Annotated in this window: 51 protein-coding genes and 1 tRNA gene (2 of these 52 only partly in view); 28 read left to right on the top strand and 24 right to left on the bottom strand. The window is 58.4% G+C overall.

Going from position 1 to position 57,405, the window contains the following annotated elements:
• On the top strand, positions 1–554 hold the 3' end of the coding sequence (gene soxC / locus ACLEIV_RS09145; protein ID WP_410456345.1) for a sulfite dehydrogenase. The gene continues 787 nt to the left of window position 1, outside the view; 554 of the gene's 1,341 nt are visible here — the last part of the coding sequence; the start codon falls outside the window, past its left edge; its stop codon occupies positions 552–554.
• 4 nt (positions 555–558) lie between these two features.
• Complete coding sequence (locus ACLEIV_RS09140; protein ID WP_410456344.1) at positions 559–1,269, top strand: c-type cytochrome; 711 nt, start codon at positions 559–561, stop codon at positions 1,267–1,269.
• Positions 1,270–1,359: 90 nt separating this feature from the next.
• Here the strand turns inward: ACLEIV_RS09140 and ACLEIV_RS09135 are convergent, their stop codons facing one another.
• Positions 1,360–2,523 (bottom strand): Na/Pi symporter, encoded by a 1,164-nt coding sequence (locus ACLEIV_RS09135; RefSeq protein ID WP_410456343.1) that lies wholly within the window; start codon positions 2,521–2,523, stop codon positions 1,360–1,362.
• 370 nt (positions 2,524–2,893) lie between these two features.
• Here ACLEIV_RS09135 and ACLEIV_RS09130 point away from each other — a divergent pair, with 370 nt between their 5' ends.
• The 3 genes from ACLEIV_RS09130 (at position 2,894) to ACLEIV_RS09120 (ending at position 5,467) form a co-directional block, all read left to right on the top strand.
• Positions 2,894–3,055: a DUF1328 domain-containing protein gene (locus tag ACLEIV_RS09130; RefSeq protein ID WP_410456342.1), complete on the top strand. Its 162-nt coding sequence runs from the start codon at positions 2,894–2,896 to the stop codon at positions 3,053–3,055.
• Positions 3,056–3,185: 130 nt separating this feature from the next.
• A complete protein-coding gene (locus ACLEIV_RS09125; protein ID WP_410456341.1) occupies positions 3,186–4,004 on the top strand; it encodes a CLCA_X family protein in 819 nt (272 codons plus the stop codon).
• Between the two features lie 80 nt (positions 4,005–4,084).
• Entirely contained in the window at positions 4,085–5,467 is a 1,383-nt protein-coding gene (locus ACLEIV_RS09120) for a hypothetical protein (protein ID WP_410456340.1), read from the top strand.
• Here the strand turns inward: ACLEIV_RS09120 and ACLEIV_RS09115 are convergent.
• Positions 5,464–6,108 (bottom strand): hypothetical protein, encoded by a 645-nt coding sequence (locus ACLEIV_RS09115; protein ID WP_410456339.1) that lies wholly within the window; start codon positions 6,106–6,108, stop codon positions 5,464–5,466. The genes ACLEIV_RS09120 and ACLEIV_RS09115 overlap by 4 nt on opposite strands.
• Before the next feature lie 188 nt (positions 6,109–6,296).
• Here ACLEIV_RS09115 and ACLEIV_RS09110 point away from each other — a divergent pair, with 188 nt between their 5' ends.
• Both ACLEIV_RS09110 and cobO read left to right on the top strand, forming a co-directional pair.
• Entirely contained in the window at positions 6,297–7,853 is a 1,557-nt protein-coding gene (locus ACLEIV_RS09110; protein WP_410456338.1) for a cobyric acid synthase, read from the top strand.
• A gap of 8 nt (positions 7,854–7,861) precedes the next feature.
• Positions 7,862–8,485: a cob(I)yrinic acid a,c-diamide adenosyltransferase gene (gene cobO / locus ACLEIV_RS09105; protein WP_410456337.1), complete on the top strand. Its 624-nt coding sequence runs from the start codon at positions 7,862–7,864 to the stop codon at positions 8,483–8,485.
• Positions 8,486–8,515: 30 nt separating this feature from the next.
• On the opposite strand, the gene trhA is transcribed toward cobO, so the two are convergent.
• Together trhA and ACLEIV_RS09095 are read right to left on the bottom strand one after the other, a co-directional pair.
• Entirely contained in the window at positions 8,516–9,172 is a 657-nt protein-coding gene (gene trhA, locus ACLEIV_RS09100; RefSeq protein WP_410456336.1) for a PAQR family membrane homeostasis protein TrhA, read from the bottom strand.
• 40 nt (positions 9,173–9,212) lie between these two features.
• A complete protein-coding gene (locus tag ACLEIV_RS09095) occupies positions 9,213–9,833 on the bottom strand; it encodes a TetR/AcrR family transcriptional regulator (RefSeq protein ID WP_410456335.1) in 621 nt (206 codons plus the stop codon).
• A gap of 122 nt (positions 9,834–9,955) precedes the next feature.
• Here ACLEIV_RS09095 and ACLEIV_RS09090 point away from each other — a divergent pair, with 122 nt between their 5' ends.
• Positions 9,956–10,660, top strand: a complete 705-nt coding sequence (locus ACLEIV_RS09090; RefSeq protein ID WP_410456334.1) for a glutathione S-transferase family protein — start codon at positions 9,956–9,958, stop codon at positions 10,658–10,660.
• 271 nt (positions 10,661–10,931) lie between these two features.
• Here the strand turns inward: ACLEIV_RS09090 and ACLEIV_RS09085 are convergent, their stop codons facing one another.
• From ACLEIV_RS09085 to ACLEIV_RS09075, 3 genes are all read right to left on the bottom strand, one after another.
• Complete coding sequence (locus tag ACLEIV_RS09085) at positions 10,932–11,366, bottom strand: IS1096 element passenger TnpR family protein (RefSeq protein WP_410456333.1); 435 nt, start codon at positions 11,364–11,366, stop codon at positions 10,932–10,934.
• 100 nt (positions 11,367–11,466) lie between these two features.
• Entirely contained in the window at positions 11,467–12,033 is a 567-nt protein-coding gene (locus ACLEIV_RS09080) for a hypothetical protein (RefSeq protein WP_410456332.1), read from the bottom strand.
• A gap of 373 nt (positions 12,034–12,406) precedes the next feature.
• Entirely contained in the window at positions 12,407–13,912 is a 1,506-nt protein-coding gene (locus ACLEIV_RS09075) for a Na+/H+ antiporter NhaC family protein (protein WP_410456331.1), read from the bottom strand.
• A 417-nt stretch (positions 13,913–14,329) separates the two neighbouring features.
• Between ACLEIV_RS09075 and ACLEIV_RS09070 the strand changes: the two genes are divergently transcribed.
• Positions 14,330–16,057, top strand: a complete 1,728-nt coding sequence (locus tag ACLEIV_RS09070) for a potassium/proton antiporter (protein ID WP_410456330.1) — start codon at positions 14,330–14,332, stop codon at positions 16,055–16,057.
• A 100-nt stretch (positions 16,058–16,157) separates the two neighbouring features.
• On the opposite strand, the gene ACLEIV_RS09065 is transcribed toward ACLEIV_RS09070, so the two are convergent.
• From ACLEIV_RS09065 to ppnP, 4 genes are all read right to left on the bottom strand, one after another.
• Positions 16,158–16,559 carry a rhodanese-like domain-containing protein gene (locus tag ACLEIV_RS09065; RefSeq protein WP_410456329.1) on the bottom strand — a complete coding sequence of 134 codons (402 nt, stop codon included), beginning with the start codon at positions 16,557–16,559 and terminating at the stop codon, positions 16,158–16,160.
• 133 nt (positions 16,560–16,692) lie between these two features.
• The gene (locus ACLEIV_RS09060) at positions 16,693–17,142 is read right to left on the bottom strand and encodes a YtoQ family protein (protein WP_410456328.1); all 450 of its coding nucleotides are present in this window, start codon (positions 17,140–17,142) and stop codon (positions 16,693–16,695) included.
• 119 nt (positions 17,143–17,261) lie between these two features.
• The gene (locus tag ACLEIV_RS09055; protein WP_410456327.1) at positions 17,262–18,344 is read right to left on the bottom strand and encodes a PQQ-dependent sugar dehydrogenase; all 1,083 of its coding nucleotides are present in this window, start codon (positions 18,342–18,344) and stop codon (positions 17,262–17,264) included.
• Between the two features lie 156 nt (positions 18,345–18,500).
• Positions 18,501–18,815: a pyrimidine/purine nucleoside phosphorylase gene (ppnP, locus tag ACLEIV_RS09050; protein WP_410456326.1), complete on the bottom strand. Its 315-nt coding sequence runs from the start codon at positions 18,813–18,815 to the stop codon at positions 18,501–18,503.
• A 198-nt stretch (positions 18,816–19,013) separates the two neighbouring features.
• Between ppnP and ovoA the strand changes: the two genes are divergently transcribed.
• Positions 19,014–21,128: a 5-histidylcysteine sulfoxide synthase gene (gene ovoA, locus ACLEIV_RS09045; protein ID WP_410456325.1), complete on the top strand. Its 2,115-nt coding sequence runs from the start codon at positions 19,014–19,016 to the stop codon at positions 21,126–21,128.
• Positions 21,129–21,339: 211 nt separating this feature from the next.
• Here ovoA and ACLEIV_RS09040 read toward each other — a convergent pair whose 3' ends face one another.
• Both ACLEIV_RS09040 and ppsR read right to left on the bottom strand, forming a co-directional pair.
• Entirely contained in the window at positions 21,340–22,752 is a 1,413-nt protein-coding gene (locus tag ACLEIV_RS09040; protein WP_410456324.1) for a uracil-xanthine permease family protein, read from the bottom strand.
• Positions 22,753–23,109: 357 nt separating this feature from the next.
• Positions 23,110–23,922: a posphoenolpyruvate synthetase regulatory kinase/phosphorylase PpsR gene (ppsR, locus tag ACLEIV_RS09035; protein ID WP_410456323.1), complete on the bottom strand. Its 813-nt coding sequence runs from the start codon at positions 23,920–23,922 to the stop codon at positions 23,110–23,112.
• A 185-nt stretch (positions 23,923–24,107) separates the two neighbouring features.
• Between ppsR and ppsA the strand changes: the two genes are divergently transcribed.
• The 4 genes from ppsA (at position 24,108) to queE (ending at position 28,439) form a co-directional block, all read left to right on the top strand.
• Complete coding sequence (gene ppsA, locus ACLEIV_RS09030; protein WP_410456322.1) at positions 24,108–26,486, top strand: phosphoenolpyruvate synthase; 2,379 nt, start codon at positions 24,108–24,110, stop codon at positions 26,484–26,486.
• Between the two features lie 185 nt (positions 26,487–26,671).
• Complete coding sequence (gene queC, locus ACLEIV_RS09025; protein WP_410456321.1) at positions 26,672–27,379, top strand: 7-cyano-7-deazaguanine synthase QueC; 708 nt, start codon at positions 26,672–26,674, stop codon at positions 27,377–27,379.
• Positions 27,367–27,723, top strand: a complete 357-nt coding sequence (locus tag ACLEIV_RS09020; RefSeq protein ID WP_410456320.1) for a 6-pyruvoyl trahydropterin synthase family protein — start codon at positions 27,367–27,369, stop codon at positions 27,721–27,723. Before queC ends, ACLEIV_RS09020 begins: the two co-directional genes overlap by 13 nt.
• A complete protein-coding gene (gene queE, locus ACLEIV_RS09015) occupies positions 27,720–28,439 on the top strand; it encodes a 7-carboxy-7-deazaguanine synthase QueE (protein WP_410456319.1) in 720 nt (239 codons plus the stop codon). Before ACLEIV_RS09020 ends, queE begins: the two co-directional genes overlap by 4 nt.
• 308 nt (positions 28,440–28,747) lie before the next feature.
• Here the strand turns inward: queE and ACLEIV_RS09010 are convergent, their stop codons facing one another.
• A complete protein-coding gene (locus tag ACLEIV_RS09010) occupies positions 28,748–29,503 on the bottom strand; it encodes a molybdopterin-synthase adenylyltransferase MoeB (RefSeq protein ID WP_410456318.1) in 756 nt (251 codons plus the stop codon).
• Positions 29,503–30,744, bottom strand: coding sequence for a molybdopterin molybdotransferase MoeA (gene moeA / locus ACLEIV_RS09005; protein WP_410456317.1), 1,242 nt, complete (start codon positions 30,742–30,744; stop codon positions 29,503–29,505). The genes ACLEIV_RS09010 and moeA overlap by 1 nt, the downstream gene beginning before the upstream one ends.
• Positions 30,745–30,913: 169 nt before the next feature.
• Between moeA and folE the strand changes: the two genes are divergently transcribed.
• Positions 30,914–31,570 (top strand): GTP cyclohydrolase I FolE, encoded by a 657-nt coding sequence (gene folE, locus ACLEIV_RS09000; RefSeq protein WP_410456316.1) that lies wholly within the window; start codon positions 30,914–30,916, stop codon positions 31,568–31,570.
• A gap of 250 nt (positions 31,571–31,820) precedes the next feature.
• Here the strand turns inward: folE and ACLEIV_RS08995 are convergent, their stop codons facing one another.
• Positions 31,821–32,711 (bottom strand): LysR family transcriptional regulator, encoded by an 891-nt coding sequence (locus ACLEIV_RS08995; RefSeq protein ID WP_410456315.1) that lies wholly within the window; start codon positions 32,709–32,711, stop codon positions 31,821–31,823.
• Between the two features lie 183 nt (positions 32,712–32,894).
• Between ACLEIV_RS08995 and ACLEIV_RS08990 the strand changes: the two genes are divergently transcribed.
• The 5 genes from ACLEIV_RS08990 to speA all read left to right on the top strand — a co-directional run bounded on the left by ACLEIV_RS08990 (position 32,895) and on the right by speA (position 37,777).
• On the top strand, positions 32,895–33,458 hold the full coding sequence (locus ACLEIV_RS08990; RefSeq protein WP_410456314.1) for a YceI family protein: 564 nt from the start codon (positions 32,895–32,897) through the stop codon (positions 33,456–33,458).
• A gap of 32 nt (positions 33,459–33,490) precedes the next feature.
• Complete coding sequence (locus tag ACLEIV_RS08985) at positions 33,491–34,204, top strand: hypothetical protein (protein ID WP_410456313.1); 714 nt, start codon at positions 33,491–33,493, stop codon at positions 34,202–34,204.
• Positions 34,205–34,274: 70 nt separating this feature from the next.
• Positions 34,275–34,547: an Rdx family protein gene (locus ACLEIV_RS08980; RefSeq protein ID WP_410456312.1), complete on the top strand. Its 273-nt coding sequence runs from the start codon at positions 34,275–34,277 to the stop codon at positions 34,545–34,547.
• A gap of 162 nt (positions 34,548–34,709) precedes the next feature.
• A complete protein-coding gene (locus ACLEIV_RS08975) occupies positions 34,710–35,645 on the top strand; it encodes a patatin-like phospholipase family protein (protein ID WP_410456311.1) in 936 nt (311 codons plus the stop codon).
• Between the two features lie 227 nt (positions 35,646–35,872).
• Positions 35,873–37,777, top strand: a complete 1,905-nt coding sequence (speA, locus tag ACLEIV_RS08970) for a biosynthetic arginine decarboxylase (protein ID WP_410456310.1) — start codon at positions 35,873–35,875, stop codon at positions 37,775–37,777.
• A gap of 69 nt (positions 37,778–37,846) precedes the next feature.
• Here speA and rsmS read toward each other — a convergent pair whose 3' ends face one another.
• A complete protein-coding gene (gene rsmS, locus ACLEIV_RS08965; protein WP_410456309.1) occupies positions 37,847–38,011 on the bottom strand; it encodes a pleiotropic regulatory protein RsmS in 165 nt (54 codons plus the stop codon).
• A 277-nt stretch (positions 38,012–38,288) separates the two neighbouring features.
• Here rsmS and psrA point away from each other — a divergent pair, with 277 nt between their 5' ends.
• Together psrA and ACLEIV_RS08955 are read left to right on the top strand one after the other, a co-directional pair.
• A complete protein-coding gene (psrA, locus tag ACLEIV_RS08960) occupies positions 38,289–38,930 on the top strand; it encodes a TetR family transcriptional repressor PsrA (RefSeq protein WP_410456308.1) in 642 nt (213 codons plus the stop codon).
• 31 nt (positions 38,931–38,961) lie between these two features.
• The gene (locus tag ACLEIV_RS08955; RefSeq protein ID WP_410456307.1) at positions 38,962–41,232 is read left to right on the top strand and encodes an acyl-CoA dehydrogenase; all 2,271 of its coding nucleotides are present in this window, start codon (positions 38,962–38,964) and stop codon (positions 41,230–41,232) included.
• Between the two features lie 308 nt (positions 41,233–41,540).
• On the opposite strand, the gene pyk is transcribed toward ACLEIV_RS08955, so the two are convergent.
• The 4 genes from pyk to sodB all read right to left on the bottom strand — a co-directional run bounded on the left by pyk (position 41,541) and on the right by sodB (position 46,730).
• Complete coding sequence (gene pyk, locus ACLEIV_RS08950) at positions 41,541–42,980, bottom strand: pyruvate kinase (RefSeq protein WP_410456306.1); 1,440 nt, start codon at positions 42,978–42,980, stop codon at positions 41,541–41,543.
• Positions 42,981–43,268: 288 nt separating this feature from the next.
• Complete coding sequence (locus tag ACLEIV_RS08945; RefSeq protein WP_410456305.1) at positions 43,269–44,120, bottom strand: MurR/RpiR family transcriptional regulator; 852 nt, start codon at positions 44,118–44,120, stop codon at positions 43,269–43,271.
• 581 nt (positions 44,121–44,701) lie between these two features.
• Positions 44,702–46,015 (bottom strand): 30S ribosomal protein S12 methylthiotransferase RimO, encoded by a 1,314-nt coding sequence (gene rimO / locus ACLEIV_RS08940; RefSeq protein WP_410456354.1) that lies wholly within the window; start codon positions 46,013–46,015, stop codon positions 44,702–44,704.
• A gap of 133 nt (positions 46,016–46,148) precedes the next feature.
• Positions 46,149–46,730 (bottom strand): superoxide dismutase [Fe], encoded by a 582-nt coding sequence (sodB, locus tag ACLEIV_RS08935; RefSeq protein WP_410456304.1) that lies wholly within the window; start codon positions 46,728–46,730, stop codon positions 46,149–46,151.
• Between the two features lie 364 nt (positions 46,731–47,094).
• Between sodB and ACLEIV_RS08930 the strand changes: the two genes are divergently transcribed.
• Positions 47,095–47,433, top strand: a complete 339-nt coding sequence (locus tag ACLEIV_RS08930) for a Grx4 family monothiol glutaredoxin (protein ID WP_071471778.1) — start codon at positions 47,095–47,097, stop codon at positions 47,431–47,433.
• 199 nt (positions 47,434–47,632) lie between these two features.
• Here the strand turns inward: ACLEIV_RS08930 and ACLEIV_RS08925 are convergent, their stop codons facing one another.
• From ACLEIV_RS08925 to ACLEIV_RS08915, 3 genes are all read right to left on the bottom strand, one after another.
• Positions 47,633–47,962 (bottom strand): TusE/DsrC/DsvC family sulfur relay protein, encoded by a 330-nt coding sequence (locus ACLEIV_RS08925; protein ID WP_410456353.1) that lies wholly within the window; start codon positions 47,960–47,962, stop codon positions 47,633–47,635.
• Between the two features lie 39 nt (positions 47,963–48,001).
• Positions 48,002–50,155 (bottom strand): YccS family putative transporter, encoded by a 2,154-nt coding sequence (gene yccS / locus ACLEIV_RS08920; RefSeq protein ID WP_410456303.1) that lies wholly within the window; start codon positions 50,153–50,155, stop codon positions 48,002–48,004.
• Positions 50,156–50,276: 121 nt separating this feature from the next.
• Positions 50,277–50,936 (bottom strand): Bax inhibitor-1/YccA family protein, encoded by a 660-nt coding sequence (locus ACLEIV_RS08915; protein WP_410456302.1) that lies wholly within the window; start codon positions 50,934–50,936, stop codon positions 50,277–50,279.
• Between the two features lie 245 nt (positions 50,937–51,181).
• Between ACLEIV_RS08915 and ACLEIV_RS08910 the strand changes: the two genes are divergently transcribed.
• The 5 genes from ACLEIV_RS08910 to ACLEIV_RS08890 form a co-directional block, all read left to right on the top strand.
• Positions 51,182–51,272 (top strand) — tRNA-Ser (locus ACLEIV_RS08910).
• 81 nt (positions 51,273–51,353) lie between these two features.
• The gene (locus ACLEIV_RS08905; protein ID WP_410456301.1) at positions 51,354–52,016 is read left to right on the top strand and encodes a TIGR01621 family pseudouridine synthase; all 663 of its coding nucleotides are present in this window, start codon (positions 51,354–51,356) and stop codon (positions 52,014–52,016) included.
• Between the two features lie 294 nt (positions 52,017–52,310).
• The gene (gene ptsP, locus ACLEIV_RS08900; protein ID WP_410456300.1) at positions 52,311–55,169 is read left to right on the top strand and encodes a phosphoenolpyruvate--protein phosphotransferase; all 2,859 of its coding nucleotides are present in this window, start codon (positions 52,311–52,313) and stop codon (positions 55,167–55,169) included.
• Positions 55,166–56,113: a 1-phosphofructokinase gene (gene pfkB, locus ACLEIV_RS08895; protein WP_410456299.1), complete on the top strand. Its 948-nt coding sequence runs from the start codon at positions 55,166–55,168 to the stop codon at positions 56,111–56,113. Before ptsP ends, pfkB begins: the two co-directional genes overlap by 4 nt.
• Positions 56,110–57,405, top strand: partial view of a PTS fructose-like transporter subunit IIB gene (locus ACLEIV_RS08890; protein ID WP_410456298.1) — the 5' portion only. It continues 429 nt past the right edge of the window; the window shows 1,296 of its 1,725 coding nt (coding positions 1–1,296); it begins with the start codon at positions 56,110–56,112; its stop codon lies off the right edge, out of view. The genes pfkB and ACLEIV_RS08890 overlap by 4 nt, the downstream gene beginning before the upstream one ends.

The following is a 57,405-nucleotide window of genomic DNA, read 5'->3' as shown; positions in this document are numbered from 1 at the left end:
AGGGCTATCCCATTCGCCTGCTGGTACCCGGTTGTGAGGGGAATATCAATGTCAAATGGCTACGGCGACTGGAGGTGTCTGACATACCTGCATTTTCCCGAGAAGAAACGTCCAAGTATACCGATTTGACCGGACCCGACGGTATTGCCCATAAATCTTCGTTGTTTATGGAGGCCAAATCGCTGATCACTTTTCCGTCAGGCGGGCATGAACTGCCGGAAGCCGGTCATTACGAGATCAGGGGCATTGCCTGGTCGGGCAGGGGCAAGATCACCGGAGTCGATGTGTCGGTGGACGGAGGAAAAAACTGGCAGCCGGCCAATCTGGCCGAACCTGTGCTTGCCAAGTGCCTGACCTCCTTTACCCTGCCATGGCGTTGGGACAAGTCGTCGGCCACCCTGATCAGCCGTGCCAGAGATGAAACCGGATATGTTCAGCCGTATCTCGAGCAGTTGTTCAAGGCGCGAGGAAAGTTCTTTGTGTATCACAACAACGCAATGCAACCCTGGCGAATAGACGGCAACGGTAAAGTGACCAATGGCAACAGGGGCTAAATCGATGATTGATAACACACACATGGTGAAAAAATTGACTGCGATCGGTGCTGTTGCTTTCTGTGGTATGGCGTTTGCCGTTCCGTCGGATGATGAAAGCTGCCAGGAGCGGGAATATTGTCTGGGTGAGATCATAGATCATGATGTATATGCTGCCTGGGACATAGATATACTGCCCGATGGCAGAGGACTGCCCGACGGCAAAGGCGATGTTAAGAGTGGCAAAGGTGTCTATGAGACGAAATGTGCCAGCTGTCACGGTGCAGGTGGTTCGGGTGGCGTCAGGTTCAACCCGGAGTTCGCCAGTTTCCCGGCGCTGGCCACCATCGAAAATGCGACCCCGCTGACTTCCACCGACGGTTGGCCAACCAAAACCATTGGTACCTACTGGCCTTACGCGACAACGCTTTTCGACTACGTACGACGGGCCATGCCCTTTACTGCTCCCCAGTCGTTGACCGATGATGAAGTCTATTCCCTCACGGCCTACCTGCTGGCCAGGAATAACATAGTTCCTGAAGAGTTTGTGGCGACCAGAGAGACAGTGCCGGCAGTCAGGATGCCTAACGTAAACGGCTTTGTATGCGATGCTCGTCCAGACTCGATCACCGAACGCTGCATGAGCAACTGTGCCGTACCGGGTGAAGAGGGCTTCGTCGTCAAGGTACCCGACAATGTCAGTCCGGCACTGTCTGACTGCATGATATATGAGTAAGGCGATAGCCTTACTCCGCGGATTGACTCATCTACATTCAGTCACGCCAGTCTCTTGCTGGTACAGCGCCGTGCCCGCCGGCGGAAGTGCTCAGAGCCACTGGCTGACGCCGACCACCATCAGCGGCAGGGCAAAGAAGACACCACCGATATAGGCGACCACATAAGCCTTGTTGCGTTGTGCCAGAGTCGCCAGGGTTTCGGCCATGATGACCGGTACCTGGCGCAGAAACGGCAGCACATAAATAACGGCAATCGCCAGCAGGTTGAACAGCAGATGCACCAGGGCAATTTGCAGGGCGACCGTGGCCGCGGCGCCGCTGATGGCGGTGGCCGCCAGCAGGGCTGTGATGGTGGTGCCGATGTTGCTGCCCAGAATGAAGGGGTAGACCTGCTTCAGGCTGAATACGCCGGTGCCGGCCAGGGGCACAATCAGCGAGGTGGTGGTGGAGGAGGACTGCACCAGCACGGTGACCAGGGTACCCGAGGCCATGCCCGAGCGGGGGCCTCGACCCACGGCAGTATGCAGTATGTTCATGGCACGACCCACCATCAGGGTACGCAGTACCTTGCCAATCTGGGTCACCACCATCAGGATAAGGCCGATACCGACCAGGATCAGCGCCACACCGGACCAGATACCGGGCAACCAGGCCACGCTGGCCTTCAGTATGTCGGAGGCAGGGGAGAGCAGTATCTTCATGAAGTTCATGCTGCTCATGCTGACGCTGGCGTCGCTGACCAGCAGGCCGGCAAGGTACTCGGAAGCGGTCGCCAAGGGCCGAAACAGCAGCTCCAGCGGCAGCAAGATGGTCACGGCCAGAATGTTGAAGCTGTCGTGCAGGGTGGCGGCAGAAAAAGCCCGCTTGAACTCCTCGCCATTGCGGATATGACCCAGGCTGACCAGGGTACTGGTGAGCGAGGTGCCGATGTTGGCGCCCATGATCATGGGAATGGCGATGGTAATCGGCAGGCCCCCGGCGACCATGCCGACGATAATGGAAGTCACGGTGCTGGAGCTCTGAATAAGAGAGGTGGCCACCACCCCGACAATCAGTGCAATACCCGGGTTGGAAGCAAAGGCAAACAGCTCTTTGGCGTCGTTGCCGGCGGCGGCCTTGAAGCCGGAACCGATGGCGCCCACGGCGGCCAGCAGCATATAAACAAGAAATGAAACCAGCAGCCAGGACAACCAGCCGGACTGGGCGTTACTTTCGTTTGCGGAGCCGGGAAGGGCGGTGGATTGAAGGCTCATCATGCATCCTCATCTCAAAGTTGGCGCCACTATGCCGAGCCTTTGTGACGGTTTTATTACAAGGTGGCAGTTTTATGACAGAGTTGTTTCAGCTGGGTCTGCCAACAGCATCAAAGGGATACATTTGAGTTATAAATTGCAGTCTGATGGTGTTTTCATTCTTCCAGGCAAGGCTCAGCTCAGATAGCGGTGCCGCTGTCCTGATTTCCTGGAACGCTGCGTAACAGTTCAATGTTTGTACCATAATCATGATCGGGAACGATGGGCAATGACTCCCGAACGCCCCGGGAGTGGTTACCAGAACAGAGCAAGCGGGAACGAACACGATCCTCGGGCAGCACCATTTTTCCATCAGGGTAAGGAGCAGCTTATGTTTCGCTGGGGCATTATTTTTCTGATTATCGCATTGATCGCCGGAGCTCTGGGGTTTGGCGGCATGGCGGGCACGGCCGCCTGGGCAGCCAAACTGGTGTTTATAGTGGGAATTATCCTGTTCGTGATCAGCCTGATCACCGGGCGCAGGGCACCGTGACCCGGCACCGAGCGGACACTATTGCCACTGCTATCGTAACCAAGCCTCCACCATTCGGCACAACCCGTGTCGAGCGGTTTAACCATAGCGGCGCCTGGGTTAAGCTTGGGACCGGTATGGTATCTGGCGAATGGTAACAATGGCGGAAGAGACGGCAAAGGGAGCGGATAACGTCGCATTTCGCTCCCGTTTTTATCGTAACGGGCCCGATCACGGTACCGGTGAACCCATCGATTTTGTACAGGTCAGGCGGCGCTTCGATTTTTGCAGCATCGAAATAGGGCCTTGGGTCACCCGAGCCGAGCGGGAACGGGCCGCGGGCCTGTTTTTCGACGCCCTGTGCGACTTGATGCTGATCCTGCAGGGGCCCGAGCCATTGATCTCCCTGCGTGGCACCCTTTCATTGCAATACGGCATTGGCGGTCGTCCCGGCGTGTCGGCGCATTACAATCCTGCCACCCGCTGTTTTTCACTGGCCAAAAATGCTGGCCCCGGCAGCATTGCTCACGAATGGTTCCACGCCTTCGATCATTACATAACCGACAAGGCGATGTGTGGCACGACCAGAGGCACCTTTGCCTCGCGTGCCTGGCTGAACAATGCCCGGGTGATTGAGCACCCGCTCAATGCACGGCTGTTCGCCTGTTTCAAGGCTATTCTGCTGGATGAATCGGGCCAGGAGCCCAGCCGCCTGTTCAGCGTGTCGGCGGCCACCGACCGACGCTTGGGCACGCTTTATTACAGCCAGCCGGAAGAAGTCTGTGCTCGCGCCTTTGAAGCTTTTGTGCAAGACAGCGGCATTCACAATCCGTTTTTGGTAAAAGGTACTCGTCACTCAAAAGAGGCGCAAATGGGACTGTATCCCCAGGAAGAGCAACGGGCACAAATCAATGCCGCCTTTGAGGATTATTTTCGTGCCCTGGGCGAAGCCCTCATGCGCCAGGGCTAGCCGATATCACGGGGCCTTATTCGGCAGCGCAGATTTGATTGGCTTAAAATGAGTACAGATTCACGCAAGGAGCGCCGCGTATGTGTATTCGCCGTATCAGGCAGGGAGTGGTGCAGGTCAGCCTGCTGCTGCTGTTGTCGGGATGCGTGATGATCTCGGAACAGAGGCTGGGGCAAATGGCCGGGCAGCGTGACAACATGGCCTCGGTGCCCGTTGCCAGTGGCAGCCAGCTGAATCAGGTGGAACTGCAAAGTGCCCTGTTGTCGTTTTCTGACAGTTACATGGAGCGGGTGGCCCAGTCTATCGATGCTCTGGTCATGGCCAGCACCGATCCCCAGGCCGAGGCGTTGCTCAAGGGCACCAAGGTTATTTATGTATCGTCGGCGCTGACCATTGCTGCCGAGCCGGACGTGGGGCAGGGGCTGCTGGACATGATGGTGATGCTCGGGCTGCAACGGCGGGTATGGGAGCAGGGGTGGGAGGGGCTGGTATCCAGGGAGCAAGCTTCCGAGCTGGTGAGGGTGCTGATCGCACTGGAAGTCGACCTGACGTTGTTGGCGGGCAAGGTGCTGAGTGTCAAACAGGTCACTGCTTTGCAGCAATTGATTGAAGACTGGCACCGGCAAAACCCCGAACAGCGCTACGTGGCTTATGTGCGGTTTGATGACTTTGCCGACACCGGCCTGAAACGGAGCTTTCATGATGCCCTGAGCGAACAGGGCGGTCTGCTCGAACCGGTACGCGAAGCGGTACAGGAAATAGAACAGATCAAGATGCTCTCCGAACGAGGCATTTTTCTCGCCAATCACTTTCCCATTCTGATGGAATGGCACATGGAGCATCTGTTTTCCAAGGTGATGGTGTCGGAGCCGGTGCGTCGTCTGCTGGATGACGGCCACCGCTTCAGTCACAGCAGCGAGCGAATGAGTGTGGCCATGGAGCAACTGCCCGAACAGTTGTCGCAGGAGCGGGCCGACTTTATGCTGGATCTGGCCGCACGAATTGCTGCCGAACGGCAACAGATTCTGGATCATCTGGCGATGCTGGTGGGGCAGGAGCGACGCGCCTTGCTGGATGACATTAGCAGTATGAATCAGCCGATGACGGCCCTGTTACAACAGATGGAACAAACCGGCATGGTGCTGCGTGACACCGCCCAGTCGGTTGAACGGATGACGGCGCCGGATTCGGCCGATGGTGAGACAGGTTGGATCAAGCTGGATAACACCCTGAATCAGATTTCGGCCGGCGCCGGTGAGCTCAATACGCTGGTTGCGGCCCTGGAGCGGCTGACCACCGCACCAGCAGACAAAACCCTGATGGCCGCGCTGGAGCAAAAACTGGAGGACTATACCCTGCGACTGGCGCTGTATCTGGCTGGGCTGATAGGGGTGTTTTTTGTGCTGCTGGCGGGGGTGATTTATCTGGCCCTGCGCTGGCAGAGCCAGGCCCGTGTCTCTTAACCGCCGACCACGACGGCATCGGGTATTTCATAACGTTCGTTACCGGCCTTTATGGTATGCAGATCGCCATTTTTGGAAGCAGAGAATGTCATATTGCCGTCTGCCTGACTGAGATCGGCACTGAGCGGCACTCCATTTTCGAAAAATATGGCCCGAGTACGGCCGTCGGGCAGGGTCACCACCACGGTCGCGTTGCCGCCCGGCGCCCGAGCCACTTGAAACGGGCACTGGGTCATGGGTTGAGCTGCGGCCTGTGAGCAGAGCAGCATGCCGTTGGCATCAAACTGGTCAAGGCCGGCCCGTTCTGCAGAGCTGACCACTGGCGGCTCACCCGGAGCCGGAGTGCCGGTCGATGGCTGCACCTGACAGGCACCATTGGCCCGGTTGGGGCCGGTGTAAGAAACAGACGGGCTGCCGTCATCTGCCATCATGATAGAGACGGAAAAGTCTCCCTGCGTGGCTTCATAAAAATCTTCACTGAACTGTGTCACACGGGCCTGTTTGCCATTCAGGTAGACCTCGCCATTCGGGGTTGTGTTTACATTCAGTTCCAGGGGGCATTGGGCTGAAAATACCGGAGGGTTGGCCTGGGCGCCGAAGGCACACAGAGCCATAACCGCGCTAACAATGCGTATGTTCATGTTGTTATTCCTCAAGCCGGACAAGGGACCACTGACGCGGTGGAGTCTGGTAAAGCATAGTGCATTGCCCCGCAGATCTGGCCAGAAAACATGCGGGCGGGTCGTGCCGGTTGGGTCTGAGCGTGATGCTGAGGTACACTGCCGACCCCGTACCAGACCAGCACGACTCAGCCAAGGACCGCAGCGCAATGACACAATGGCACTCTGGCCCCGATGGCCAGGCCCGCACCCTGATGGTGCAGGGCACCGCATCCGATGCCGGCAAAACCACCCTGGTGGCCGGCTTGTGCCGGCTGTTGGCCCGGCGCGGTGCCAGGGTGGCGCCGTTCAAACCGCAGAACATGGCGCTGAACAGCGCTGTGACCATCGATGGCGGCGAAATCGGCCGTGCCCAGGCGTTGCAGGCGGCGGCCTGTTTCTTGCCGGCCGAAATCGATTTCAACCCTGTGCTGCTCAAACCCCAGAGCAACACCCAGGCCCAGGTGATAGTGCAGGGGCGGGCACTGTCGGTGATGGAGGCGAAAGACTTCTTCGGGCCAGCGGCCAAACACTACAAGCAGCGGATGCTGTCGGCGGTACTGGACTCCTTCGAACGGCTGCGGCGGCGGTATCAGCTGGTGCTGGTAGAAGGAGCGGGCAGCCCGGCCGAGATCAACCTGCGCGACAACGATATCGCCAACATGGGCTTTGCCGAGGCGGCGGACTGCCCGGTGATCCTGGTGGCCGACATCGACAAGGGCGGTGTTTTTGCCCAACTGGTCGGTACCCTGATGCTGCTGAGCGAGTCGGAGCAGGCGCGCATCAAGGGCTTTGTGATCAACCGTTTTCGCGGTGACATCGGCCTGCTGCAAAACGGCCTGACCATGCTGGAACAAATGACCGGCAAGCCGGTGCTGGGCGTGGTGCCCTACCTCGATAACCTGCAGCTGGACGCCGAAGACGCCATGTGTCGTACCGCCACCACCAGCGCCGACGAACGCCCGCTCAGAGTGCTGGTGCTGGTGACACCGCGCATCAGCAACCATACCGACCTGGATCCGCTGCGATTGCACCCGCGGGTGGAATTGACCCTGATGCACATCGGTGCCGATCCGGCTGCATGCCCGGCAGCGGACCTGATTATCTTGCCCGGCAGCAAGGCGGTGCGGGACGATCTGGCCGTCCTGCAGGCGCAGGGCTGGGGCCGGGTGCTGGATCGTCACCTGCGTTACGGCGGCAAATTGCTCGGTATATGCGGCGGCTACCAGATGCTGGGCCGACGCATCACCGATCCGCTGGGAGTAGAAGGTGAGGCGGGCGACAGCGCCGGCCTGGGCTACCTGCCGATAGACACCGAGTTGCAGCGGAGCAAACAGCTGCGTAATGTGGCGGGCACGCTGCAGCTTGGTGGTGAGCAGGGCGCAAGTTGCCCGGTACAAGGCTATGAAATTCACTGCGGCCAAAGCCGAGTACTGGAAGCGGGAAAACAGCCCTTTCGGCTGTTTTCCCTCGGGCCCGACGGCAAACCGGGCGAGACCGGCTTTGCCGACGGCCTGCTGTCGGACGACGGCCAGGTGCTGGGCACCTATCTGCACGGCCTGTTTGACTGTGTTGATGCCTGCAATCGGTTGCTGGCCTGGGCCGGTCTGGATAACAGCAGGCAGGCGCAGGATCAGAATGCCATTAGGGAAGCCAACCTGAACCGGCTGGCCGACACCCTGGAGCAACATCTCAATCTGGAATTACTACAAGACTGCATGCAATAAGGAACCTCATGAGCGAAACAAACGACAACAACCGTGATCGGGTAAAGGCCGAGCGCCATCAGCAGCGGCAGCAAAAAGTGAAAGAGGCGGTAGACGCCAGAGTGGCTGCGGCCAGCGACGAGCGCGGTGTACTGATGGTGATCACCGGCAACGGCAAGGGCAAGAGCACCGCCGGCTTCGGCACCGTAACCCGGGCCGTGGGTCATGGTAAAAGCGCGGCCGTGGTGCAGTTTATCAAGGGCGGCTGGGAGTGTGGCGAGCGCAACCTGCTGCAAACAGTAGGTGTGCCCTTCGTGGTGATGAACACCGGCTTTACCTGGGAAACCCAGAACCGCGAGCAGGACATGGTCGCCTGCGAGCAGACCTGGCTGCCGGCCGAAAAAATGCTGGCCGACCCCGGCATCGATCTGGTGCTGCTGGATGAACTCACCTACATGGTGGCCTACCACTATCTGGATCTGGATCGGGTGCTGACGGCGCTGAAAAACCGCCCGTCGCACCAGCATGTGATCATTACCGGCCGCGGCTGCCACAGATCCATCATCGAGCTTGCCGACACAGTGAGCGAAGTCCAGCCCATCAAGCATGCCTTCGACGCCGGCGTTAAAGCGCAGCCGGGGTTTGATTACTGAGGCTGAGTCGGGCTTGCGTCATTGAGTTGATCAGGCGGCATACCAGAGAATGGCGAAATAGTGGCAACTGGTGCCGCCCATCACAAAAAAATGCCAGAGCAGGTGCCCGTACCGTAATTTCGCATCGGTGACAAAGAACACCACGCCGAGCGTGTAAGACAAGCCACCGGCAAGCAACCACATCAGGCCCGCCGTGGGTACTTTGTCCAGCAAGGGGTTGATCGCAATCACTACCAGCCAGCCCATCAACAGGTAGAGGCCGGTGGACAGAAAGGGGTGAGACAGGCTGTTGAATACTTTCAGCGTTCCCCCCACGATCGCAAGACTCCAGATCAGGCCGAACAGCGTCCAGCCCCAGGCGCCCTGCAGCACACCCAGCGCGAACGGCGTGTAGGTACCTGCGATGAGTAAAAAAATCGCGGAATGTTCTATGGTCCGAAAGAGCCGCTTTATCCTGCCGGGTGTCAGCGCGTGGTACAGGGTGGAGGAGAGGTAAAGCAGGATGGCGGTGGCAGCAAAAACACAGGTGCCGACCACGAACCCGGTCGACCCGTAGCGCACCGCCTGCATGATGAGAAACGGCGTGCCGACCAGCATGGCGACCAGCGCCAGTCCGTGGCTGATGCTGTTGGCGAGCTCTTCACCGCGCGACTGCTCACGAGCAGAGTTTGATACCGATTCACGCATGGCAGTTTTCTCCGACCCGCTATCCATTGAACGACAAGGATCAGCCTGAGGCAAGGGGGGCTTTTACTCCATTACCCGCTTGGGCCCCGTTGTCGAGAGTGTCCCACGGCAGCCAGGGCAGTCCGGCCTTAACGGCCGCTATTGTCGTCTTCCGATCATGGCCCAGATAGCCATATACCCGGATTCCGAAGATGTGCAGCATCAGACTCGCCGCATACTGCCTGGCTTGCTCGGGCGAATAGACCCGGCCCAGATAGTCGGCATACAGGCGTTCGATGTCACCCAGGTAGGTACTCACGCGGAGCTGAAGTTCGCCGCCGGCCGCAGCTAGCTCCAGTTGACTCTTGATTAGGAAGCAGCTGCAATAATCCGTCCCGGCGGACTCCTCGATCATGCGCAATAGTTGCCGGCATATACCCTCGCCAAAGAATGCCTCTTCGGCCAGCCTCTGGCGCAGCATGGCCTGGGACTGGTGGGCATAATGTTCCAGCGCGGCCAGATAAAGCCCTTCTTTGCTGCCAAATGCCAGATACAGGCTGCCAGGCTTGAGCCCGGTCGTCTTGACGACCATCTGTATGGACGCACCGCTAAAACCCTGCTGCCAGAACAGCCTGGTGGCCTCCTGAATCACCTGTTCCCGATCAAACTGTACCCGCGTCATCTTGACTCCCGTCTTGGCTCACAGCTTGAAGTATACCTGCAGGTTGAATGAATGTTCAAACTCAACTTGAATGATGGTTCAAGTCATGCTTGAATGATCATTCAAAAAAGCCGGAGACCGTCATGATCAAGTTCTTTTTTCATCCCACGCCCAACCCGTTGAAGATTGCACTCTACCTGGAAGAAACGGGCCTGCCTTATGAGCTGGTGCCGGTCGACACGCTGAAAGGCGAACAGCATCTACCCGCCTTTCGCAGCATCAACCCCAACGGCAAGGTGCCGGCCATTGACGATAACGGCGTGCGGGTATTCGACTCCACCGCCATTCTGCTCTACCTGGCCGAAAAGTCCGGTCGGCTGGCGGGCGACCCGCGACAGCGCGGAGAACTGCTTTCGTGGATGATGTTCATCGCCAGCGGCGTCGGACCCTATTCCGGCCAGGCGGTTCATTTCAAGCACATGTCGCCGGAAAAACTCCCCTATGCGATCAATCGCTACCAGCGTGAAACACAGCGTCATTACGAGGTGCTGGATGCGCATCTGGAAAATCGCGACTATATCGTTGGTGACGGCTACAGCATTGCCGATATTTCGGCCTGGGGCTGGATCGACAAGGCTGGATTCATCCTGGGTGAAGACGCCCTGGCGAGCTACCCGAACCTGCAGCGTTGGTTCGACAGCATCAACACGCGTCCCGCTGTGGCCCGATCCCGGGAACTTGGCAAGAACATCGAATTCAAGACGGAGCGTGACGAAGCGGCCATGCGCGAGCTGTTCCCGCAGAACTACCCGAACGCCTCCGAAGAAGCAGATGGTTCCCCGATGTAGGTAACAGCGCCGGTATTATCTATGAGGTCGTCTGGTTTGCCAGCTGAAGCGGCTACAGCTGGTTTTTTGCCGGAGGCCTCGCCGGTATTGGCGGGCGGGTAAAGGGTCTGCTCTGCCGACCCTCCGCGCCAGGGAGCGCGCGGCGGAGCCCCAGAGAGAGGGGTGTACGGCGTGTCGGGCCCTCTGTCCCGCGGTAGCGGGCCTATATGTTCGCATTCGCCAGCAACATCGCGCCGAATAAATGGATGCCTACGGGGCAGAGGGGAGATTGTTACCACTCGTCTTCTGCTTCGGGGTCGTAGCCTTTGTACTGCTCCGGCCTGCTGCTGGTTTCGGCGGTGACGAAGGGATAGCGTCGGCCTGACTGGGGCTCTCTCGGTTTCTTGCGCGACTTGGCTACCTGAAAAATCCAGTCATCGCCAAAATCGAACCAGTAGAACAGTTTCTTGCCCCTGGGCAGGGGGAACAGCGACGTTATGTTGTCATCCAGCGAAAACTCCTCGCCATCAAAATGGAGTCGTTCCGACCCGAATTCTTTGCGAGAGATAAAAAACGAATACATGTGGTCGTTGTCGAAATCGACGGCTTGCTGAATGGCGTCATGCAGATCGTGCAGCGAGCTGCTTTCTTCTATTTCCAGTTCACAGCCCCAGCCTGCTTCCGCATACATGCCTGACACGAGCTGAATGGACAAGGTGATGATCATGGCGGCCTCATACTTTGCTGAAATGGAGTCGGCTGAAACAACTTGGTTGAAAAAGCCCCACGGTTGCCGGCGGTAGGGCTTTTATTATAAGACAATGAGCCTAGGGTCGATAAGCCGGCATGGGCGCCATAATGTGCACATAAGGCGTGTCTTTCCACATCACCCAGGGGCCACCATTGGTGTGTTCTGTGGGCAAATCTTCGAGCATGGCAGCATCGGGCACCAGAATCATCAGGTGCGGTACCGGCTCGGTAATCCACTCGTTGCTGGCGGTGGGCTCGGTGGCGTAAGGGTCGGTATTACTCTCGGGGGAACCGCCCTGCAGCATATAACCAAAGCCCATGCCCTTGTTGGTCAGCGGCAGCTTGCTCATCCAGGCGTGCGCCCAATCCATCCAGACCGGGTCCAGACACATGGGATCCTTGCCCGAGGTGGTCGGCATATCCGGCAGGCAGGTCCAGCCGTTGCTTCCCTCGCGCAGTTTTGCCATCTCACCGCCCATGTCGGCCGGCCAGTCCAGTATGGTGGCGTTGGCACTGATGGAGGGCGGGGCCGCGCTCATGGCGTCGGCAATTTTTTCTTCCGGGGTCGCGGCCAGGGAAATGCTGCAGGTCGCACCGAGCATCAGGCCCAGGGCAATACGAGGCAGAGGAACCAGGCTATTCATGGTTTGCTCCTTACCGGGGTACTGTCTGCATTCACCGGGGCGATGAATGCTCTTTCTCCACGGTGTTTTAGGCATAGCAGGAGGGAGATATACCGTCAACTGGCAGCCTGGTGTTGCCCGAAGAGGCGGTGATTACGAGATGCGGAAGGTATGGAGTGCCAGCACAGAGTGGTGGCTCGCCCTTTTCACCCTGGCTCTTGATTACAGATTCAAGGTGGAATAAAGCGGCAGCAGGCTTGTCTCTTTCGACACGCTGCGAGCACGTCCCTGTGACACCCGTCAAATGCCATCCCTGGCATTTGACGGGTGGCTGAACCAATGCCTGCCATCTCTTCCATGATGAGGGTTATTGACTCGAGACGGCTCTATTGCATCAGGCGGTCCGAGCCTGCAGGCGGGCGCCTTGCAAGCGGGAGAGCAGTATTACCAGCACCAGTTGGGTGGCGATGGCGACCAGCAGAACCAGCGGGCTTGCTACCCAGCCTGCCACCACAAATCCGGCCAGGGCGATGCTGCCGTTCAGCAGGGCGTAGGGCAGCTGGGTACGGAAGTGTTCAAACTGATCACAACCCGAGCCGGTGGACGACAGTATGGTGGTTTCCGAAATCGGCGAGCAGTGATCACCGAACAAGCCGCCCGAGAGCACGGCGCCGATGCAGGCATACAGGGGGGCGTCTATGGCCACGGCTGTGGGGATCACCAGCGGAATCATGATGGCGAAGGTGCCCCAGGACGAGCCGGTGGCGAAGGAGATCACCGCCGACAGCAAAAAGGCGACGGCGGGGACCAGCCAGGCTGGGAAGCCGGCCTGAGCCTGTTCGGCGATGTAGGCGGCGGCGCCCAGTTCTTTGCCCACGCTGCTCAGGGTCCAGGCCAGGATCAGCACTATGGCGACCTGCATCATGTTGCCCATGCCCTTGAGATACACGGCAATGCCATCGGTCACCCGGCGCACGCCGTAACAGGCCATCAGGGTGATCAGGGTCATGGCCGCCATGAAGTAGGCGGTAGAGAGGGCCGCACGGAATACCGAGCCAGACACTTTTTCAAACGGAAAGCCCAGCGGCCCCAGCATGGCGGCCAGCACCCCGGCCATCACCAGCAGCGGCGCCCACACGAAGGAGGCGCGGGCGTTGTCGTGACTGAACAGGGTTTGCTGCGCTTGTGGGCCGGTAGCCAACTCGCCTCGTTCGGCGGCGCGTTCTGCCTCGGCCATGGGGCCGAAGTCCAGTTTCTTGAAGGCGATCAGCGGCACTATGGCCACCGCCAGCACGGCATAAAACTGGAACGGAATGGCGGCAATAAAGGCTTCCCAGTCGGTCAGCGGCAGCGCAAGGGCGGTAAATTCCTTTTGCAGCAGGCCCATGATGTACACACCCCAGCCGATAAAGGGCACCAGAATCGCCACCGGCGAGGCGGTGGAGTCGATGATGAAGGCCAGTTTCTGGCGCGACAGTTTGAGCTTGTCGAACAGCGGCCGGAATACCGGTCCGACAATCAGGGGGGTGCCCAGATCGGAAAAGAAGATAACGATGCCACCCAGCCAGGCGGCCATCTGAGCCCGGCACTTGGTGCTGACCCAGTGGGTGACCTTGCGGGCAAAGGCCTGGCCGCCACCGGATTGTTCCATCAGCGCCACAAAGCCGCCGATAAACACCAGGAGCACCAGCACACCGGCGTTATAGCTGTCGGTCAGCTGGACGACCAGGTGGTCCTTGACCAGAATACCGAAGTTGTCGAGCGGATGATGCCAGTCGTTAAGCATCACCACGCCGCTGGCCACGCCGGCAAACAGGCCAATCACCACGTTGCGAGTGCCGAGCGACAGCAACAGGGTGATGACGATGGGGATCAGCGAGCTGATATGGGTTTGTTCCATCAAGGTGTCCTTCCTGAACAGCATCTGCACCGGCAGGTGAGGCCCGGCGGGTGAAGATTGAGAAGTAAATGAAGCGTGGGACTGTAAAGAAGGCGGGCCTGGGCTGCAACAGGATAATGTGCTTTTAATGGTAAAATATTCACGCTAGCCGACATTTTAATCTTTAAAAGCTCTAATTTACCCCTTTAAGGCGTTCAGGTGAGTCCTTTTTGGCATGGTTATTCATTCTGCTGTGGGTGGGGCACAACATCTTGGCAGAGTGAAATCCGGTCAGGCAGTGCGGACATCATGAAGCATGGAGGTTATGTGTTTTTTCTGCATATATATTTTTAAAAATCGGCTAAAAATTCACTATCAACGAAAGTCCCTGATTGTGATATAACAGTTCTATCTAAAAAACCTGCCGGAACTCACTAATTGGACAATATTGAACACCTTTTCCTGCTGACCGGGGTGTTGCTGTGTTTAAGCGTACTGGCCACTTTGTTGTCGGCGCGCTCCGGCATCCCCATTCTGCTTATTTTTCTGCTGATAGGCATGCTGGCCGGTGAAAGCGGGCCGGGCGGTATCGAGTTCGAAAGTTACTCGCTGGCCTACACCGTCGGTAATCTGGCATTGGCCATCATACTGCTGGACGGCGGCATGCGCACCCGGATGGAAACCTTTCGGGTCGGCCTCAAGCCGGCGCTCAGCCTGGCCACCCTGGGGGTGGTGATCACCAGCGGCATTACCGGCCTGCTGGCGGTGTATATTCTGGATTTAAGCTGGATGCACGGCCTGCTGCTGGGCTCCATTGTTGGCTCTACCGATGCGGCGGCGGTGTTTTCGCTGCTCAGTGGCAGGGGCATGCACCTTAACCAGCGGGTAGGGGCCTCGCTCGAAATCGAGTCGGGTACCAACGATCCCATGGCCATCTTCCTGACCCTGACCCTGATAGGCCTGATCACCGGCGAGATGAACGGCACCGGTGATACCCTGCTGTTTCTGTTGACCCAGTTCGGTATCGGAGCCATCGCCGGGGTACTGGGAGGCTTGTTGCTGGTGCAACTGATCAAACGCATCGGGCTGGCCTCGGGCCTGTATCCCATTCTGGTGACCGGCTTTGGTCTGGCGCTGTTTGCGCTCACGGCGCTCACGGCCGGTAGTGGCTTTTTGGCGGTGTATCTGGCGGGACTGGTGGTGGGCAATGCCCGTCTGCGCCACATGGAGTCGATTTTGCCGGTGTTCGATGGTCTGGCCTGGCTCAGCCAGATAGGGCTCTTTCTGGTGCTGGGGCTGCTGATTTCTCCGGCGGACATGTGGACCATGGCGTTGCCGGCCAGCCTGATAGCGCTGGCGCTGATTTTTATCGCCCGGCCATTGGCGGTGCTGGTATCGCTGGTGCCCTTCTTCCGTTTCAATGTACGTGAACTGGGTTTTATCTCCTGGGTGGGCCTGCGCGGCGCCGTGCCCATAGTGCTGGCCATTTTTCCGCTGATGGCGGGGATACCGGAAGGGTCCATGATCTTTAACGTGGCCTTTTTCGTGGTGCTGATTTCACTGCTGGTGCAGGGCTCTACCCTACCGCAGATGGCCCGGCTGCTGCAGGTGGAAGTGCCGCCCGAGCCTGCGCCCCGGCGGCGCTCCATGCTGGGTATTTTTCAGGAGGACGACTTCGAGATGTTCCTCTATACGGTCAGCAGCGAGGCCATAGACGGCGTAGTGGTGCGCAAACTTACCTTTCCGCCCCATTGCCGGGTGGCGGCGGTGTTTCGGGGAGAAACCCTGCTGCCGGCCTCGGGCAGTACCCGTCTGGCGCTGAATGACGTGCTCTGTGTTATCGGCCGCAGCAATCACCTCAAGACTCTGAACAACATGTTTGGTGGCAATTTGGAGGCGGCGCGCAGCAAGGCGCGGGCTTTCTTCGGAGACTTTATTCTGGATGCGGATGCGCGCATGGGCGACGTGGCGCTGATGTATGGCGTGGACGTGGACGAGAGCGAAGCCGATTTGAACCTGGGCGACTTCATGCTGGCCCACAGCAATGGTCACCCTGTGGTCGGGGATCACTTCACCCGTTATGACATGGTGTGGACCGTGGCCGATGTAGATGGCGATAGGGTGCTCAAGGTGGGTTTGCGTGAACACGAAATCGACAAGGCCTGACCCGTTGCAGCCTCTTTTGCAGGCCCCCACGTCAATGGGCTAACGGCAACGGAAAATCATCGTCCGGATGAAGTCGGTCCTGCCGTTACCATCGGCAGGATCAGCGTGCCGGCAAGACTTCCGTGTACGAGACGGGTTCAAGCATGGGGGAGGGAGGCTGGCTTAGGTCCGGCAGCGAGTCCGCCTGTTGCGTGGCCAGGCCACTGGCCTTGAGCTCCTCGAGCCCACCTTTATCGCTCACCTGTCGATAACCCAGTGTCTGCAGCGCTTCCCTGGCCAGCTGCGCCCGGTGATCGTCTCTGTCATACAGCTTGAGTGGGGTGGCTTTATCCGGATAGCGGGCGGTCACACCCTGGGCGATCCGGGTATAGGGAATATGAATGGCACCGGCCAGATGTTCCCGGGTGTATTCTTCGGGGCTGCTCACATCTATCCATACCGGCTCTGCCGCCATCAGCGGCATCGACAGGCTCAGCAAGAGTGCGATTATCCGGTTGTTCATGGGGAAAGACCTCTGTTTCAATCACGATAATTGTAAAACAGAAGCGGTCGGAACATCCGGGCGGTAAGGGCACGAGCCGACAGAACCCGGCACAGCGATAAAAAAATCCCCCGCTCGGCGGGGGATTTGGCAATCAGGACAGCAGGTAAGTCAGAATTTCGACTACCTGTTCCGGATGGCGGCAGGTGGCCTTGGCGGCTTCGTCCACTTCTTTCAGGGCGTGGTCGTGCTCGGCGTCATGCAGGGTGATGATGGGCTTGCCGGAGGCAACGGCAAAGCCAGCGTCGAAGGCGGCATTCCACTGCTTGTATTTGGGTCCGAAACGAACCACTACTACATCGGCCTGCCTGATGTGGGTAGAGGTGCGGATGCTGTTGATGCCGGAGGCCTTGCGGTCGCGCCAGAAGTTATCTTCTTCGCTGCCCAGAATGTTCACGCCCACCATGTCGCTGGCATCGTGATCGGTCACCGCCGAGTTGAACTCTACTGCCAGGCCCTGGGCTTTGGCACCTTCGATAATACGCTCACGCCAGTCGCTGTGGATTTCGCCGGACAGATACACATTCCAGATTTTCTGACTCATCATGCATTCCTTTTTGTTCACAAAGGTAATTAAAATAAAATACAGTTGTTAAAGGTTAACGCATTTCCACATTAAAATCAGCCCTGAGGAAGGGTCTTCGGCGGAAGGCGGTTTTTTAGCTAAAGCGGCGCCATCAGCTTGAGCAATTTGCCGTTGCTTTCATCGGTGAGCAGATAGATGCCCCCGTCACGGGCCTGCACCAGGGTACGAATCCGGCTGTCAAGCTCGCTCAGCAGATGCTGCTCTTGCGTTACCTGCTCGCCGTCGAGCGTGAGTCGTACCAGCATGCGGCCTTTAAGCGCACCGATAAAGAGCGAGTCTTGCCAGTGGGGGAATTGGCTACCGGTATAGAACAGCATGCCAGAGGGGGCAATGGAGGGCACCCAGACCCAGACTGGGTCTTCCATCTCCGGATGGTGAGTACCCTGGCCGATGACGCCGCCGCTGTATTCCTGACCGAAGGTCACCACCGGCCAGCCGTAGTTGGCGCCGGCCTTGATAATGTTTACTTCATCACCTCCGCGAGGACCATGTTCATGGGCCCAGAGCACGCCGCTGCCGGGATGAATGGCGGCACCCTGTATGTTGCGATGGCCATAACTCCATATGGCGGGTAGGGCATAGGGCCGGTCGACGAAGGGATTGTCTTTGGGCACCCGGCCGTCGTCATGCAGGCGGATAATTTTACCCAGATGATTGTCGAGCTGCTGGGCGCTGTCCCGGGAATGATAACGCTCGCCGGTGGTAATAAACAGATAGCCCTCTGGGTCGAAGGCCAGGCGCGAGCCAAAGTGGGCGTTGCCCGGGGTTTTGGGATATTGCTCGAATATCACCTGCTGTTCGATCAACCGGTTGCCGGTCAGTTTGGCCCGGGCCACGGCGGTACCGGTGCCACCGGGCCCGGGCTGGCTGTAACTGAAATACAGCCAGAGGTTGTCGGTAAAGTCCGGGTGCAACGCCAGATCGAGCAAGCCACCCTGGCCACCGCCGGCAATCTCGGGCAGACCTTCGATAAGGGTACGGCTGCCGTCGGCGTTCAGACGCAGCAAGCGGCCGCGACGCTCAGCAACCAATAGTTCGCCATTGGGCAGCTCCACCAGCCCCCAGGGGTGCTGCAGCCCATCGGCCAGAGTTTGAATACGGTATTCGGCAGCGGTCAGCGGCGCGGCCAGCAGGGTCAGTAACAGCAATAGCGTGCGCATAAGGTTCTCCCTTGAATGTCGGGATAACTATAGCGGGGTTGGAAAGGGAAGAATATGAACAAACCGAGGAGCCGGTTTGTCTCCCTCGCGTGGGCGGGGTGTGGCTGACGAGGCACAGGCACCCTGCCCGAGCGGGCAGGGTGCCTGGCCGGCATCTTACTCGAAGTAAGAGCAGCAGTAATCCACCAGGCTGTGGATTTTGAGTTTGAAGATGGCGTTGGCGGGTACGTTGAAGGACTCACCGCCCTTGATGGTCTGCCAGTTGTCGCTGCCCGGCAGCTGTACTTCCAGCTCGCCGTCGAGAATTTCCATCAGTTCGGCGGCGGCGGTGTCGAAGGTGTACTCGCCCGGCAGCATGATGCCCAGGGTCTTGCGGCTGCCATCGGCGAATTTGACCACCCGGCTGGTGACCTTGCCGCCGTCGTAGACATTGGCTTTCTTGATGACGGTGACGTTGTCGAATTGAGTCATGATACTTCCTGTAACAATGAAAAAACGGGGTCACGTTTATAGCACAAGGCCGGGGGCTTGAAACCGGTTTTTTTATTGGTGTTTGCATTCGTTTTTGCCTGATGGAAAGACAGGGCTGGGCTGTCTGGTCGATCAGGTGGCAACGAGGTACAGTGTTACCCACAACAATAAAAACAGTTATCAATCAGGGAATATGCCATGGAAACATTAGCAGAGGCGGTGACCAGAACCCCCTTGCTGACCGGTACCTCGGTCGGGCAGAAACGGGAAGAGATTCGGCGCTACTTTCATAGGACCTTCACCCTTTATGAGCGCCTGTTTGACTGCATTAATAGCGACGAGGCGTATTATCTGCGTCCGGAACCGCTGCGTCATCCGTTGATCTTCTACTTTGGTCATACCGCCGTGTTCTTCATCAACAAGCTGCTGCTGGGAAAGTATCAGGATGCCCGGCTGGACGAGCGACTGGAGTCGATGTTTGCCATCGGCGTCGATGAAATGTCCTGGGATGATTTGAACAGTGCTCACTACGACTGGCCAACGGTTGCCGATACCCGCGCCTACCGCGCCCGGGTTCGTGATGTGGTCGACCGGCTGATCACCGACATGCCGCTGACCCTGCCCATTACCCGGGATGCACCGGCCTGGATAGTGCTGATGGGCATAGAGCACGAGCGTATCCACCTCGAGACCTCGTCGGTGATCATGCGCATGCTGCCGCTGCAGTATCTGGATGCGCAGCCGCTGTGGACGGCCTGCAACGAGTCGGGCCCGGCGCCGGAAAACATCTTGCTGCCGGTGGACGGCGACACCCTGACCCTCGGCAAACCGGCGTCGGCGGCGACTTACGGCTGGGACAATGAATACGGCCATAAGACCGTGTCGGTACCGCCGTTCAAGGTGGCGAAATATCTGGTATCCAACGGCGAATATCTGTCCTTTGTAGCGGCGGGGGGGTACCGCGAGCCCCGTTACTGGACCGAAGAAGGACAAGCCTGGCTGAGCTACACCGGGGCCGGGATGCCGCGCTTCTGGCATAAGCGCAACGGCGAGTATGTTCAGCGCAACCTGCTGCAGGAGAGGTCGTTGCCGCTGGACTGGCCGGTAGAGGTGAATTACCTGGAGGCCAAGGCCTTTTGCAACTGGAAGGCGGAGCAGAGCGGCACTTATGTGCGGCTGCCGACCGAGGCCGAATGGAGCCTGCTGCGCAACCGACTCGATGCCGATCAGCCCGATTGGGAACTGGCACCCGGCAACATCAATCTGGAGCATTATGCCTCGTCCTGCCCGGTGAACCGTTTCGAACAGCAGGGACTCTTCGATGTAACAGGCAACGTCTGGCAGTGGACCGAAACGCCGATAGACGGCTTTCCCGGCTTCGAGGTGCACCCGCTCTATGACGACTTTTCTACCCCGACCTTCGACGGTCGCCATAACCTGTTCAAGGGTGGCTCCTGGATGTCGACCGGCAACGAGGCGAGCCGTTATTCCCGCTATGCGTTTCGTCGCCATTTCTTTCAGCATGCGGGCTTTCGATATCTTGAATCCGACTGCGAAGAGGTACCAGTGGAACCTGTAAATACCTATGAAACCGATGCTCTGGTGGCGCAGTACCTGGAGTTTCACTATGGCGACAGCTATTTCGATGTGCCCAATTATCCTGTGGCCTGCGTACAGGCGCTGCTGACGCAGACGCCAAGCCTGTATCGGGGCAAGGCCCTGGATCTGGGCTGTTCGGTGGGGCGTGCCAGTTTCGAGCTGGCCCGCCATTTCGATCGGGTGGACGGCATCGACTTTTCCGCCCGTTTCATTCAGCACGGCTTTCAGCTCAAGGAAAGCGGCCAGACCCGCTTCGCCATTCCTGCCGAAGGGGAGTTGGTGGAATTCAAGCAAGCCAGCCTCGACGAACTGGGTTACGCCGGGCTGGCCGACAAGATTGCTTTTGTGCAGGGCGATGCCTGCAACCTCAAGCCATGCTTCGCCGGTTACGATCTGATCTTCTGTGGCAACCTTATCGACCGGCTCTATGATCCGGCTTTGTTTCTGGCCCAGGTGCACGAACGGCTGAATGCCGGCGGCTATCTGGTGCTGACCTCGCCGTACACCTGGCTTGAAGAGTACACCCCAAAAACCAAATGGCTGGGCGGCATCAAGGTCAACGGCGAGAATGTCACGACCCAGGATGGCCTGAAAGTGGCGCTGATTGATCGCTTCGAGCTGGTGGGGCAACAGGATATCCCCTTCGTGATCCGCGAGACCCGGCGCAAGTTTCAGCACACCCTGGCCGACATGACGGTGTGGAGGCTGAAGTAAGCTGACCGGTCTGTCATCACGGAAAAGCCGTTGCATTTTCCGGCGGCTCCCGACATCTTCGTTTTTACCCTGCTCGAGAACAACAGAACGGGCGCCTCACGCCTTTGCCGCGCCCGATAAGGCCACAAAAAAAGCCGGTCTTGCGACCGGCTTTTCTGGGAGTTACACCCGGGTACTATGGATTCTCATCCTTGCCATCTGGCTTACCCTTTCAATTGCTGGCTTCCATCTTCATGTTTTTGTTCTGAAAGTCGGCATCACATTTTTCGCCACCGTTCATTTCCTGCTCTATCTGCTCGCGTTCACGGGCTTCATCCTGCAGCGATTTTTTGGGCAGAATCATGTTCAGCACAAAGGCGACGGTAGCAGCCACGATAACCGGCGAGCCAATCAGCATGCGGGCGGTATCCGGCAGCTGGGCAATGGCTTCGGGCACTGTGTTGATACCCATGGCCAGTGCCACAGCCAGGGCGGCGATGGTGATGTTGCGGGAAGACAGCTCGTCTTTTACCAGCAACTGGATGCCGGTCATGGTGATCATGCCGAACACTATGATGGTGGCACCACCCAGTACCGGGTAGGGGATGGTGGTCATGGCGGCACCGAACTTGGGCAGCAGGCCGGCCAGAATCAGGAAGACGGCGGCAAGACCCAGTACATAACGACTGATCACCTTGGTCATGGCCACTATGCCCACGTTCTGGCTGAACGAGGCGGTAGGCAGACTACCGAAGCAGGAGCCAATAAGCGTACAGAGACCGTTGCCCAGCAGGCCACCGGACAACTCGCTGTCTTTCATTTCTCGGCCCATGCCACCGATGGCGGTGGCCGAGAGGTCACCGATGGTTTGTACCGAGTTGACGATACAAATTACCACCATGGAGATCACGGCAGAGGTGTGGAATTCGATACCGAGCGCAAAAGGAGTGGGGATCATCACCCAGGGCGCTTCGATCAGACGGGTAAAGTCGACCATGTCAAAGAAAAACGACATGGCGTAGCCCACCAAAATGCCGACGATAATGGCAGCCAGGCGGAAATAACCTTTGGCAAATTGTGAACAGCACAGTACCACAGCCAGCGTAGTCAGACCCACCAGCCAGTTCTGGCCACCGCCGAAGCCTTCGGCGGCGGTGTTGCCACTGCCGGCCATGTACTTGATGGCAATGTCATACAGAGATAAACCGATGACCAGTACCACGGTTCCGGCCACCACGGGCGGAAACAGGTGACGGATCTGCTTGATGAAGATACCGACGATGATCATGGCAATACCGCCGGCAATCTGGGCACCCAGGATGCCGGGGATACCGTAGACGCTGCCGATGGCAATCAGACTGGGTACATAGGCGAAGCCCACGCCGAAAATGGTCGGCATGCCCGCACCGACACGGCCAATGGGATAGAGTTGCAGCAGGGTGGAGACACCCGAGAAAAATAATGCCAGCTGCACCAACAGCATGGTTTCCTGGGCAGTGGCGCCGGCGACGCCGGCCACGATGAGCGGCGGGGTGACCGCGCCCATGATCATCGCCAGTAAATGCTGGAACGAAAGCGGCAGCGCTTTGCTGAAAGAGGGCTTGCCATAATAATCGAATACTGACTTGCTTTGATTGTGTTTCATTGCAATAAGTCCTGAGTGTTTCTCAAGTAGGTTTAGCTGCCTTACTCACGCTTTTTTTTTTGTTTTTTGTCTGCGGTAGCAGGTTGCATCACCGGTATCGACATGACGCCGCCGGTTGCCCTGTTGAACCCGGATTGCGCACATGATTATGTGTTGCCAACGAAAGAAGGCATCACAGACAATCAGAGTACAACCGGATATTCACATTCATAACCGAAGTTATGTTCTACGCCGTGCTGAGTTAAACTCTAGGTGTAATGTATACATTTTTGTAAACATCAAATCAACATTTTGTTTGTTTTTGTGCGCAATCATTGAGGAGTGATCGCATTTCCATGATGTTTTTATTGTGTTCAATCAATAAATGCGCCGCCGGATCCCGGTGCGTTCCAGGATCTTGACCGAGATTTCCTCTACCGAGTGGTAGGTGGTATCGATAAAGGGAATCGCCTCCATACGGAACATTCGCTCTACTTGGCTCAGCTCGTAACGGCACTGTTCGGCGGCGGAATAGCGGCTGTCGGCCCGGCGGCGCTGGCGGATTTCCTGCAGTCGGTTGGCGTCGATGGTCAGCCCGAACAGCTTGTGGCGGTTGGCCTTGAGTGCGGGGGGCAGTGTCATCCGGCTCATGTCCTGATCGATAAAGGGGTAATTGGCAACCCGGATGCCGAACTGCAGAGCCAGATACAGGCAGGTGGGGGTCTTGCCACAGCGTGACACACCGACGAGGATGATATCGGCCTCGTCATACTCCTTGGTGGTGACACCGTCGTCATTGTCGAGGGCGTAGTTTACCGCATCGATACGTGAGTCGTAATGTTGCTTGTTGTCCATGCTGTGGGTGCGGTGAGCGCGGGGATCGGCCTTGACACCGAGTTGCTGCTCTATGGGCGCAACAAAGGTGTTAAGGAAGTCGTAACACATGGCATCGCTGCTGGTGATGATGTTGCGCAGGGAGATGTCGACGATGGTATGAAATACCAGAGGCAGTTTGCCGCTTTGATGGTAACTGTCGTTTATTTTGGCTTTTACCGCACGGGCCTTGTCTTCATCCTCCAGAAAGGGGATGGTAAAATGCTCAAAAGGCAGGGGGAACTGGCTCAGCACCGCATGGCCAAACACTTCGGCTGTGATCGCCGTCCCATCAGAAACATAAAAAACCGTGTGCATGGGGCCTCCAGATCTCACTTTTAGGTATTGGCGCAGGTTAAACGTTTACCCGCTTTTCGGCGCCATTGTAGAATCATTCGGTGCCAAGGCCCACCCGCACCATAAAATAATCAGGGCCCTGCAAAAGGCACATGATGCAGAGCGAGATACGCAACCCCCAAGAACATCTTTGTTGGAGACGTGCAGTGAAGGAATATGTGATTTGGTACGAAAAACTCGGAATGCATGATGTAGACCGGGTAGGCGGCAAAAATGCCTCTCTGGGCGAGATGATCAGCCAACTGGCCGGAGCCGGTGTCTCGGTTCCCGGCGGTTTCGCCACCACCGCCTTCGCCTTTAACGAGTTTCTGGAGCAGAGCGGACTTAACGCAAAAATTCATGACTTGCTGGATACCCTGGATGTGGACAACATCCAGGCGTTGGGTGATGCCGGCCGTACCATTCGCCAGTGGGTGATTGATACGCCTTTCCAGCCCGAGCTGGAAAGCGCCATTGCCGGCGCCTATGCCGAGCTGACCGGCCAGGCAGGTGACCAGGCCTCCTTTGCGGTGCGCTCTTCCGCCACCGCGGAAGACATGCCGGATGCCTCTTTTGCCGGCCAGCAGGAAACCTTTCTCAATGTGCGTGGCCTGGACTCGGTCATGGTGGCCATCAAGCACGTGTTTGCCTCCCTGTTTAACGACAGAGCCATTTCTTACCGGGTACACCAGGGCTACGATCATCGTGGTGTGGCGCTGTCTGCCGGTATTCAGCGCATGGTACGCTCCGACATCGCCTCTTCCGGCGTCATGTTTACCCTGGACACCGAGTCCGGCTTCGATCAGGTGGTGTTCATCACCTCGTCCAACGGTCTGGGCGAAATGGTGGTGCAGGGCGCGGTCAACCCGGATGAGTTCTATGTACACAAGCCAACCCTCAAGTCCGGTCGTCCGGCGGTGGTGCGCAAGACCCTGGGTTCCAAACTGCAGAAGATGATCTACGCCGAAGGCGTTGAGCTTGGCAAGCAGGTGGATATAAAGGAAACCAGCAGGGAAGAGCGGCGCAACTTCTCGCTGACCAACGACGAAGTGATGGAGCTGGCCAAGCAGGCGGTGATCATCGAAAAACACTACGGCCGCCCGATGGACATCGAGTGGGCCAAGGACGGTATCGACGGCCAGCTGTACATAGTACAGGCGCGCCCCGAAACCGTGCGCAGCCGTCAGGACGCCAATGTGCTGGAGCGCTTCGCGCTCAGCGAACAGGGTGAAGTCATTGCCGAGGGCCGGGCCATCGGTCACAAGATAGGTGCCGGTGTGGCCAAGGTGATTTCATCTATCGATCAGATGGACGAGATCAAGGCCGGCGACGTGCTGGTCACCGACATGACCGATCCGGACTGGGAGCCGATCATGAAGCGGGCCGCCGCCATCGTCACCAATCGCGGTGGCCGTACCTGCCACGCGGCCATTATCGCTCGCGAACTGGGTATTCCTGCCGTGGTCGGTTGTGGTGATGCCACCACACGCATCAAGGATGGTCAGGAAGTGACCGTGTCCTGCGCCGAGGGAGATACCGGCTTTATCTATCAGGGGCAGCTCGAGTTCAACATCAACACCTCTGAAGTCGGCTCCATGCCGGTCTCGCCGGTGAAGGTGATGATGAACGTCGGCAACCCGGATCGGGCCTTCGATTTCGCCCAGTTGCCCAACGCCGGCGTGGGTCTGGCACGGCTGGAATTCATCATCAACCGCATGATTGGCGTGCACCCCAAGGCGTTGCTGAATTACGACACCCAGAGCCCCGAGCTCAAGCTGAAGATTGACGAAGTCATCGCCGGCTACGAGAGTCCGCGTGAGTTCTTCGTGGCCAAGCTGGCCGAAGGGATCTCTACCCTGGCCTGTGCCTTCTGGCCGGAGCGGGTTATCGTGCGGATGTCCGACTTCAAGTCGAACGAATACGCCAACCTGCTGGGCGGTGATGCCTACGAGCCGGACGAAGAAAATCCCATGCTGGGTTTCCGTGGTGCTTCCCGCTATATCTCCGAGGACTTCCGCGACTGTTTCGCCATGGAGTGCGAGGCGATGAAGCGGGTGCGCAACGACATGGGCCTGACCAACGTCGAGATCATGATCCCCTTCGTGCGTACCCTGACCGAAGCCGCCTCCGTGATTGACATTCTGGCGGAAAACGGCCTCAAGCGTGGCGAAGCGGGCCTCAAGGTCATCATGATGTGCGAACTGCCCTCCAACGCCCTGTTGGCAGACAAGTTCCTCGCCTACTTCGACGGCTTCTCCATCGGCTCCAACGACATGACCCAGCTGACCCTGGGGCTGGATCGGGACTCGGGTCTGGTGGCCGGCTCCTTCGACGAGCGGGACGAGGCGGTGAAGGCGTTGCTGTCCATGGCCATTCAGGCCGCGCGCAAGGCCGGCAAGTACGTGGGTATCTGCGGGCAGGGTCCGTCGGATCACGCCGATTTCGCCGCCTGGCTGGTGGATCAGGGCATCGACTCTGTCTCTCTCAACCCGGACACCGTGATCGACACCTGGCTGTATCTGGCCGAGCAGTTCGGCGAGAAGTAAGTGGCTTAGGTTAAATGTCAAACGACAAAGGGCGCTTCGGCGCCCTTTTTGTTTATGAGGGGGATTAGGTAGTTTGTGTATCATGTCCCCATTCCCCAGTCTTGCGCTTCTCGCCCACGGCGTTAAAATGCACCCCGCTTTTACTCCCGGTCGCAGCCTACCCGGACAAAACAAGGACACAATATATGAAAGCATTACTTATCTGCTCCGGTGGATTCGACTCCGTGACCCTGGCCTATCGGCTGGCGGCGGAGCAATCCCTCGGCGCCCTGCTGACTTTCGATTATGGTCAGCGCCACAAGAAAGAAATCGACGCCGCCCGCCTCTGTGCCGAGCGGCTCGGGGTACCTCATCTGGTAATGGACATCGGCCACATCGGCCGTCAGTTGTCCGGCTCGGCCCTGACCGACGACATCGATGTGCCCCACGGCCACTACAGCGAAGAGAACATGAAGCTGACGGTGGTGCCCAACCGCAACGCCATCATGCTGACCATCGCCTTCGGTGTGGCCGCTGCCCGTGGCCTCGACACGGTGGCGTTGGCGGTACACGGCGGTGACCATTTCATCTATCCCGACTGCCGGCCCGGCTTTATCCGCCTGTTCGGCGAGATGCAGGCCCGGGCGCTGGACGGTGTGGCCGAGGTGGCGCTGTTTGCCCCCTATGTGGATAGCGACAAGACCGAGATCGCCCGTAACGCGGCGCGCTTGGCGGTGCCGGTGTCCGACACCTGGTCCTGCTACGAGGGCGGTGATGTGCACTGTGGCCGCTGTGGCACCTGCGTGGAGCGCATCGAAGCCATGACCCTGGCCGGGGTGGTGGATCCCACTGCCTATCAGGACAAGGAATATTGGCTTGAGGCCGTGGCGAGGGTGAAAAAATGTACATCATAAAGAAAGAGTTTCACTTTTCCGCTTCTCACCAGCTGTTGCAGATGCCGGACTGGCACCCCTGCGCCCGGCTGCACGGTCACAACTACGTGGTGGTGATCGAGCTGCAGAGCGACACCCTGGATCAGTACGGCTTCGTGCGTGATTATCTGGAGCTGAAGGTGTTCAAGGACTACATCGACGAGCGGCTGGATCACCGCCACCTCAACGAGGTGCTGGGCGACGAATGCACCACCGCCGAACGGCTGGCCCGTCATCTGTTCGACTGGGCCCGAGCCCGCTGGCCCGAGGTGAGCGCGGTTGCGGTGTCGGAAACGCCCAAGACCTGGGCGGAGTACCGGCCATGAGCATCGCCATCAGCGAAATCTTCGGGCCGACCATTCAGGGGGAAGGGGCGCTTATCGGCGTGCCGACCGTCTTTGTGCGCACCGGCGGCTGTGACTTTCGTTGCAGCTGGTGCGACACCCTCTATGCGGTGGAACCCCGCTTCAAGGCCGACTGGACGCCTATGAGTGCCGACGCCATCATGGCCGAGGTGAGCCGCCTGAGTGGTGGCCAGCCGCTGCTGGTAACGCTGTCCGGCGGCAACCCGGCGCTGCAACCGCTGACCGGGCTGATCGAGCTGGGCCATGCCCAGGGCTACACCTTCGCCATGGAAACCCAGGGCAGCAAGGCGCAGGACTGGTTTGCGCAGCTCGATCATCTCACCCTCAGTCCCAAGCCGCCGTCGTCCAGCATGGCCTTCAACCGCAGCCGGTTCGAGGCCAGCCTGGCTGGCGCCGGTGATCAGACTCACGTCAGCCTCAAGCTGGTGATCGCCGACGAGGCCGATTATCAGTGGGCGAGGGGCCTGGCCGCCGATTATCCGCAGCTGCCGCTGACCCTGCAGCCCTGCAATCCATCTCCGGCCACGCCCGAGCAGCCGGAGCTGGAAACCGACACCGAGTCGCTCAACGCCCGCCTGCGCTGGCTGGTGGACAAGGTCACCGCCGACCGCTGGTTCAACGCCCGGGTGCTGCCTCAACTGCACGTACTGATCTGGAATAACGAACGCGGGGTGTAGGATCACCTGTCTGGATCTGTAGTGCCAAGAGGCCACACAGCCACCTCCCTCTACACGCTATGGACCCATCCATGGGGGCTCGGAAATGCCATCCATGGCATTTCACGGTCGTGGGAGGCTGTCTCTGTTGCCTCTTCTGAAACACCGAGTTTCCTGCAGACAGTGCCGACAGGAGATGCCGGAGCTGAAGGGAGGATAAAGGGATCTGCTCCGCCGACCCTCCGCGCCATGGATGGCGCGGCGGAGCCCCATGGATGGGGTTACGGCGTGTCGGCGAAGCGGGCCCTTTACTCCTGGCTACCTGACTGCTACGAACCGGTTCCGCAGATTGGGCAGTCGGGTGCCTTGGGCAGGGTCAGCTCCCGGGTGTTGAGATTGAGACCGTCCAGCAGCAGCAGCTTGCCTCTGGGCGACCGGCCCATGTTGGCCAGCAGCTTGACGGCCTCCAGCGCCTGCAGTGATCCCATCACGCCGACCATGGGCGCCAGCACGCCTGCCTCCACGCAACTCAGAGTGCCGGCACCCATCAGTCGGCTCAAACAGCCGTAACAGGGTTCGTCGTCGCCATAGGTAAAGACGCTGAGCTGGCCTTCCATGCGGATCACCGCCGCCGATACCAATGGTACTTTGGCGGCAAAGCACAGTCGATTGACTCGCTGTCGGGTCTCCAGATTGTCGGTGCCATCGAGTACCAGCTGATGTTGGGGGACAAGCCTGGCAAGTAACGCCTCGTCGGCATCGCAGGCATGGGTGACCACCTTTATGTAGGGATTGGCAGCGCGCAGGCTGTCGGCGGCGGAGTCCACCTTGAGTCGGCCGATATCGCCGTCCTGATGCAGCACCTGGCGTTGCAGGTTGGACAGCTCGACCCGGTCGTGATCCACCAGGGTGATGTGGCCTACCCCGGCCACCGCCAGATACTGGGCGGTGGCGCAACCCAGGCCGCCGGCGCCGATGATCAGCACGGCGGCGTTTTTTAAGGCTTCCTGCCCCTCGATATCAAACTGGCGCAGCACAATCTGGCGATTGTAGCGCAGCCATTCCTGGTCGCTGAGTTCCTGCATTACCAGTACAACCCGTCTATTAGTTCCAGTGTGACCATTTCCCCTTCGGCCACGTTGCCTCTGTCCTGCTCCAGATGCAGCAGGCAATTGGCCTCGGCCATGGCGCTGTAGACCGCCGAACTCTGGGCACCGGCGGTCACGACGCCCAGGCTGCCGTCGGCCTGGGTGCCGACCATGCCACGCTGAAAGTCCATGCGGCCGGGGCTTTTCTTGAACGGCATCAGCGCCCTTGCCTGCAGTAGTGGTGTGGGTTTGAGCGTCTCACCGGCCAGTGTTGCCAGTGCCGGGCGCACCATCAGGTGAAAGGTGACGGCGGCCGATACCGGGTTGCCGGGCAGGCCGAAGAAGGGGCAGTCTCCGATGTGACCGAAGGCGAAGGGTTTGCCGGGTTTGACGGCGAGTTTCCAGAAGCCGATGCGGCCCACCTCTTCCAGCACCTGTTTGGTGTAGTCTGCATCACCCACCGAGACGCCGCCGGAGGTGATCAGGGCATCGGCTTCGGTGGCTGCCTTGAGAAAGGCCTGACGGATAAGCATAGGATCGTCCTTGATAATACCGTAGTCGATGACCCTGATACCGAGTCGCTCGAGCATGGCGCCGATGCCGATGCGGTTGGAGTCGTAAATGTCGCCGGGAGCGAGCAGCTCGCCCGGGTTTTTCAGCTCGTCACCGGTAGAGATCAGCGCCACCGTCAGCGGGCGACGGACATATATCTGCTCCAGCCCCAGCGATGACAGTACCGACAGTACCCTGGCATTGATGCGGGTGCCTGCGGCAAAGACCCGCTCGCCCTGAGCCAGATCCTCGGCGGGCAGTCGAATATGCCGGCCCTCGGTGACCGGGCCCTGGGGATAGATGACGTTGTGCTCCGAGCGGCAGTTTTCCTGCATCACTATGGTGTCGGCGCCGAGTGGCAGGGCGGCGCCGGTCATGATGCGTACGCATTCGCCGGGGCCGACCCGATCATTGAACGGATGACCGGCCAGGCTGGTGCCGATCAGGGTGAGGCCGACATCATCCGTTACATCGGCGGCGCGCAGGGCGTAACCGTCCATCGCCGAGTTGGCGAAAGAGGGCACATCGATGGGGGAATGAATATCGTCGGCCAGTATCCGGTTCAGCGAGTGTTCCAGAGCAAGGGTGTCGCTGCCGGTTATTGCCTCAAGATGAGCAAGCATCTCGTGTCTGGCATCGAGGTAAGGACGCAGCCCGGGTTGGCTGTCGCAATCATGAGTGGCCATGTTAGGTTACCTGTTGTAGAGACGGTTGAGTTTATTATTCCAGTTTAAAATGTTTTTTGTCATCTTTCTCTGAAGGTTAGGAGATGAATCCATCATTCACACCGGGCCGTAAATGCACTACCATTCCTGCAGTTTTTTACCGCTTTTTAATTATTCAACGGAGCTTGCCATGACCGCTTTGAGCGATGCCGCTATTCTAGTTCGTTCCGCCCTTGAGGCGAAAGGACTGGAAACCCCGATGAAGGGCAATAATCTGACCCTGGATGAAAAACAGTCCCGCATTGCCGGCTTGATGACCGAGATGATGGACGTACTGGGCCTGGACCTTGAAGATGACAGCCTGGCCGAAACCCCGCAGCGCATCGCCAAGATGTATGTACGCGAAATTTTCTCCGGGCTGGATTACAGTTATTTCCCCAAAATCACCTTGATTGACAACAAGATGAAGGTGGATGAAATGGTGCAGGTGCGGGACATTACCCTGACCAGCACCTGCGAACATCACTTCGTCACCATCGACGGTACGGCCACCGTGGCCTATATTCCGCGCAGCAAGGTGATTGGGCTGTCGAAGATCAACCGTATTGTGCAGTTTTTTGCCCGTCGGCCTCAGGTGCAGGAACGACTGACCCAGCAGGTGCTGGTGGCGTTGCAGGTGCTGCTGGAGTCGGATGACGTCGCGGTCAGCATTACCGCAACTCACTACTGTGTGAAGGCCCGAGGCGTGATGGATGCCACCAGCAGCACGACGACCACTTCGCTCGGCGGTATTTTCAAGAGCCGGCCCGAAACCCGTCAGGAGTTTCTCGGCGGCGTGGTTCGTTAACTATCAGTCCGGATAGTAGCCCACAGGCCAGATACAGAGCGCAGACATGCCGTACGAGATGACACTTGCTGTGTCGGCCTGCTGCGAACATTCACTGGATGTTCGGTCAGACTGAAACCGCTCGTCACGGCCGGCAAGCTTGCCCCATGGGGGCTCTACTGCGCCTTCTCTGGCGCAGAAGGTCTGCTTAACGGTATCTTGTCCCTGCTCCAGGGGATGATGAGCAACGAGAACAGACATCCACCCCGCCTCAATGGTCGGGTGAATGTTTGAAACAGCGTTCCATGTAGTCCACGAAGCACTTTACCCGGCTGGGCAGAAAATGCCGGTGTGGGTACAACAGATTCAGATTGATCTTCGGTAGTTCAAAGTCTTCCAGCAACGGCACTAAGGCGCCCTTTTCAAGATAATCCTCTACGATAAAACGGGGCTGCATGATGACGCCCATGCCCTGACTGGCGGCCAGTGCCAGTGCCCGGCCGGTATTGGTGCGCATCGCGCCTTTGGGCCGAACCTGATAGTGATGCCCCTGCTGTTGATAGCTCCATTGTGGTTCGCTCAGGGTATAGAGCAGGCAATTATGGTCGGCGAGCTGCGAAGGATGCGAGGGGGTGCCGTACCGGGCCAGATAATCGGGGGCGGCGCAGGTGATCAGAGACATTTTCGCCAGGGGCCGGGCAATCAGCGACGAGTCGGGCAGGGCGCCGATGCGCAGCGCCAGATCGAAATTTTCTTCTACCAGCGCCACCAGACGGTCGCTGTATTCCAGAATAAGGTGGATGTCCGGGTAGCGATGGTGAAACTCCGCCAGTAGCGGCGCGACCTTGAGAGTGCCGAAGTCCATGGGCACAGAGATGCGAATAGGACCACTGGGCCGGCGACTGTGATCCGAGATCATGGCGTCGGCCTGCTCCAGCTCGGCCATAATGGCATGGCAGCGTTCATAATAGAGCTGGCCGGCTTCGGTGACGCTGACCCGGCGGGTGGTACGCATCAACAGACGGGCATTAAGGTGTTGCTCCAGCTGACCCACCTGTTTCGACACCATGGCTACCGACAACTCCAGCTGTTGCGCGGTTTTGGTAAAGCTCTGCAGTTCTACCACCTTGCAAAATGTCCGGATGGCGGATAATTGATCCACGGCATATGCTCCTCTGTGATGTGTGTTGTTTTGAGTGGGACTAGCGGTCGCTATTATTAACCAAAAGTTGATAATATTTTAGTGCAGTTATAATTGTTCTCGTTTGCAAGGCATCCTACTATCTAGTCCAGATTAATCATATGGCGCCATCTGCGTCTGATTTCTGCAGTAACGGAGATTCTTATGAACACGAAAAAAATAGCCCTGCTTGTTTCTTCTCTGGCACTGGCCGGCCCGGTTGTGGCCGCCGATTACAAGGTGGATCCGGCCCATACCACGGCCGCCTTTGAAGTGAGCCACATGGGCTTCAGTACCTTGCTGGGACGTTTTAACGAGCTTGAGGGCAGCTACCAGTTTGACGCGGATAATCCGGCCGCCGCCAAGGCCAGTTTTACCATCGAGGCAGACAGCGTCGATACCAACCATGAAGAGCGGGACAAGCATCTGCGCAGCCCCGACTTCTTCGATGTACGCCAGTATCCGACCCTGGATTTTGCCAGCACCGGTTATGAAGGCGACAAGGACGGCGGCAAGCTGAGTGGCGACCTGACCGTGCATGGCGTGAGTCAGCCGGTGACCTTCGACGTTAACTTTATCGGCGAGGGCGAAGATCCCTGGGGTGGCTATCGTAATGGTTTCAATGCCGAGACGACCATCAAGCGCAGTGACTTCGGTATGAGTTATGGCCTGCCCGGCGTGGGTGACGACATTCATATCAAGTTGTTTGTCGAAGGTATTCGTCAGTAACAGCGGGGGGTGATATGGGCGTGGATCTGCTGATGCAGACACTGTTGCCGGCCATGATAGCGGGCGCCATCGGCTGGTGGCGCCCAGCTGTATTCTGGTGGCTGGCAGGGGTGGCGATGTGGGTGACTATCGGCTGGGCATCCGGCTGGTATCTGTTACCGATCAAGGGTACCCAGTGGCTGCCGTTCGCACTCTGGGCGGTGGCGCTGGCCGAGCTGTTACCGAGACTGTGGTGTCGGATCTTGTCGCCGCTACTGGTCGGTGGAGTGTTTCTGCTGGCGTTGTGGCCCTTGCTGGGCCGTTATCCCGAGGCGCTGCTGGGGCTGGTGGTATTCTGGCTATGGCAGGGCTGGCGTGAATGGCGCGACGAGTCCGGCCGTGCCGGGCTGGGCTTTGCCGCGGGAGGAGCCGCCTTTGCCATTACCGTGGCCATCGGCGGCAGCCTGCTGCTGGCCCAGCTTGCCGGAGCTCTGGCAGTGCTGGCGGCTCTGCTGTGGTTGGGTGGTTTTGGCCGCCCGCTGTCTGATCGGCAGTTCACCGGTGTCTATGTGTTGCTGTTGACCCTGTGCTGGCAATTCATTCCCATGGACTGGTGGCTGGTCGCCCTGGCCTTGATACCACCACTGGTGGAGCAGGGGTTGCGCCATAAAGGAGCCTGGTGGGCGGCGCTGGCAGCGGTGGTGTCGGCGCTGCTGGTGGGTGCACTCAGCCTCTGGCAGGTGTGGCCTCAAGACTCGTTATATTGATGGCAATGTTACAACAAGGGGCTGAGTCAAACCGACTCGGCCCCTTTTCGTTCTGAGACAAGGAAACACCATGAAACCGAGAGTGGAAATCCGCTACTGTGCTTTGTGCCGCTGGCTGTTGCGGTCAGCCTGGCTGGCGCAGGAGATCTTGTCGACCTTCAATGATGAGGTGGGCGAAGTGGCGCTGATCCCTGGCGAGAAAGGCCAGTTTCAGATCATCGTCGACGGCACCCTTATTTGGTGCCGGGTGGCGGACGAAGGCTTTCCCGAGGCCAGGGAGGTCAAACAGCGGCTACGGGATCATATCGCGCCGGAGCGAGATCTGGGCCACAGCGACCGTTAACACCATAGCGCGCCGGGCCAGCCGTGGATTAGCTATGATTTGAGTATCGGGTCGGATTCGGGACACAGCCTGCAACCTGAATCATAATACCAAGTGAGTCCCCAAACCGCCTCGATGACGGTGCCCCGGCACCATTAATACGGTTTGATGAAGGGAATCACCATGACCAACCATGTACCGATCAACCTGGGGCTGCTTGCCCCGCTTTATGCCGATGTTCGGGGCCTCAACGGCAAGCTGGCCCTGGTATGTGAAGGGGGCGGGCAGAGGGGCATCTTTACCGCCGGAGTGCTGGATGTATTTATGGAGGCCCGTTTCGACCCCTTCGATATCCTGATCGGTACGTCGGCCGGGGCTCAGAATCTGTCCGCCTTTGTGTGCGATGCCCGGGGCTATGCCTGCAAGATCATCGGGGAATACACCACCCGTACCGAATTCTTTCGTCCGTTGCACTTTGCCCGCGGTGGCGATCTGGTCGATCTGGACTGGTTCTTCGAGATCCTGACCCGAGGGGTGCCGCTGGATATCGACACCGGTCGCAAACGGCTGAACGGGCGCGAGCTGCTGTTTTGCAGCACCCGTACCGGGGATTACCAATCCCATTATTTTCACCCGGCCGAGAGCGACTGGATGCTGGGGTTGAAGGCGTCCAGCGCCATTCCGCTGTTTTACCGGGCCGGAGTGGAGTGGCAGGGAGAGCGCTATGTGGACGGCTGCGTCGCCGATGCCATTCCGGTACGCGAGGCGTATCGCCGGGGCGCGCGCACCATAGTGGTGATCCGTACCGCCCCCCAGCATAGCCGCTTCAGTCCGCACTGGGCGCGCAAGCTGGAAGGCTGGATAGGTCGTGAGCGGATGGGTGATTTGATGCAGATAGTGGAGGCCCACGAACGCTGCTTCAACGACTTCCACGACTTCATTCGCTCGCCGCCGGAGGATACCCGGGTGATCGAGATTTTCCCGCATCAGTCGCTGCACAGCCGGGTGTTGGGGTCGAGCCGGACACAGCTGGATCAGGACTACCAACTGGGGCGGCGCTGCGGTGTGAATTTTCTGCAGACGCTGGGGTCGGCGCTGGAGACGCTGGCTGCGCAATAAAGTGGTCGCAAGCGTTCTCATCTACTGGTCAGCGCCCGACTCTGTGTGTAGACTCGGCTCCCGTTTTTCAGGACAAGCCATACCGATGATCATTAGTATTAATGTCACGGAGATACTTGCTGAAGCGCCGAACGCTCTATACCCTCCGAGCGTCACAACATTATCGTACCGGGCCTTATCCAGGTCCGGATTTTCTATGGCCCTTACACTGAAAGGGGACAAAGAATATGGCTGAATGGTCCGCAAACGACGCGCTCAAAGTGTACAACCTGCCTTACTGGGGCGCGGGTTTCTTTCATCTGGATGATCGGGGACGGGTGGTGGTTACCCCCGATAAAACCCGACCCGAGGCCAAAGTGGTGGTATCCGAGGTGGTCGAGCAGCTCAAGGCCGAAGGCTACGCCGCGCCGGTGCTGCTGCGCTTTCCCGATATTATCAAGAGCCGTATCGACGCCCTGTTCAATGCTTTTAGCGGCGCCATCGAGGATTATGGTTACGAAGGCGATTACCTGACTGTTTACCCGATCAAGGTCAACCAGCAGCGCGGTGTGCTGGATGCGGTCACCAAGGCCTACAAAGATAAGCCTCGCCTGGGTCTTGAAGCCGGCTCCAAGCCGGAGCTGCTGGCGGTACTGGCGCACAGCCACGAAACCGAGTCGGTGATCGTCTGTAACGGTTACAAAGACAAGGAATATATTCGCCTGGCGTTGCTGGGCACCAAGATGGGCCATCAGGTCTATATCGTTATCGAGAAGCTGTCCGAGCTGACCATGGTGATGGACGAGGCCAAACGCCTGAAGGTGGCTCCTCGCCTCGGCGTGCGTGCCCGTCTGGCCTCGCAAGGCGCAGGAAAATGGCAGTCCAGCGGTGGCGAAAAGTCCAAATTTGGCCTGAGTGCAGCCCATGTGCTGAGCCTGGTCAAGCAGTTGCGCGATGCGGACTGCCTGGACTGGCTGCAACTGCTGCACTTCCATCTGGGCTCCCAGATTGCCAACATTCGCGATATCCAGAAAGGCGTGCGTGAATGCGGCCGTTTCTATGGCGAGCTGCGCCGCATGGGCGTACCGGTCGACATCGTCGATGTGGGCGGTGGTCTGGGTGTAGATTACGAAGGTACCCGTTCGCAGAGCTATTGCTCGGCCAACTATAACCTGCGCGAATATGCCAACAATGTGGTCTGGGGTATCGGTGATGTGTGCCGCGAGTTCGAGCTGCCTTATCCGCTGATCATCAGTGAATCCGGCCGTGCCATTACCGCGCACCATGCCATGCTGATAGCCGATGTGATCAGCACCGAGTCGGCCAAACCCCAGGCCGCGAAAGCGCCGGCAGACGACGCCGCCTTCCTGCTGCAGAATATCTGGGAAACCTGGGGAGATCTGTGCCAGGAAGATCCGCCACTGCTCGAAATTTACCACGATACCGTGGCCGAGCTGGCCGATGTGCATCAGCAGTACAACATGGGTCTGATGACCCTGGAAGACAGAGCCTGGGCCGAGGAAATGCACCTCAACATCTGTCTGGGCATCAAGTCACGACTGGACACGGTGAACCGGGCGCACAGACCCATCATCGACGAGCTGAACGAGAAGCTGGCGGACAAATGCTTCGTCAACTTTTCCCTGTTTCAGTCGCTGCCCGATGCCTGGGGTATCGATCAGATCTTCCCGGTATTGCCGCTGGATGGTCTGGATCGGACGCCGACCCGTCGTGCGGTGATCCTCGATATCACCTGTGACTCGGACGGTGCCATCGATCAGTACGTGGATGGTCAGGGTGTGGAAACCACGCTGCCGATGCCGGAGTTTGTTCCCGGTCAGCCCCAGTACCTGGGCTTTTTTCTGGTGGGTGCCTATCAGGAGATTCTGGGCGACATGCACAATCTGTTCGGCGATACCCACAGTGCGGAAGTGTCGGTGGACGAGCAGGGCAAGGTGGTGATCAATAATGTGAAAGCCGGCAGCACGGTCGCCGACATGTTGCGCTATGTGGACATAGATCCGTCGGTGATCAACGCCCGTTACGAGGTACTGGTGAATCAGCCGGATCTGGATGAAGCCACCCGCGCCATGATGTTGAAAGAGTTGTCAGCCGGTCTGGAAGGTTATACCTATCTGGAAGAAGAGCTTTAAGCTGTATAAGCCGTAAGCCGTAAGCCGTAAGCCGTAAGCCGTAAGCTGGAAGTGCAATGCTTCCCGCGTTTAGCCGCCGGTTTCCGGCTTTTTCTGTGCCCGTTTACGTTCAAAATCTCTGATCACCATGGCCAGTGCCGCCAATGCCACTGTGGGCTCTATCTGGTTCACTTCCAGTAATTCAATCAAATCTACCGCCAGTTTTACTTCAGCCGGGGCCTGGCTCAGGTCCATTTTTTTGCTCCATGATGGTCTGTGGGCGTATGGCTACATTATATGAAAAATCAGGATATTAAAGTCGGGTTGCTACGAATGACGGGCAAAAAAATGCCCAGCAGAGCTGGGCGAAGACTTAGTGCTTAATTGCAGTGGCATTACATTGGAGCGGAGGACTGCCCGAAGGTTCCCGTTAAATGCGCCAAAAGAGAAAAATTTATCACAACGGTTTCGCTTGACAGTCATCGGCCATGAAACGTAAATTTTAAACAGTTGTTTTATTTTGAGGTGAGTCGTGAGCAAAGCAGCAGGCAAAAAAGATACCAAGCAGAAGATACTCAATGCCGCCGAGGTGTTGTTTGCCGAGCAGGGCTTCAATGATACCTCGCTACGGCTGATCACCAGTGCAGCCGACGTGAATCTGGCATCGGTCAACTATCATTTCGGCTCAAAGAAAGACCTTATCAAGGCCGTGATGGATCGCTACCTGGCTATCTTCATGCCCAGGGCCGATGCGGCGTTGCGGCAACTGCTGACCGAGCCCGCCATTAATCTGCACCAGGTCTTCGACTGTTTTGTGGCGCCATTGATGGAGCTGACGGTGATCAAGCGCCGGGGACCCGAAATCTTTTTGCAGTTGCTGGGCCGGGGCTATATCGATAATCAGGGCTTTTTGCGCTGGTTCATTGTCAATCATTATGGCGAGGTGTTGGAGCACTTTACCCAGGCTATTCGCAAGGCGGCACCGGCGCTGTCGTCGGCCGATGTGTTCTGGCGATTGCACTTCACCCTGGGTACCGTGGTGTTCACCATGGCGTCCAGTGAAGCGCTGCGGGATATTGCCAAAACCGATTTCGATGAAGACATCGATGTAGAAGGGCTGGTACGTAAGGTGATCCCTTACCTGGCCAGCGGCGTGGGTGCCAACCCCTGTTGAGTGACCATATCGGTTAATGAGGAGAGGGAACATGAGTTTACGCAAAAAGTGGGTCAGTGGGCCGGCCTTTGCCACCTTCAAGAAAATCCTGCCGCCGCTGTCGGTCACCGAACGCGAGGCGATGGAGGCCGGCTCGGTCTGGTGGGACGGTGAACTGTTTGGCGGCAAGCCAGACTGGTCGAAGCTGATGGCGTATGGCCCCTCTACCCTGACCGATGAAGAACAGCATTTCCTCGATAATCAGGTGGAGACTCTGTTGGCCATGCTGGATGACCATAAGATAGTCAACGATGAGCGAGAGCTGCCCGAGCCGGTGTGGGATTACATAAAACAGGAAGGTTTCTTCTCGTTGATCATCCCCGCATCCTACGGCGGCCGGGATTTCTCCGCCTACGCCAACTCCACCATAGTGGCGCGCATCGCCTCGCGCAGCGTGAGCGCGGCCGTTACCGTTATGGTGCCGAACTCGCTCGGCCCCGGCGAGCTGCTGATGCACTACGGCACCGATGAGCAGAAAGACCGCTGGCTACCCGGTCTGGCCAGGGGAGCCGAAGTACCCTGTTTTGCTCTCACCGGACCCGAGGCGGGCTCGGATGCGGGTGCCATTCCTGACACGGGTGTGGTGTGTGGGGGGGAATACCAGGGCGAGCAGGTACTGGGTATTCGTCTGAACTGGGACAAACGCTATATCACCCTGGCGCCGCGGGCAACCGTGCTGGGGTTGGCATTCAAGCTGCTCGATCCCGACGGGCTGCTGGGAGATAACGAGGCGCCTGGTATTACCTGCGCGCTGATCCCCACCAGTCACCCGGGGGTGGAAACCGGCGATCGTCACTTCCCCATGGGGCTGGCCTTCCTGAACGGCACCACCTGCGGCAAGGATGTGTTTATTCCCCTCGACTGGATCATCGGCGGGCCCGAGTATGCGGGCCGGGGCTGGCGCATGCTGGTGGAATGCCTGTCGGCCGGGCGGGGTATTTCCCTGCCGGCACTGGGGACCGCCAGCGGTCATCTGTCGGTGCGTACCACCAGCGCCTACGCTTATGTGCGCAAGCAGTTCGGTTTGTCTATCGGCAAGTTTGAAGGCGTACAGGAAGCGTTGGCCCGCATCGGAGGCCTGACCTATCAGCTGGAAGCCACCCGCCGGCTGACCACCAGGGCGCTGGATCTGAACGAAAGTCCGGCCATCGTCACCGCCATCTCCAAATATCATATGACCGAAATGGCCAGAACGGTGCTGGATGACGCCATGGATGTGCACGCGGGCAAGGCCATTCAGATGGGGCCCAAGAACTACCTGGCCCACAACTACATGGGCATACCGGTGGCGATCACGGTGGAGGGGGCCAATATTCTGACCCGCAACCTGATGATCTTCGGCCAGGGGGCGACCCGTTGCCACCCCTATGTGTTGCAGGAACTGGAAGCGGCGGCCAACCCGGATGAACAGGCCGGGCTGGAGGCGTTTGACCGTTTGTTGTTCAAGCACATCGGCTTTGCCACCGGCAACGTGGTCGGCGCGTTCTGGATGGGGCTGACCGGCGCCCGTTTCAATGGCGCTCCCGTATCTGGTGAGACGGCAGGCTACTACCGACAGCTGGCGCGGATGAGCAAGGCGCTGGCACTCTGCGCCGATATGTCGATGCTGCTCCTGGGTGGTGATCTCAAGCGCAAGGAGATGATTTCGGCGCGGCTGGGCGATGTACTGAGCCATCTTTATCTGGGCAGCGCCACCCTCAAGTATTTTGAGGACAATGGCCGACCCGCCGATGAGCTGCCGTTCGTGCATTATGCGCTGAGTCGCAACCTCTATCTGATTGGCGAGGCGCTGGACGGTTTCTTCCAGAACTTCCCCCATCGTCCGGTGGCGCTGACCTTGCAGACACTGATCTTCCCGCTGGGTAACCGCTATAAAAAGCCGTTGGACAAGCATGCCCAGGCCATCGGCAGGGTGCTGATGATCCCGGGCGGGGTACGCGACCGGTTAACGAGGCTCTGTTATGTGCCGGCCGAGGGCAAACCGGGGCTGGGCGAGGTGGAAGCCGCCTTTCTGGCCATGGTGTCGGTGCAGGGTATCGAGAAAAAACTACATGAGGCGCAAAAAGCCGGCACCCTGCCGCGCAAGCCGGCCTTTGACGAGCTGCTGATACAGGCCCGGGCACAGGGCATTATCGATGATACCGAGGTGCAGAAGCTGAAACACGCCGATGAACTGCGTCGCAACGCCATTGCGGTCGACAGCTTCAAACCCGGCGAGCTGAGCCGGGAAGCTGCGGACAACGAAAAGTCAGAGGTGGCCTGAGGTTTTTGTCGTTGCCGCCGATCCGCTCCTGCCCCTTGGCCATGGGGCTACAGGCATAACGGCGGGGTTTCGCCTGGAGGGGCTGTATGGCGCTATGTCTGTAAGTTTCGATTCGCCGGTGGGTTTGCGTCGTAAAGCAGCGCCTACAGAGGAGGGGGCGCTGCCACTTTAGCCGGCAGGGCCTGCGAAGCAGGTCGGTCTTTTATGTCAGTGACAGGTACCGTCGGCATTTCACGGGATCAGTGAAAGCCCGAAAACAAAAAGCCGCCCCGAGAAGGGCGGCTTTTTGCATCGATAAACCGGAAGGCTTATTCGACGATCAGGATCTTGCAGGTGTTGGTGCTGCCGACCACTTCCATGGTATCGCCATGGGTAAGCAGTACCAGATCACCGCTGTTCACGTAACCGGCTTTTTTCAGGGTTGCCAGAGCCTCACGACTGATTTCGGTGCTGCTCTTGCTTGAGTCGTGCTTGAAGTAAACCGGCGTCACACCGCGGTACATGTTGCTCCAGGCCAGGGTCTTTTCTTCACCTGACAGGGAGAAAATCGGCAGACCGGAGCTAACGCGAGACAGCAGCAGTGGCGTGGTGCCGGAATGAGTCAATGCGACGATGGCCTTTACGCCCTGCAGGTGGTTGGCCGCATACATGGTAGACATGGCGACGGTTTCTTCCACCGAGGTGAAGGTAAAATTCATGCGGTGGTTGGACACGTTGACGCTGGGGTGTTTTTCGGCGCCCAGACAGACTTCGGCCATGGCCTTCACGGTTTCAACCGGGAAGTCACCGGCGGCGGTTTCGGCAGACAGCATAACCGCATCGGTACCATCGAGCACGGCGTTGGCCACGTCCATGACTTCGGCACGGGTCGGCAGCGGCGCGTTGATCATCGACTCCATCATCTGGGTGGCGGTAATAACCACGCGATTCAGGCGACGAGAGGTACGGATCAGTTTCTTCTGCACACCCACCAGTTCGGAGTCACCAATCTCAACCCCCAGGTCACCCCGGGCAACCATGACCACGTCGGAGGCCAGGATCACGTCTTCCATGGCGGCGTCTGTGGCAACGGCTTCGGCACGTTCAACCTTGGCAACCATTTTGGCATTGCTGCCGGCGGCACGGGCCAGGTCACGGGCGATGCGCATGTCTTCACCGGTACGGGGGAAAGACACGGCCAGATAGTCGACGCCGATTTTGGCGGCGGTGATGATATCTTCTTTATCTTTTTCGGTCAGGGCCGGAGCGGAAAGACCGCCACCTTTCTTGTTGATACCCTTGTTGTTGGACAGCGGACCGGCCACGGTCACTTCGGTCAGTACCTTGTTGCCGTCTACGCCTTCAACCCGCAGCTGCACCCGACCATCGTCGAGCAGCAGAATGTCGCCGGTTTTCACGTCTCTCGGCAAATCTTTATAGTCGATACCAACCTGCTGCTGATCGCCGGCACCCTTGGGCAAGTCGGCGTCGAGCAGGAACTTGTCGCCGATATTGAGGTGAATCTTGCCATCCTTAAAGGTAGACACGCGGATTTTGGGACCCTGAAGGTCACCCAGAATGGCCACATGCTTGCCCAGTTTTTTAGCGATTTCCCGCACCTGGTTGGCACGAGCCAGGTGATCTTCGGCGGTGCCGTGAGAAAAGTTCATACGCACCACGTTGGCGCCGGCCTTGATGATTTCTTCGAGGTTATTGTCGCGATCGGTAGCCGGACCCAGGGTAGTAACTATCTTGGTACGTCTTAACATAAGAGACTCCAATTGAGAGGTAGATCACATAAAAAGGGGTATGTTGCGCGGTATTTAAAATCTGGCAGGCCGCAAGCAATAAAAGATTCATGGATGTCTGCAGACGAGAGGGTGACAGCCGGAGAAAACGTCGTGATGACAGACTCCCGATTGGTGTTGAATGGCTTGCTCACGGTCTGACGCTGCATCCTTGATTTATGAAATTGTTATCGATAATAACTGAAGAAAATGAAAAAGTGTAGACGGCGTCACAAAAATGGCCGGTGTTTTACGGCCATTTGATCAAAATCAAATATGAGGGTTATCAAAGCGTGAATTTTTGATCCCTTCTTTAACTTTTCTCAGATTCTCCCGGAATTTGCTGCCACGACGCAAAATAAAGCCGGTGGCCAGCACATCAATAAGTACCATTTGAGCCAAACGCGAGGCCATCGGCAGGTAAACATCGGTGTCTTCCGACACCTCCATCGACAATACCATGGTGCACTCCCGCGCCAGGGGAGAGTCTTTGGCGGTCAGTCCTATGACGATGGCATCGTTCTGTCGGGCCAGCTGGGCGATTTCCACCAGTGCCTTGGTGCGGCCGGTGTGGGAAATTAATACCACCACATCGCCTTCCGAGCTGTTGATGCAGCTCATACGCATCATCACCACATCGTCGAAACACAGTACAGGCACATTGAAGCGGAAAAATTTGTTCATGGCATCGTGGGCCACGGCTGACGAGGCGCCCAGACCGAAGAATGACAGCTTCTTGGCCTGGGTCAGCAAGTCGACGCAGCGATTGACCGCCTGTGGGTCCAGGGTGCTGCGGGCCGAGTCCAGACAGGCCATGCTGGATTCGAAAATCTTGGCGGTATAAGACTCGGGGCTGTCGTCTTCTTCCACCTGACGGCTTACGTAGGGTGTGCCGTTGGCCAGGCTCTGGGCCAGGTGTAACTTGAAGTCGGGGAAGCCCTTGGTGTCGAGCCGGCGACAAAAACGATTGACGGTCGGCTCGCTCACATCCGCCAGTTTGGCCAGGGTTGCAATGCTGGAATGGATAGCGGTCTGAGGTGAGGCAAGGATCACTTCTGCCACTTTTCTTTCAGACTTGCTGAAACTTTCGATGCTTTTTGTAATTTTTTCTAATGTATTCATCTGGACTACCGGGCTCGATGAGACGGGCCAAGACTGACCCTGGACGGCGTTTAAAAACAGGAACCACTATACAGGACAATCGATTGGGTGGAGAGCCTCACTCGAGCAAAGTATGACTGAACTCGAGAAAAGCCATTACAGGCTGAAAATAGCAGTAACATAAATGTTGCTTAGCAACAAATGAAGTGCACCAGCTACCAGTTTATACCGCTCCCATTAAGTATCTGAACATTGGTGTTATGTCGCAGTTCAGAGGCAACACAGCCGCCTCCCTCGACATGCCACGATCGTGGGCGTCGTTCTCTGCTGCCTCTTCAGGTACACCGTGTTGCCTGCAGACAGTGCCAGCTGTTCGGATTGATATGAGAACCCAATAGATCAATTGCTTAATGGGATGGGTACAACGACCAGTTTATGGAAACACAAGAGACGGAGATGAAAAAGCCCCGTTGCCGGGGCTTTTGCTGGGGTCTGTTGACCTTTAGAGGCTAAATGTTGTTCGAGTTAAACGCGTTTAGCCGACTCCGCAAACTGCTGCAAACATCATCGCGAAAGGTCAACAGGCCCTAGAGGGATGGCTATCAGGCCAGTTCGCCCCAGAGATCGTACTCGTCGGAGTGAGTGATGGTCACGGATACCATCTGGCCGGGGGTGAGGCCGGTTTCGCCGTTCAGATAAACGACGCCGTCGATTTCCGGTGCATCGGCGCTGGAACGACCGATGGCGCCTTCTTCGTCCACTTCGTCGATCAGCACCTGTACCACCTTGCCGATTTTCTGGGCCAGCTTGCGGGTAGAAACCTGCTGCTGCAGCGCCATGAAGCGCTCGAACCGTTCCTGTTTGACCTCTTCCGGTACCGGATCGGCCAGTTCGTTGGCACGGGCACCGTCTACCGGGCTGTAGGTGAAACAACCGACCCGGTCCAGCTCGGCCTGCTCGATAAAGTCGAGCAGCATCTGGAAGTCTTCTTCGGTTTCGCCGGGAAAGCCGACGATAAAGGTGGAACGAATGGTGATCTCCGGGCAGATTTCACGCCAGCTGCGGATCCGCTCCAGGGTGCGATCCACGGCGCCGGGGCGCTTCATCAGCTTGAGGATACGCGGGCTGGCATGCTGCAGCGGAATATCCAGATAAGGCAGTATCTTGCCGTCGCGCATCAGCGGGATCAGGTGATCCACGTGCGGGTAGGGGTACACGTAATGCAGCCGCACCCAGACACCCATCTTGCCCAGCTCTTCGCACAGGGCCTGAATATGGGTCTTGACCGGCATACCGTCGGCGAAACCGGTCTTGTGCTTCACATCCACCCCGTAGGCAGAAGTGTCCTGGGAGATCACCAGCAGTTCCTTCACGCCGGCATTGGCCAGGCGGCGGGCTTCGCTCAGCACATCGCCGATGGGGCGGCTGTCCAGATCGCCGCGCATCGAGGGGATGATGCAGAAGGTGCATTTGTGGTTGCAACCTTCGGAAATCTTCAGGTAGGCGAAATGCTTGGGCGTGAGCTTGACACCCTGCTCGGGTACCAGATTGACGAAGGGGTTGTATTCTGGACGCGGAACATAACGATGCACGTGCTCCAGCACCTGCTCGTAGGAATGAGGGCCGGTAATTTCCAGTACCTTGGGGTGAACTTCGCGGATTTGGTCTTCCTTGGCACCTAAACAGCCGGTAACAATGACCTTGCCGTTTTCGCTCAGGGCTTCGCCTACCGCTTCCAGGGACTCCTGCACGGCACTGTCGATAAAGCCACAGGTATTGACGATCACCAGATCGGCATCATCGTAGGAAGGCACCACATCATAACCTTCGATACGCAGCTGGGTCAGAATACGCTCGGAATCGACCAGATTTTTCGGACAACCGAGAGACACAAAGCCGATACGGGGAACAGTCATACTCACTGGGCTTAACTCACTTTAAAGAGGTAGAAATAAAAGAGGGCGTATTTTACACCCAAACAGGCTGTATAAAAAAGACTCAATAACAAAAACACCCCGGCAAGCCGGGGTGTTTTTAGCTAACCAGGACTTACTTGGCGAAGTTTTCTGCCACGAATTCCCAGTTGACCAGAGACCAGAAGGCCTTCACATAGTCGGGGCGCACGTTGCGGTAGTCGATGTAGTAGGCGTGTTCCCATACATCACAGGTCAGCAGCGGAGTGGCGGCGTCGGTCAGCGGGCAACCGGCGTTGGAGGTGTTGGCGATGGCAACGGAGCCGTCGGCCTTCTTCACCAGCCAGGTCCAGCCGGAGCCGAAGTTGGTCACACAGGATTTGGTGAACTCTTCCTTGAAGGCATCGAAAGAACCGAACGCGGCCTTGATGGCATCGGCCAGGGCGCCGGTAGGCTCGCCGCCACCGTTGGGAGCCAGGCAGCTCCAGTAGAAGGTGTGGTTCCAGATCTGGGCGGCGTTGTTGAAAATGCCACCGGAAGAAGTGGTGATGATGTCTTCCAGAGATTTGCCTTCAAACTCGGTGCCGGGAACCAGGTTGTTCAGGTTGACCACGTAGGAATTGTGGTGTTTACCGTGGTGGTATTCCAGGGTTTCCTGAGAAATATGGGGTTCCAGCGCGTTTTTGGCGTAAGGCAGGGCGGGAAGTTCAAATGCCATTATTATATTCTCCATTTTGATGGTGCCAGCCTGAGGCTGGTCTCGACATTGCTGACTTGCTTTCTTTCCATGGCGGGGCGGCCGACATTTCATAGCCGCAAACCGCTAAATTGCTGAAAGGATTGTAGCAGTTTGCCGGACGGCTAAACAACAACAGCTTTTGTAGGGGTACCCCGTACCGGAAAGGCGCCGAAAAACGGTAACTTTGTATTCGGAACGTCATCGGTGTCGGCCCTGCTTCAGGTTAATGTATTGCCAATACCAATTTATGGCGTCCCGCTCTTGTGACCACAGAGGGATAAAGTAGAATGTGGTTTTTAACAAATCGTGTTTTTTAACATACAGCCGTCTGCTGAGGTGCCCCATGGATACAATTGAAAAGATCAAAACCCAAATCAGTGAAAATCCGATTCTGCTTTACATGAAAGGGTCGCCCAAATTCCCCAGCTGTGGTTTTTCTGCCCAGGCCTCTCAGGCGCTGATGAACTGTGGTGAACCTTTCGCCTACGTGGATATTCTGCAGAACCCGGAAATTCGTGCCGAGCTGCCGAAATACGCCAACTGGCCGACCTTCCCTCAGTTGTGGGTAGACGGTGAACTGGTCGGTGGCTGCGATATCATCATGGAAATGTTCCAGCAAGGCGAATTGCAGCCGCTGATCAAGGAAACCGCGGCCAAGTATCCCAAGTCGGAACAAGAGTAAGCCCGAAGGGCAGCCGTAAGTATTAAGCAATAAGAAAAAGCCCGAATCGACCCGGGCTTTTTTGTGCCTGCTGACGGCGTAACGCGGGTTTTTGCTCAACGAGCGAGTTGCCGCATAAAAAGGGTAACGCTGCTGTTTCTTCCACATATTTCAGTGGTCAGTTGGATCATCCATCGAGTGGCTCTGTCACAGCTCGCGCCTATATACATTTCACCGGCTTGGGCAGGCCGGCGAGCTTGGTGGCCTGTTTGGCCGGGCCCTTGGGGAACAGCCGGTACAGGTAACGGCTGTTGCCTTTCTCTTCGCCCAGCTCTTTGGCCATGGCCTTCACCAGGGCGCGCATGGCCGGCGAGGTGTTGTATTTGAGATAAAAGTCGCGCACAAACTGGATCACTTCCCGGTGTTCAGGAGTCAGCATGATGCCTTCCTGATCGGCCAGAATGGTCACCATTTCCGGTTGCCAGTCCTGATGCTGTTTAAGGTAGCCCTGGGCATCGGTATCGATAGTACGCCCTTCAAACTCGAACATAAGCATTCATCTTCTTTGTACTCTCATGGACCTGTGATTTTACCCAAGTCGCGGGCCTGGCGCATCTTCCGTTGGTGTCTGCTGCCGAAAGCCCCGGGCCAGCTGGTAGAGATCGTTTACCAACAGGGTGATATGTCCCAACAACTGATGGCTGAGGATCAGCCACTCATCGTCGGTCTCTGTGCCGGCGTTGGTGCTCGGTAGCGGCGGATAGGTCGGCAATACCTCTTCGCGGCGCAGAGCCTGGGCCGAAGCGAGCAGCCGGGTCACCAGTTGTCGAATTTGTTCATCCTGCAGGGGCGCGCTGTGCATGCGATGGGCGCCCAGGGTCGACAGATACGACAGCAGGGCATGGTTGCGATAGGCGATATCGAAACACAGGTTCAGCCAATGCCTGGGCACCGGCTCCACCCGGATATTCTGCCAGGCCAGCGCCAGTTGATTATCCGCCAGGTGAGCCTGCTTGCGCGGCAGTCGGTAATCGAGCTCGTCATGTCGGCCCAGTGCGAATTGCCGGGCAATGGCCGCCAGATAATGGGCGTTGGCTTCCATGGCATCGGCCATCAGTCGGGGCAGGTGGCGGCGCTGCCAGTCGGGCCAGATAAACCAGACCGCTACGAAGGCCAGGGCGCAACCGGCCAGGGTGTCGAACAACCGGGGCAGAAATACCGGTTCGGCCACGCCACTTTGCAGATTGAAGGCCAGCAGCACGAAGAGGGTGACAAAGCCCACCGCCCAGCTGTAATAGACCTTGACCTGGGTAAAGAACACAAAGGCGCACAGCAGCAGTATCACCAGCTGGGCGCCGACCGAGGGAAACAACATCAGCAGGGGGATGCCCGCTACAATACCACCCAGGGTACCCAGGGTGCGCTGCAGCAGTCGCTTGCGGGTGGCGCTGAAGCTGGGCTGACAGACGAAGAGGATGGTCAGCAGTATCCAGTAGCCGCGTTCCAGCTCGAGGGCGGCGATCAGGCTGTAACCCAGGGCAAAGCACAGGCTCAGGCGAACCCCGTGGCGAAACAACAGGGAATTGGGATGCAGTAGGGCCTTGAATTTGGGCCAGAAGGGTACAGGCTCCGGGCGAGCCAGCTCGACGGACACGTCTTCGGACAGCGGCTGGCGCCGGGTCAGCGTCTCGGCCCGCAGCAGGGCCTGATGCAGGTGTGCCATGTTACGGCCGAGAAATTTCATCGGACTGAGCAGCGAACGGGGGTAATGGCGTTTGAGGTGACTGTAATCCAGCTGATCCTGGAGGGCGCTCAACTCCCAGGCGATGCGCTTGCTGTGCTGATAGGCATTATGGGTGAGAATGGCGTAACCCAATCGGTAGCAGGCTTCCCCCAGCTCCACCAGCAGGGTCTGGTAACCGGCCAGTACATCGACCTGTTTCAGATCCTGGTTCAGCTGCCGATAGGAATAATGGCTGGAGGTGGCGCGTTCATGCATCTCCTGTACCTGCAGATAGAGCGCCAGCAGGCGGCCCAGCTCCTGTTCCTGCTGGCCTCGGCCCTGAATGCGGCGATTCAGCATCAACTTGGTCGTTTCCAGCGCGCTGACCAGCTGGATATTGAGCTGGGCCAGCTGATGGCGCAGGTGCTGATGCTGTTCTTCGGGACTGTCGAAGAAACGGGATTTTTCCAGCAGATAACGGGACAGGGCAAAGTAGCACTGGGCCAGTTGCTCGTGCACCTGCTTGTAGGGCCAGACCAGCAGCACCAGCCATGACAGCAGACCATACCAGGCCGCGCCCAGAGTCAGTAGTAGCGGCTGATACCAGAAGGAAGGGCTGTCGGCGTGCCCCTGCATGGCATAGAGCGACACCAGCAGGGTGCCGAATCCCAGGGTGCTTGCAGCCGGCCCCCAGGCCCCCATCAGGATCAGCACAAAGGTGCTGAGTACCAGCAGGGGGCCGAACAGCAGCGGACTGTCGATCAGCAGGCTGACCAGGCTGATGGCCCCGAAAAAGCACAACAGGCTCAGCAGTAGATGGCGCAGCCGGCCTTTGGGGTCCTGATCCACCTCGCTCAGGGCTCCGGCCATGGCGCCCAGCGTCAGGGTGACGGCGGTGGGCGTCTGCTCCAGCCACCAGCCGGGCAACAGCAGGCTGCCCATGGCCAGCAGCACTTTCAGGGCAAAGAAGAAATGGCTGTCAGTAAAGACTCGCCGGAGCCAGATTATTGCGGGTGACATAGGATGCTTCAAGATACCGGGCTTAGCTTCGATGATACCCGAGTCGGTGACGAACAACAGACTCTGCGGCCACAAAAAAAGCCCCCACGGGGGCTTTTTGCACTCGATGAGCGGGAAAGGGTTAATCCCGGCTCAAACCCAGCAGTTGCAGCAGGCTGAGGAAGATGTTGAAGATAGAGACATAGAGCGTCACGGTGGCGGAAATATAGTTCTGTTCGCCGCCGTGGATGATGGCGCTGGTCTGCATCAGGATGGCGCCGGACGAGAACAGGATGAACAGGGCGCTCAGGGCCAGGCTCAGCGCCGGCAGGGCCAGGAAAATATTGGCGACAATACCCACCAGCAGCACCACAAAACCGGCCATCATCATGCCACCGAGGAAGGACATGTCCTTTCTGGTGGTCAGTACATAGGCAGACAGTGACAGGAAGGTGAGCGCGGTGCCACCCAGAGCCAGCATGACGGTTTCGGTGCCGGAGGCGGTGCTCAGGTAGTAGTTGATGATGGGCCCTATGGTGTAACCGGTGAAGGCGGTAAAGGCGAAGATAAACAACAGGCCCAGACCGCTGTTGCGGTTACGCTCGGTCAGGTACATCAAACCATAGAAGCCGACCAGGGTGATGATAAGTCCCGGACGTGGCAGGGCAAGCATGGCGCTGACGCCGGCCGACAACGAGGCCACGACCAGAGTCAGGCCCAGCAGCATATAGGTGTTGCGCAGTACCTTGTTGGTGGCCAGCGCACCCGACTGGGTACGGGACAGAGTATCGTTATATCGCATCGTTCAGACTCCTTTAGTGTCTAAAACCGGTGTCCGACCCGTATCTGAACAAGAATAACAGGTCGGCTAAAAATGATACCGGTCATTTGGACATATCATGACTCGGTTGTCGAGCTTTCTGTTCCCGAATTCAAGGTTTTGCCCCGTTAATCAGCGTCATGGTGATCATTAAATGTCCATTCGCACCGGTGTCGGCATTTATCGGTTTACAAGACAGGCCGGCCTTGGGTAGTATGCACGCCGTCGGAGGGGTGGCAGAGTGGTTGAATGCACCGGTCTTGAAAACCGGCATGGGTTTATAGCCCATCCAGGGTTCAAATCCCTGCTCCTCCGCCATACCACAGAAAAGCCCGCTGCGTTTATTCGCCGCGGGCTTTTTGCATTTCAAGGTTTACAGAGTCTGGCTCAGAGGCCCTTATGGACATTCTGTTGGAACATCGAGATTACCTCGTCATCAACAAGACGGCCGGCATCGGCATGCATCAGGAAGGGGATCTGCCGGGTCTGGTTCGCCAGCTCAGCGAAGCCCGGGACGAGCCGCTGTATCCGGTCCACCGGCTGGACAAGATCACTACCGGTGTTTTGCTGCTGGCCCGCAACCCGGACGCCAATAGAGCGCTCAGCCGTCAGTTTGCCGAGCGCAGCACCCGCAAATGGTATCTGGCGCTGTCGGATCACAAGCCGATCAAAAAGCAGGGCCTGATCAAGGGCGACATGGAAAAGGCGCGCGGCGGCAGCTGGAAGCTGTGTCGTACCCAGCATAATCCGGCCATGACCCGCTTTTACAGCAGTCTGCTGGCCGAGGGCCTGCGCGCCTTTTTACTGCAGCCCCAGACCGGCAAGACCCACCAGCTGCGGGTGGCGCTGAAAAGCCAGGGTTGTCCCATTCTGGGCGACAGCCGCTATGGTGGCAGCGTGGCAGACCGGGGCTATCTGCATGCCTGGCAACTGAGCTTCTCTTATCAGGGCGAGCCGGTCCGGGTGCGGGCGCCGCTGGTCGAAGGTGAGCAGTTCATCAGTCATGCCGACGAGTTGGAAGGCTGGGCCTCACAAATAATGGCGGCAAGCAAAGTCGATTAAACCCGGTCATCCTTTCCGAGCAATAATCGCGACAAGGAGAGGCCAGATGCATGATTGGATCATGGGTGGTGGCATCGGGCCCGAACATGCCGGCCGGGTCTTCGCATGGAATGGCCAGGAAACTCAGCCCTGATTGTTGTGAATTCTTGCCCGGTGAGTCATGCCTTCCGGGCAACAGAAACAGACTTGCCCGTCTGCCTGAAACGATTCAGTATAAATTCAGTTACCAAAACGCCCCAGGTTCCACCATCTTGTCTCAAGGTATCCATCTTTTGTCCATCTTCAGGTGATGTCATGCTTTTTCTGACTGCGCAAGACGTAAAAACCGGTGTTCCCCTGGCCGACAAGACCACCGTCATTCAGGCGCTGGCCGACTGGCTGGAGCAGGACGGCCATGTCGCCGCCGGTTACGGGGCCGGCATGCTGGCACGAGAGGCACAAACTGCTACCTACCTGGGCCAGGGTATTGCCATCCCCCACGGTACTCAGGAGAGCCGCCATCTGATTAAAAAAACCGGCATCAAGGCCATGCACCTGCCTAATGGGGTGCCCTGGGGCGACGGAGAAAAGGTCTATCTGGTGCTGGGCATTGCCGCCGGCTCCGACGAGCATCTGGGTCTGCTGAAACAATTGGCCGGCACCTTGTCTCGGGACGGGCTGGCCGAGCAAGTAAAGGCCGCCCGTGAGCCGCAGGAGGTATTGCAACTGTTGCAGGATGACGCCGGGTCGACAACCGAATGGATGCTGAACGCCGGGCAGGTGGCCGTTAAGGTCAGTGTCAGCGCTCTGGAACAGCTGGTTGAACAGGCAGTATCACGCCTTCTGTTGAGCCCGGATGAGGAGAAAAAGCTGCAGCAACATGAGGCTGTCCATATCGGACAGGGCTGGTGGCTGAAACAGACTCCGGCCGACGACAAGCCGCGGGCGGTGCTGCTGACCACCGCCAGCTCGGCCATCGAGCATCGTCAGCAGCCGGTATCCGGGTTACTGGTGCTGGCGGTGAAAGGGGTCGGCCACAAGACCCTGTTGACCCAAATGACCGAGTGGCTGGTGGCGGGCAGAGGTGCCGAGCTGGCGGGACAGGACTCTGCCGAGGCGCTGATCGCAGCCCTGGAACGGGGGCCGCTATCTGCGGCCACCAATGAAAGGGCGGCAGTGGTGCGTAATGAGTATGGCCTGCATGCCCGGCCCGGGGCCGCACTGGTACAAAGCGCGAAACAATTCGAGGCGGAGATCAAGATTCGCAATCTCGACGGAGACGGGCGCTGGGTATCGGCCAAGAGTCTGATGAAGGTGATAGGTCTGGGCGCCAAGGCTGGCCATCAGCTGGTGTTCCGTGCCGAGGGGCAGGATGCCGAGGAGGCCCTGAATGCCCTGGAGGAGGCGGTAAGCGGAGGCTTGGGAGAGGAGCTTGCTACCCTGGCGGCGGTAGCGGAAGCCGACGCCACCGATATCTTGCATGAGCCGGACGACATCGCGGCCAATACCCGGGTGCGTGGAGTATCCGCCTCACCCGGTATTGCCATCGGGCCGGTATTCGTAGATGCCCCCGTGGAGTTCGAGTACCCGCAACAGGCCGAGGATGCCCGGGCCGAGCAGCGAAAGCTGAATACGGCCATCGAGCAGGCCAGTACGGAGCTGGCCGCCACCCTGAGTCGGATAAATGCTCCGCAGGCGCGGGACATGATGGCGATGCATCGGGAGTTGCTGGCCGATCCTTCTTTGACACAGGGGGTGAGCTGCCGCATCAAACAGGGTATGTCGGCGGCGGCGGCCTGGTGGAGCGAAATTGACTCCGTCGCCATCCGGCAGGCGGCCAGCCCCGACGCCCTGCTGGCCGAGCGGGCCGCCGACATTCGCGATATTGGTCGCCGGGTGATGGCGAGGTTGTGCGACAGCAACCCGGTGGTAACACCGGACCATCCCTATCTCTGGGTCGCGCAGGATATAGGCCCCTCCCAACTGGTCAACCTGGACCCGGGCAGGGTGTTGGGGCTGGTCACCGTTGGCGGTGGTGCTTCGTCGCACAGCGCCATTCTGGCGCGCTCCCTGGGTATTCCATTGCTGGTGGCGGCAGGCGGTGCCGTCATGACCTTGCAGTCGGGTACCGAAGCCATCCTCAATGGCGATGACGGTACGCTTTGGGTCGCCCCCGAGGTGTCGGTGCTGGAGCAGGCCCGGGTTTGTCAGCAAGGGGAGCGGGATCTGGCCGATCTTGCCTGGGCTCATCGTCATGAACCGGCCATTACCCGTGACGGATACCGGGTGGAAGTAGCGGCCAATCTGGGTAATACCGCCCGGGCGGCGGAGGTGGTGGAGGCTGGCGCCGAAGGGGTGGGCCTGCTGCGTACCGAATTTGTGTTCATGGCCCGGCGCAGTGCACCGGATCTGGACGCTCAACTGGCCGCCTATCGGAGCGTGTTTGATGCCCTCGACGGCCGGCCGCTGGTGGTAAGAACCCTGGACGTGGGGGGAGACAAATCCCTGCCTTACTGGCCGGAGCCAAAAGAAGGCAACCCTTTCCTCGGGGTGCGCGGCATTCGACTGTGCATGCAAAAGCCCGCGTTGCTGGAAACCCAGTTGCGCGCCTTGCTGATGGCCGCCGGTGACCGGCCCTTGCGCATCATGTTTCCCATGGTGGCTGACTGGTCCGAGTGGCGCTGGGCCAGGAGCCTATTTGACAAGATACAGGCCGAGGTGCAGGCGACCAATGTGCAGCTCGGTATCATGGTGGAAGTGCCTTCCGTCGCCCTCAACGCCGGGGTGTTTGCCCAAGAGGTCGACTTTTTCAGTATCGGCACCAACGATCTGACCCAGTACACCCTGGCGATGGACCGGGGAAGCGCTGAACTAGCCGCCCTCTCCGATGGCCTCAACCCGGCGGTATTAAGGTTGATCAAGATGACGGTGGACGCGGCTCATGCCGAAGGCAAGTGGGTGGGAGTCTGTGGTGAGCTGGGCTCGGATCCGGTGGCGCTGCCGCTGTTGGTCGGGTTGGGGGTGGACGAACTGTCGGTCACCCTCAGGCGGGTGCCTTTGGTGAAGGCGCAGGTGCGGGAGTGGAGCCTGAGCAGCTGCCGGCAACTGGCCGAACAGGCATTAAAGGCCAGTGATGCCCCGACGGTTCGTCAGCTGGTGGGTGCAGCTCGATGAGCATTGTCACCCTGACCCTGAACCCGGCACTGGATCTGACCGTCACGTTGGAGACATTGAGCGCGGGAACGGTCAACCTGGCCAACAGTGGTCATCTGGGCGCCGCCGGCAAGGGCATCAACGTGGCCCGGGTGCTGGCCGACTTGGGACATAGGCCCCGGGCCTGCGGTTTTCTGGGCCGGAACAACGACGCCGCCTTTCGTGCCCTGTTCGAGCGTTACGGTATCGACGACGACGTCGTGCGTCTGGCCGGTGATACCCGGGTTAATGTCAAGGTCAGCGAAGCCGATGGCCGGGTCACGGATATCAATCTGCCGGGATTACAGGTGGAGAAGGGCGATTGGAACCGACTACTGGCGCGACTCGACTCGCTGGGTGCTCACTTCGATACCCTGGTAGTGGCGGGAAGCCTGCCGCCCGGCGCCTGTCCCGGGCAACTCGAGGAGCTGATCGGACGGTGGCGCGAGCGCGGAAAACGGATCTTGCTGGATACCAGTGGCGAGGCCCTGCGTGCGGGGATAAAGGGAAAGCCCGCGCTGATCAAGCCCAATATCGACGAACTCGCGACGCTTATCGGTCGACCCATTCGCGATGAAGCCGAGCTGATGGCCTGTGCCCGGGAGCTTCAGCAGCAGGGTATTCGGCATGTAGTGGTATCAAGCGGTGCCGATGGTGTGCACTGGTTCAGCCCCCGGGGAGTCTGGCGGGCCCGGGTACCCAGGGTGAAGGTAGTCAGTACTGTGGGCGCCGGCGACAGCCTGATGGCCGGACTTTGTGCCGGTTTGCAGGAAGGTCGGGATGAAGCTTCTACCCTGCGGCGGGCCGTGGCCCTGTCGATCATGGCGGTGACCCAGGTGGGGGTCGGCATCGGTAATCAGCAACAACTGGCGGTGGTTCAGGATGTCATTGAAATCACGTCACTCGAGACGGGAAAAGAGCAATGAAAACATTGATTATTACCGCCTGTCCCAGTGGCATGGCCAGCAGTTATCTGGCGGCACGTTTGTTGCGTCAGGCGGCACAAAGTCTGGCTTGGCAGACGAGTGTGGAATGTTACAGCCGGCTCGAGCCGGTCACGGCCTTCACACCAACGCAGATCGAAGAGGCCGAACTGGTGCTGGTGGCGGCGGATACACCACTGGATCTGTCTCGTTTTGTCGGCAAGCGCCTGTATCGTAGCGATATTCAGTCGGCACTGAACGATCCCGGTGTCTGGCTGCAACAGGGCAGGGAGCAGGCGGTGATACAGCAGGAAGGCGCGCCGGTGGTCGGGGTGAAACTGGTGGCCATTACCGCCTGTCCGACCGGCGTGGCGCATACCTTTATGTCTGCGGAAGCCTTGACCGAGACCGCCAACGGCATGGGGATCCAGATAAAAGTCGAAACCCAGGGCTCGGTCGGTGCCCAGAACGCGCTGAGCACCGCCGACATCAAAGCCGCCGATGCGGTGATAGTGGCGGCGGACATCGAAGTGGATCTCGGCCGCTTTGACGGTAAACGAGTGTACCGCACCAGCACAGGGGCGGCGCTGAAAGAACCGCAACACACCCTGGACCGCGCTCGGGCCGAAGCCCGGTTATATCAGCACAAGGGAAAGAAGACGGCGGGAGCGGAGAAGGCGAGCGATCGGCAAGACGACAAGCAGGCCGGTCCTTATCAGCATCTGCTGACCGGGGTGTCGTTCATGCTGCCGATGGTGGTTGCCGGCGGCTTGATGATCGCGCTGTCGTTCGTGTTTGGCATCGAGGCGTTCAAGGAAGAAGGCAGTCTGGCGGCGGCGCTGATGCAAATCGGTGGGGCCTCGGCCTTTGCCCTTATGATACCCGTGCTGTCCGGCTACATCGCCTATTCTATTGCCGACCGCCCAGGGGTTGCCCCTGGCATGATTGGTGGCATGCTGGCCAGCACCCTGGGAGCCGGTTTTATCGGCGGCATCATCGGCGGCTTTCTGGCCGGCTACAGTGCCCGTTATCTGGCACAGAAGGTGCCGATGCCCGCCAGCCTGACGGCACTTACACCCATATTGATTATTCCGCTGTTTGCCAGCCTCTTTACCGGTCTGCTGATGATTTACGTGGTCGGTGGGCCGGTGGCCTTGGTGATGATGACCATGACCGACTTCCTCAACAACATGGGCTCGGCCGATGCGGTGCTGCTCGGTATTATCATCGGCACCATGATGTGTTTCGACATGGGCGGCCCGGTCAACAAGGCGGCCTATGCCTTTTCGGTCGGC

This window comes from Oceanisphaera submarina, from assembly GCF_046521305.1.
In the GTDB taxonomy this organism is placed as follows: Bacteria; Pseudomonadota; Gammaproteobacteria; order Enterobacterales; family Aeromonadaceae; genus Oceanimonas; species Oceanimonas submarina.
The sequence above is the reverse complement of the archived record's forward strand: the minus strand, read 5'-3'. Positions and strand labels throughout refer to the sequence as shown.

Bases quoted from the DNA above. Each gene is read 5' to 3' on its own strand.
- ACLEIV_RS08955 (WP_410456307.1), top strand. From the start codon at position 38,962: ATGAGTTTACGCAAAAAGTGGGTCAGTGGGCCGGCCTTTGCCACCTTC.
- ACLEIV_RS09020 (WP_410456320.1), top strand. From the start codon at position 27,367: ATGTACATCATAAAGAAAGAGTTTCACTTTTCCGCTTCTCACCAGCTG.
- ACLEIV_RS08980 (WP_410456312.1), top strand. From the start codon at position 34,275: ATGAAACCGAGAGTGGAAATCCGCTACTGTGCTTTGTGCCGCTGGCTG.
- ACLEIV_RS09095 (WP_410456335.1), bottom strand. From the start codon at position 9,833: ATGACGCGGGTACAGTTTGATCGGGAACAGGTGATTCAGGAGGCCACC.
- rimO (WP_410456354.1), bottom strand. From the start codon at position 46,015: ATGACTGTTCCCCGTATCGGCTTTGTGTCTCTCGGTTGTCCGAAAAAT.
- ovoA (WP_410456325.1), top strand. From the start codon at position 19,014: ATGGAAACATTAGCAGAGGCGGTGACCAGAACCCCCTTGCTGACCGGT.
- folE (WP_410456316.1), top strand. From the start codon at position 30,914: ATGACCGCTTTGAGCGATGCCGCTATTCTAGTTCGTTCCGCCCTTGAG.
- ACLEIV_RS09090 (WP_410456334.1), top strand. From the start codon at position 9,956: ATGATCAAGTTCTTTTTTCATCCCACGCCCAACCCGTTGAAGATTGCA.
- ACLEIV_RS09140 (WP_410456344.1), top strand. From the start codon at position 559: ATGATTGATAACACACACATGGTGAAAAAATTGACTGCGATCGGTGCT.
- ACLEIV_RS09010 (WP_410456318.1), bottom strand. From the start codon at position 29,503: ATGCAGGAACTCAGCGACCAGGAATGGCTGCGCTACAATCGCCAGATT.
- ACLEIV_RS09085 (WP_410456333.1), bottom strand. From the start codon at position 11,366: ATGATCATCACCTTGTCCATTCAGCTCGTGTCAGGCATGTATGCGGAA.
- trhA (WP_410456336.1), bottom strand. From the start codon at position 9,172: ATGCGTGAATCGGTATCAAACTCTGCTCGTGAGCAGTCGCGCGGTGAA.
- ACLEIV_RS09120 (WP_410456340.1), top strand. From the start codon at position 4,085: ATGTGTATTCGCCGTATCAGGCAGGGAGTGGTGCAGGTCAGCCTGCTG.
- ACLEIV_RS09130 (WP_410456342.1), top strand. From the start codon at position 2,894: ATGTTTCGCTGGGGCATTATTTTTCTGATTATCGCATTGATCGCCGGA.
- rsmS (WP_410456309.1), bottom strand. From the start codon at position 38,011: ATGGACCTGAGCCAGGCCCCGGCTGAAGTAAAACTGGCGGTAGATTTG.
- ACLEIV_RS08930 (WP_071471778.1), top strand. From the start codon at position 47,095: ATGGATACAATTGAAAAGATCAAAACCCAAATCAGTGAAAATCCGATT.
- ACLEIV_RS09075 (WP_410456331.1), bottom strand. From the start codon at position 13,912: ATGGAACAAACCCATATCAGCTCGCTGATCCCCATCGTCATCACCCTG.
- ACLEIV_RS08985 (WP_410456313.1), top strand. From the start codon at position 33,491: ATGCAGACACTGTTGCCGGCCATGATAGCGGGCGCCATCGGCTGGTGG.
- sodB (WP_410456304.1), bottom strand. From the start codon at position 46,730: ATGGCATTTGAACTTCCCGCCCTGCCTTACGCCAAAAACGCGCTGGAA.
- pfkB (WP_410456299.1), top strand. From the start codon at position 55,166: ATGAGCATTGTCACCCTGACCCTGAACCCGGCACTGGATCTGACCGTC.
- queC (WP_410456321.1), top strand. From the start codon at position 26,672: ATGAAAGCATTACTTATCTGCTCCGGTGGATTCGACTCCGTGACCCTG.
- ACLEIV_RS09055 (WP_410456327.1), bottom strand. From the start codon at position 18,344: ATGCGCACGCTATTGCTGTTACTGACCCTGCTGGCCGCGCCGCTGACC.
- ACLEIV_RS09110 (WP_410456338.1), top strand. From the start codon at position 6,297: ATGACACAATGGCACTCTGGCCCCGATGGCCAGGCCCGCACCCTGATG.
- ACLEIV_RS09115 (WP_410456339.1), bottom strand. From the start codon at position 6,108: ATGAACATACGCATTGTTAGCGCGGTTATGGCTCTGTGTGCCTTCGGC.
- pyk (WP_410456306.1), bottom strand. From the start codon at position 42,980: ATGTTAAGACGTACCAAGATAGTTACTACCCTGGGTCCGGCTACCGAT.
- ACLEIV_RS08925 (WP_410456353.1), bottom strand. From the start codon at position 47,962: ATGTTCGAGTTTGAAGGGCGTACTATCGATACCGATGCCCAGGGCTAC.
- ACLEIV_RS08905 (WP_410456301.1), top strand. From the start codon at position 51,354: ATGGACATTCTGTTGGAACATCGAGATTACCTCGTCATCAACAAGACG.
- ACLEIV_RS09040 (WP_410456324.1), bottom strand. From the start codon at position 22,752: ATGAAACACAATCAAAGCAAGTCAGTATTCGATTATTATGGCAAGCCC.
- queE (WP_410456319.1), top strand. From the start codon at position 27,720: ATGAGCATCGCCATCAGCGAAATCTTCGGGCCGACCATTCAGGGGGAA.
- moeA (WP_410456317.1), bottom strand. From the start codon at position 30,744: ATGGCCACTCATGATTGCGACAGCCAACCCGGGCTGCGTCCTTACCTC.
- speA (WP_410456310.1), top strand. From the start codon at position 35,873: ATGGCTGAATGGTCCGCAAACGACGCGCTCAAAGTGTACAACCTGCCT.
- ACLEIV_RS08990 (WP_410456314.1), top strand. From the start codon at position 32,895: ATGAACACGAAAAAAATAGCCCTGCTTGTTTCTTCTCTGGCACTGGCC.
- ptsP (WP_410456300.1), top strand. From the start codon at position 52,311: ATGCTTTTTCTGACTGCGCAAGACGTAAAAACCGGTGTTCCCCTGGCC.
- ACLEIV_RS09065 (WP_410456329.1), bottom strand. From the start codon at position 16,559: ATGAACAACCGGATAATCGCACTCTTGCTGAGCCTGTCGATGCCGCTG.
- ACLEIV_RS09060 (WP_410456328.1), bottom strand. From the start codon at position 17,142: ATGAGTCAGAAAATCTGGAATGTGTATCTGTCCGGCGAAATCCACAGC.
- yccS (WP_410456303.1), bottom strand. From the start codon at position 50,155: ATGTCACCCGCAATAATCTGGCTCCGGCGAGTCTTTACTGACAGCCAT.
- ACLEIV_RS08975 (WP_410456311.1), top strand. From the start codon at position 34,710: ATGACCAACCATGTACCGATCAACCTGGGGCTGCTTGCCCCGCTTTAT.
- ACLEIV_RS09080 (WP_410456332.1), bottom strand. From the start codon at position 12,033: ATGAATAGCCTGGTTCCTCTGCCTCGTATTGCCCTGGGCCTGATGCTC.
- ACLEIV_RS08915 (WP_410456302.1), bottom strand. From the start codon at position 50,936: ATGCGATATAACGATACTCTGTCCCGTACCCAGTCGGGTGCGCTGGCC.
- cobO (WP_410456337.1), top strand. From the start codon at position 7,862: ATGAGCGAAACAAACGACAACAACCGTGATCGGGTAAAGGCCGAGCGC.
- ACLEIV_RS09125 (WP_410456341.1), top strand. From the start codon at position 3,186: ATGGTAACAATGGCGGAAGAGACGGCAAAGGGAGCGGATAACGTCGCA.
- ACLEIV_RS09135 (WP_410456343.1), bottom strand. From the start codon at position 2,523: ATGAGCCTTCAATCCACCGCCCTTCCCGGCTCCGCAAACGAAAGTAAC.
- ACLEIV_RS08945 (WP_410456305.1), bottom strand. From the start codon at position 44,120: ATGAATACATTAGAAAAAATTACAAAAAGCATCGAAAGTTTCAGCAAG.
- ppsR (WP_410456323.1), bottom strand. From the start codon at position 23,922: ATGCACACGGTTTTTTATGTTTCTGATGGGACGGCGATCACAGCCGAA.
- ppnP (WP_410456326.1), bottom strand. From the start codon at position 18,815: ATGACTCAATTCGACAACGTCACCGTCATCAAGAAAGCCAATGTCTAC.